Source organism: Chitinophaga sp. 22308 (assembly GCF_052045305.1).
Taxonomy (GTDB): Bacteria; Bacteroidota; Bacteroidia; order Chitinophagales; family Chitinophagaceae; genus Chitinophaga; species Chitinophaga varians_A.
This window is the reverse complement of sequence record NZ_JBQEOP010000005.1, coordinates 558,156-615,826: the sequence shown is the minus strand read 5'-3', so window position 1 is coordinate 615,826 and position 57,671 is coordinate 558,156. Positions and strand designations below refer to the sequence as shown.

General features: G+C 46.2%; 54 protein-coding genes and 1 tRNA gene (2 of these 55 cut by a window edge). 28 read left to right on the top strand and 27 right to left on the bottom strand.

All coding sequences use genetic code 11. The features are described 5' to 3' along the window. The 7 genes from ACTJJS_RS22860 to ACTJJS_RS22830 all read left to right on the top strand — a co-directional run. Nucleotides 1-588 carry the 3' portion of an RNA polymerase sigma factor gene (locus ACTJJS_RS22860; RefSeq protein WP_440665362.1) on the top strand. It extends 12 nt beyond the left edge of the window, so the window shows 588 of its 600 coding nt (coding positions 13-600); its start codon lies beyond the left edge, outside the window; it ends in the stop codon at nucleotides 586-588. Nucleotides 589-678: 90 nt separating this feature from the next. Next, nucleotides 679-1,884: a FecR family protein gene (locus tag ACTJJS_RS22855; RefSeq protein ID WP_440665361.1), complete on the top strand. Its 1,206-nt coding sequence runs from the start codon at nucleotides 679-681 to the stop codon at nucleotides 1,882-1,884. Between the two features lie 232 nt (nucleotides 1,885-2,116). Then, nucleotides 2,117-5,674, top strand: coding sequence for a SusC/RagA family TonB-linked outer membrane protein (locus tag ACTJJS_RS22850; protein ID WP_440665360.1), 3,558 nt, complete (start codon nucleotides 2,117-2,119; stop codon nucleotides 5,672-5,674). A gap of 15 nt (nucleotides 5,675-5,689) precedes the next feature. Next, nucleotides 5,690-7,147, top strand: coding sequence for a RagB/SusD family nutrient uptake outer membrane protein (locus ACTJJS_RS22845; protein ID WP_440665359.1), 1,458 nt, complete (start codon nucleotides 5,690-5,692; stop codon nucleotides 7,145-7,147). Nucleotides 7,148-7,254: 107 nt separating this feature from the next. Continuing rightward, complete coding sequence (locus tag ACTJJS_RS22840) at nucleotides 7,255-8,541, top strand: TlpA family protein disulfide reductase (protein ID WP_440665358.1); 1,287 nt, start codon at nucleotides 7,255-7,257, stop codon at nucleotides 8,539-8,541. 55 nt (nucleotides 8,542-8,596) lie between these two features. Beyond that, complete coding sequence (locus tag ACTJJS_RS22835) at nucleotides 8,597-9,514, top strand: peroxiredoxin family protein (protein WP_440665357.1); 918 nt, start codon at nucleotides 8,597-8,599, stop codon at nucleotides 9,512-9,514. Between the two features lie 94 nt (nucleotides 9,515-9,608). After that, nucleotides 9,609-10,757: a redoxin domain-containing protein gene (locus ACTJJS_RS22830; protein ID WP_440665356.1), complete on the top strand. Its 1,149-nt coding sequence runs from the start codon at nucleotides 9,609-9,611 to the stop codon at nucleotides 10,755-10,757. 307 nt (nucleotides 10,758-11,064) lie between these two features. Here ACTJJS_RS22830 and ACTJJS_RS22825 read toward each other — a convergent pair whose 3' ends face one another. From ACTJJS_RS22825 to ACTJJS_RS22805, 5 genes are all read right to left on the bottom strand, one after another. Next, the gene (locus ACTJJS_RS22825; protein WP_440665355.1) at nucleotides 11,065-12,780 is read right to left on the bottom strand and encodes a DUF2326 domain-containing protein; all 1,716 of its coding nucleotides are present in this window, start codon (nucleotides 12,778-12,780) and stop codon (nucleotides 11,065-11,067) included. 3 nt (nucleotides 12,781-12,783) lie between these two features. Then, complete coding sequence (locus ACTJJS_RS22820) at nucleotides 12,784-13,017, bottom strand: hypothetical protein (RefSeq protein WP_440665354.1); 234 nt, start codon at nucleotides 13,015-13,017, stop codon at nucleotides 12,784-12,786. Then, complete coding sequence (locus ACTJJS_RS22815; RefSeq protein ID WP_440665353.1) at nucleotides 13,010-14,047, bottom strand: SMEK domain-containing protein; 1,038 nt, start codon at nucleotides 14,045-14,047, stop codon at nucleotides 13,010-13,012. The genes ACTJJS_RS22820 and ACTJJS_RS22815 overlap by 8 nt, the downstream gene beginning before the upstream one ends. 84 nt (nucleotides 14,048-14,131) lie before the next feature. Then, the gene (locus tag ACTJJS_RS22810; protein ID WP_440665352.1) at nucleotides 14,132-14,608 is read right to left on the bottom strand and encodes a JAB domain-containing protein; all 477 of its coding nucleotides are present in this window, start codon (nucleotides 14,606-14,608) and stop codon (nucleotides 14,132-14,134) included. Beyond that, on the bottom strand, nucleotides 14,605-15,279 hold the full coding sequence (locus ACTJJS_RS22805; protein WP_440665351.1) for a hypothetical protein: 675 nt from the start codon (nucleotides 15,277-15,279) through the stop codon (nucleotides 14,605-14,607). Before ACTJJS_RS22805 ends, ACTJJS_RS22810 begins: the two co-directional genes overlap by 4 nt. A 475-nt stretch (nucleotides 15,280-15,754) precedes the next feature. Here ACTJJS_RS22805 and ACTJJS_RS22800 point away from each other — a divergent pair, with 475 nt between their 5' ends. After that, nucleotides 15,755-15,922, top strand: a complete 168-nt coding sequence (locus tag ACTJJS_RS22800) for a hypothetical protein (protein ID WP_440665350.1) — start codon at nucleotides 15,755-15,757, stop codon at nucleotides 15,920-15,922. 38 nt (nucleotides 15,923-15,960) lie between these two features. Here ACTJJS_RS22800 and ACTJJS_RS22795 read toward each other — a convergent pair whose 3' ends face one another. The 8 genes from ACTJJS_RS22795 to ACTJJS_RS22760 form a co-directional block, all read right to left on the bottom strand. Continuing rightward, nucleotides 15,961-17,244 carry a DUF6538 domain-containing protein gene (locus ACTJJS_RS22795; protein WP_440665349.1) on the bottom strand — a complete coding sequence of 428 codons (1,284 nt, stop codon included), beginning with the start codon at nucleotides 17,242-17,244 and terminating at the stop codon, nucleotides 15,961-15,963. 952 nt (nucleotides 17,245-18,196) lie between these two features. Then, a complete protein-coding gene (locus ACTJJS_RS22790; RefSeq protein WP_440665348.1) occupies nucleotides 18,197-19,087 on the bottom strand; it encodes a hypothetical protein in 891 nt (296 codons plus the stop codon). Further along, nucleotides 19,062-19,382, bottom strand: coding sequence for a hypothetical protein (locus ACTJJS_RS22785; protein WP_440665347.1), 321 nt, complete (start codon nucleotides 19,380-19,382; stop codon nucleotides 19,062-19,064). The genes ACTJJS_RS22790 and ACTJJS_RS22785 overlap by 26 nt, the downstream gene beginning before the upstream one ends. 27 nt (nucleotides 19,383-19,409) lie before the next feature. Continuing rightward, nucleotides 19,410-19,901 (bottom strand): hypothetical protein, encoded by a 492-nt coding sequence (locus ACTJJS_RS22780; RefSeq protein WP_440665346.1) that lies wholly within the window; start codon nucleotides 19,899-19,901, stop codon nucleotides 19,410-19,412. Continuing rightward, nucleotides 19,898-20,683, bottom strand: coding sequence for a recombinase family protein (locus ACTJJS_RS22775; protein WP_440665345.1), 786 nt, complete (start codon nucleotides 20,681-20,683; stop codon nucleotides 19,898-19,900). The genes ACTJJS_RS22780 and ACTJJS_RS22775 overlap by 4 nt, the downstream gene beginning before the upstream one ends. A gap of 120 nt (nucleotides 20,684-20,803) precedes the next feature. After that, nucleotides 20,804-21,367: a hypothetical protein gene (locus ACTJJS_RS22770; protein ID WP_440665344.1), complete on the bottom strand. Its 564-nt coding sequence runs from the start codon at nucleotides 21,365-21,367 to the stop codon at nucleotides 20,804-20,806. A gap of 27 nt (nucleotides 21,368-21,394) precedes the next feature. Further along, on the bottom strand, nucleotides 21,395-22,630 hold the full coding sequence (locus ACTJJS_RS22765; protein ID WP_440665343.1) for a hypothetical protein: 1,236 nt from the start codon (nucleotides 22,628-22,630) through the stop codon (nucleotides 21,395-21,397). Nucleotides 22,631-22,726: 96 nt separating this feature from the next. After that, entirely contained in the window at nucleotides 22,727-23,041 is a 315-nt protein-coding gene (locus ACTJJS_RS22760; protein WP_440665342.1) for a hypothetical protein, read from the bottom strand. Nucleotides 23,042-23,227: 186 nt separating this feature from the next. Here ACTJJS_RS22760 and ACTJJS_RS22755 point away from each other — a divergent pair, with 186 nt between their 5' ends. The 8 genes from ACTJJS_RS22755 (at nucleotide 23,228) to ACTJJS_RS22720 (ending at nucleotide 31,303) form a co-directional block, all read left to right on the top strand. After that, entirely contained in the window at nucleotides 23,228-23,395 is a 168-nt protein-coding gene (locus ACTJJS_RS22755) for a hypothetical protein (protein WP_440665341.1), read from the top strand. Between the two features lie 311 nt (nucleotides 23,396-23,706). Further along, nucleotides 23,707-23,892, top strand: a complete 186-nt coding sequence (locus ACTJJS_RS22750; protein WP_440665340.1) for a hypothetical protein — start codon at nucleotides 23,707-23,709, stop codon at nucleotides 23,890-23,892. Between the two features lie 65 nt (nucleotides 23,893-23,957). Further along, a complete protein-coding gene (locus ACTJJS_RS22745; protein WP_440665339.1) occupies nucleotides 23,958-25,502 on the top strand; it encodes a type IV secretory system conjugative DNA transfer family protein in 1,545 nt (514 codons plus the stop codon). A 15-nt stretch (nucleotides 25,503-25,517) separates the two neighbouring features. Further along, nucleotides 25,518-26,213: a hypothetical protein gene (locus tag ACTJJS_RS22740; protein ID WP_440665338.1), complete on the top strand. Its 696-nt coding sequence runs from the start codon at nucleotides 25,518-25,520 to the stop codon at nucleotides 26,211-26,213. A gap of 191 nt (nucleotides 26,214-26,404) precedes the next feature. Further along, nucleotides 26,405-29,140 carry a MobF family relaxase gene (mobF, locus tag ACTJJS_RS22735; RefSeq protein WP_440665337.1) on the top strand — a complete coding sequence of 912 codons (2,736 nt, stop codon included), beginning with the start codon at nucleotides 26,405-26,407 and terminating at the stop codon, nucleotides 29,138-29,140. After that, nucleotides 29,124-29,507: a hypothetical protein gene (locus ACTJJS_RS22730; RefSeq protein ID WP_440665336.1), complete on the top strand. Its 384-nt coding sequence runs from the start codon at nucleotides 29,124-29,126 to the stop codon at nucleotides 29,505-29,507. The genes mobF and ACTJJS_RS22730 overlap by 17 nt, the downstream gene beginning before the upstream one ends. Further along, nucleotides 29,500-29,664 (top strand): hypothetical protein, encoded by a 165-nt coding sequence (locus ACTJJS_RS22725; RefSeq protein ID WP_440665335.1) that lies wholly within the window; start codon nucleotides 29,500-29,502, stop codon nucleotides 29,662-29,664. The genes ACTJJS_RS22730 and ACTJJS_RS22725 overlap by 8 nt, the downstream gene beginning before the upstream one ends. Then, entirely contained in the window at nucleotides 29,615-31,303 is a 1,689-nt protein-coding gene (locus ACTJJS_RS22720; protein ID WP_440665529.1) for a recombinase family protein, read from the top strand. Before ACTJJS_RS22725 ends, ACTJJS_RS22720 begins: the two co-directional genes overlap by 50 nt. Here the strand turns inward: ACTJJS_RS22720 and ACTJJS_RS22715 are convergent. Continuing rightward, nucleotides 31,263-31,336: transfer RNA gene (locus ACTJJS_RS22715), tRNA-Met, on the bottom strand. The two genes, ACTJJS_RS22720 and ACTJJS_RS22715, sit on opposite strands and share 41 nt — an antisense overlap. Before the next feature lie 91 nt (nucleotides 31,337-31,427). Then, nucleotides 31,428-34,007 (bottom strand): mechanosensitive ion channel family protein, encoded by a 2,580-nt coding sequence (locus ACTJJS_RS22710; RefSeq protein WP_440665334.1) that lies wholly within the window; start codon nucleotides 34,005-34,007, stop codon nucleotides 31,428-31,430. A gap of 177 nt (nucleotides 34,008-34,184) precedes the next feature. On the opposite strand from ACTJJS_RS22710, the gene ACTJJS_RS22705 reads away from it, so the two are divergent. Continuing rightward, on the top strand, nucleotides 34,185-35,753 hold the full coding sequence (locus ACTJJS_RS22705) for a glycerol-3-phosphate dehydrogenase/oxidase (RefSeq protein WP_440665333.1): 1,569 nt from the start codon (nucleotides 34,185-34,187) through the stop codon (nucleotides 35,751-35,753). Between the two features lie 77 nt (nucleotides 35,754-35,830). Here ACTJJS_RS22705 and ACTJJS_RS22700 read toward each other — a convergent pair whose 3' ends face one another. The 4 genes from ACTJJS_RS22700 to ACTJJS_RS22685 form a co-directional block, all read right to left on the bottom strand. Next, the gene (locus ACTJJS_RS22700) at nucleotides 35,831-36,421 is read right to left on the bottom strand and encodes a nitroreductase family protein (RefSeq protein WP_440665332.1); all 591 of its coding nucleotides are present in this window, start codon (nucleotides 36,419-36,421) and stop codon (nucleotides 35,831-35,833) included. A 73-nt stretch (nucleotides 36,422-36,494) separates the two neighbouring features. Next, nucleotides 36,495-36,935, bottom strand: a complete 441-nt coding sequence (locus ACTJJS_RS22695) for an acyl-CoA thioesterase (protein WP_440665331.1) — start codon at nucleotides 36,933-36,935, stop codon at nucleotides 36,495-36,497. 29 nt (nucleotides 36,936-36,964) lie between these two features. Then, entirely contained in the window at nucleotides 36,965-37,546 is a 582-nt protein-coding gene (rdgB, locus tag ACTJJS_RS22690) for an RdgB/HAM1 family non-canonical purine NTP pyrophosphatase (RefSeq protein WP_440665330.1), read from the bottom strand. Nucleotides 37,547-37,627: 81 nt separating this feature from the next. Further along, entirely contained in the window at nucleotides 37,628-38,125 is a 498-nt protein-coding gene (locus ACTJJS_RS22685) for a hypothetical protein (RefSeq protein WP_440665329.1), read from the bottom strand. Nucleotides 38,126-38,254: 129 nt separating this feature from the next. Here ACTJJS_RS22685 and ACTJJS_RS22680 point away from each other — a divergent pair, with 129 nt between their 5' ends. The 3 genes from ACTJJS_RS22680 (at nucleotide 38,255) to rpsG (ending at nucleotide 40,539) form a co-directional block, all read left to right on the top strand. Then, nucleotides 38,255-39,355 (top strand): branched-chain amino acid aminotransferase, encoded by a 1,101-nt coding sequence (locus tag ACTJJS_RS22680; RefSeq protein WP_168871735.1) that lies wholly within the window; start codon nucleotides 38,255-38,257, stop codon nucleotides 39,353-39,355. Nucleotides 39,356-39,660: 305 nt separating this feature from the next. Next, nucleotides 39,661-40,041: a 30S ribosomal protein S12 gene (gene rpsL, locus ACTJJS_RS22675; protein WP_012789278.1), complete on the top strand. Its 381-nt coding sequence runs from the start codon at nucleotides 39,661-39,663 to the stop codon at nucleotides 40,039-40,041. A gap of 30 nt (nucleotides 40,042-40,071) precedes the next feature. Then, nucleotides 40,072-40,539: a 30S ribosomal protein S7 gene (gene rpsG, locus ACTJJS_RS22670; protein WP_143307685.1), complete on the top strand. Its 468-nt coding sequence runs from the start codon at nucleotides 40,072-40,074 to the stop codon at nucleotides 40,537-40,539. Between the two features lie 451 nt (nucleotides 40,540-40,990). On the opposite strand, the gene ACTJJS_RS22665 is transcribed toward rpsG, so the two are convergent. The 7 genes from ACTJJS_RS22665 to ACTJJS_RS22635 form a co-directional block, all read right to left on the bottom strand. Next, entirely contained in the window at nucleotides 40,991-41,464 is a 474-nt protein-coding gene (locus ACTJJS_RS22665) for a hypothetical protein (protein WP_440665328.1), read from the bottom strand. After that, a complete protein-coding gene (locus ACTJJS_RS22660) occupies nucleotides 41,452-42,807 on the bottom strand; it encodes a hypothetical protein (protein WP_440665327.1) in 1,356 nt (451 codons plus the stop codon). The genes ACTJJS_RS22665 and ACTJJS_RS22660 overlap by 13 nt, the downstream gene beginning before the upstream one ends. Nucleotides 42,808-43,131: 324 nt before the next feature. Further along, a complete protein-coding gene (locus tag ACTJJS_RS22655) occupies nucleotides 43,132-43,338 on the bottom strand; it encodes a hypothetical protein (RefSeq protein ID WP_440665326.1) in 207 nt (68 codons plus the stop codon). Between the two features lie 353 nt (nucleotides 43,339-43,691). After that, complete coding sequence (gene porV / locus ACTJJS_RS22650) at nucleotides 43,692-44,876, bottom strand: type IX secretion system outer membrane channel protein PorV (protein ID WP_440665325.1); 1,185 nt, start codon at nucleotides 44,874-44,876, stop codon at nucleotides 43,692-43,694. 15 nt (nucleotides 44,877-44,891) lie between these two features. Beyond that, nucleotides 44,892-45,398, bottom strand: coding sequence for a T9SS type A sorting domain-containing protein (locus tag ACTJJS_RS22645; protein WP_440665324.1), 507 nt, complete (start codon nucleotides 45,396-45,398; stop codon nucleotides 44,892-44,894). Nucleotides 45,399-45,911: 513 nt separating this feature from the next. Continuing rightward, a complete protein-coding gene (locus ACTJJS_RS22640; protein ID WP_440665323.1) occupies nucleotides 45,912-46,319 on the bottom strand; it encodes a hypothetical protein in 408 nt (135 codons plus the stop codon). A gap of 42 nt (nucleotides 46,320-46,361) precedes the next feature. Beyond that, a complete protein-coding gene (locus tag ACTJJS_RS22635) occupies nucleotides 46,362-46,640 on the bottom strand; it encodes a hypothetical protein (protein WP_440665322.1) in 279 nt (92 codons plus the stop codon). Nucleotides 46,641-47,153: 513 nt separating this feature from the next. Between ACTJJS_RS22635 and fusA the strand changes: the two genes are divergently transcribed. The 4 genes from fusA to ACTJJS_RS22615 all read left to right on the top strand — a co-directional run bounded on the left by fusA (nucleotide 47,154) and on the right by ACTJJS_RS22615 (nucleotide 52,322). Continuing rightward, nucleotides 47,154-49,298: an elongation factor G gene (fusA, locus tag ACTJJS_RS22630; RefSeq protein ID WP_211092655.1), complete on the top strand. Its 2,145-nt coding sequence runs from the start codon at nucleotides 47,154-47,156 to the stop codon at nucleotides 49,296-49,298. A 284-nt stretch (nucleotides 49,299-49,582) separates the two neighbouring features. Beyond that, entirely contained in the window at nucleotides 49,583-50,368 is a 786-nt protein-coding gene (locus ACTJJS_RS22625; protein ID WP_440665321.1) for a glycosyltransferase, read from the top strand. Nucleotides 50,369-50,370: 2 nt separating this feature from the next. Then, nucleotides 50,371-51,138, top strand: coding sequence for a polysaccharide deacetylase family protein (locus ACTJJS_RS22620; protein WP_168871744.1), 768 nt, complete (start codon nucleotides 50,371-50,373; stop codon nucleotides 51,136-51,138). A gap of 566 nt (nucleotides 51,139-51,704) precedes the next feature. Next, a complete protein-coding gene (locus ACTJJS_RS22615; RefSeq protein WP_168871745.1) occupies nucleotides 51,705-52,322 on the top strand; it encodes an outer membrane beta-barrel protein in 618 nt (205 codons plus the stop codon). A 221-nt stretch (nucleotides 52,323-52,543) separates the two neighbouring features. Here ACTJJS_RS22615 and ACTJJS_RS22610 read toward each other — a convergent pair whose 3' ends face one another. Continuing rightward, a complete protein-coding gene (locus ACTJJS_RS22610) occupies nucleotides 52,544-52,837 on the bottom strand; it encodes a hypothetical protein (RefSeq protein WP_440665320.1) in 294 nt (97 codons plus the stop codon). Between the two features lie 2,969 nt (nucleotides 52,838-55,806). Between ACTJJS_RS22610 and rpsJ the strand changes: the two genes are divergently transcribed. From rpsJ to rplW, 4 genes are all read left to right on the top strand, one after another. Further along, the gene (gene rpsJ, locus ACTJJS_RS22605; protein WP_012789286.1) at nucleotides 55,807-56,112 is read left to right on the top strand and encodes a 30S ribosomal protein S10; all 306 of its coding nucleotides are present in this window, start codon (nucleotides 55,807-55,809) and stop codon (nucleotides 56,110-56,112) included. Nucleotides 56,113-56,306: 194 nt separating this feature from the next. Continuing rightward, on the top strand, nucleotides 56,307-56,924 hold the full coding sequence (gene rplC / locus ACTJJS_RS22600; protein ID WP_168871747.1) for a 50S ribosomal protein L3: 618 nt from the start codon (nucleotides 56,307-56,309) through the stop codon (nucleotides 56,922-56,924). Nucleotide 56,925: 1 nt separating this feature from the next. Beyond that, nucleotides 56,926-57,564, top strand: a complete 639-nt coding sequence (gene rplD / locus ACTJJS_RS22595; RefSeq protein WP_168871748.1) for a 50S ribosomal protein L4 — start codon at nucleotides 56,926-56,928, stop codon at nucleotides 57,562-57,564. A gap of 69 nt (nucleotides 57,565-57,633) precedes the next feature. Beyond that, nucleotides 57,634-57,671, top strand: the 5' portion of a protein-coding gene (rplW, locus tag ACTJJS_RS22590; RefSeq protein ID WP_168871749.1) for a 50S ribosomal protein L23. Its footprint extends 262 nt past the window's final position; 38 of the gene's 300 nt are visible here — the first part of the coding sequence; it begins with the start codon at nucleotides 57,634-57,636; the stop codon falls past the right edge of the window.

The following is a 57,671-nucleotide window of genomic DNA, read 5'->3' as shown; positions in this document are numbered from 1 at the left end:
AAACATAACAGTGACCGCCAACTGCTGCTACAGATCTCTGAAGGGGACGAGCAGGCGTTTGCTATGCTTGTGAAAGCGTATTCCGGCCTTCTTTTTACATACCTGGTCAAAATTACCAAAGATCAGGATATAGCTTCCGATGTGGTACAGGAAATTTTCACTCAGCTATGGCTGACAAGGGAATCTCTGAGAGAAGTGGAAAGCTTTCGTTCCTGGTTGTTCGTAATCTCGCGGCATCATGCAGTCAGGATGCTGAAGAACATCGACAGGGAGTACAAAAAACGGGAGGAGTGGCATCAAATTACACAAACTGCGGCCGACGGCCTGGAGGTACAGGACGAGGCCTCTTTAAAGGAAGGGTACGATATATTGGTGAAAAATGCGGTTGACCGGCTCCCGGCGCAGCAAAAGAAAGTTTGGACGCTTGCCCGGCTAGAAGGGAAAAAATATGCCGAAATAGCAGAGGAAATGCAGATTAGCCGGGAAACCGTAAAAAAATACCTCCAGATTGCTTCCTCTTCTATCGTTGACTACATCAGAAATAATGGCCTGCCAATCATAATTTCGTTCCTGATTATAAAATTGTAAATTTTTTTTCCATTGGAATACCCCCTTTTTTACAGAAACCTTCTCCTAAGATAAAGGTGGATCATATCTGTTGAGATAAATTGATTGACTGTGAATAGCAGACTAAAATACCTATTGGAGCGATGGTCAGATGACCAGTTTACCGAAGCAGAAAGACAGGAGCTTATTGATATGTTGCAATCAGCTTCCACTGAACAGGAAATCATTCCTGTACTGGAGGACATGTGGGAAAAAATAGAGGATGAAGGCCTTTTTAGTGAAGTCCGGCAGCAAATGATGATCAAAAATATCCTGGATCGCTATCCCGGCAGAGAGGTTCCTGTTGATAGGGAAACAGGGAAGGGTATGCTTGTTAGTCACAGGAATCCGTTCATACGGAAATGGAGTTGGGCGGTAGCGGCTTCTGTGGCATTGATAATTGGTGTTGGTACCTATTATTTATATCACCAAAAGCAATCGGAAGTACCAACTGGTGTTGTGCAGTCGATATCAAATGTGCAACAGGAGAAAAGCGGCGTTCTGATTACCTTATCAGACGGATCACAGGTACTTTTGGATACTGTTAAAAATGGCCGGATAACATTACAGGGCGGGACAGTTGCCAAAGTCACCAACGGGGTATTTGAGTACGAAAAAACAGGTTCGGAAGTTCAGTATAATACAATATCCACCCCGAAGGGAAAGCAGTTCCGGCTTAGGTTATCAGATGGGACCGCCGTGTGGTTGAACGCGGAAAGCTCCGTTAAATACCCGGTAGTATTCACGGGTAAGGAAAGACTTATTAGTGTTACCGGAGAAGCGTACATGGAAGTAGCCCAAAACCCTTCTATTCCTTTCAGGGTAGAGGTTAATGGCGGAACTTCTGTTGAAGTGCTCGGAACAAGTTTTAACGTGAATGCATATGAAAATGAGCAATCTGTTCGAACCACGCTGTTGGATGGAGCGATACGGGTATCAATGAAAGGGGCAGCCAACAAACTGCTGAAGCCCGGACAACAGGCGCTCACAACCACCGGAAACAGACCTATTCAGGTTTTTGACGATGTAAATGCGGCTTCGGTTGTTGCCTGGAAAAACGGCGTCTTTGACTTTAATGATGTTCCGCTGGAAGAGGTTATGCGGCAACTTGCGAGGTGGTATGATATTGAAGTAATCTATCCGCAGACAGTTCCGAAAGTGCAGTTGGGCGGTACTATTAAGAGGAGCCTTCCCTTTACCGATGTTCTGTATTTTCTGGGCAACGTGGGACTTCACTACAAACTGGAAGATAACAGGACATTAATTATACTTCCCTGATGGCTATTAACTGGCCATTCATCAGGTGTTATTAATAACGCATTGAGCAGGCCGCTTAGTAAAGAACATGCATGCCGGTATATCTCCGGTAATGATCTGGTATGTAAATACAAAAACCAACCAAAATTATTTAGAGAGTATGCGTTTTTCTGCTTTAAACCAGCCGTGGAGGCTGGGAGTACCCTGGCGTGGGTTCTCCTGCCGTCCAATATCAACCAAAATAGGGTTTACGATGAAACTAACTTTTGTTTTATTAACTGTTTTCCTAATTCAGGTACAAGCCATAGGACTGGCGCAATCTATCACTGCCAAATTACACAAAGAGCCTTTGCGTAACGTGTTTAAAATTATTGAGAAACAGACGGGAGTAACTGTTTTCTATAATGATGAACATATTAAGAATGCGCATCCTGTGACTATTGAAGCACAGCAAATGCCATTGGACGATTTCCTTACTGCCATTTTGAAGCCGGAGAAACTTGTTTTCGAGATAAAGCAGGGGAATGTGGTAGTGATGCGCAAAGATATTGGCGCATCCGATAAAAATGGAAATTTATCCGCTGCTGCGGAGCCTAAAACGAAAGTGTCGGGATTAATCACGGACTCTGATAAAAACCCGCTGCCCGGTGCTACCATCCGTATTAAAGGCAGCCAGGTAGTAGCCGTGAGTGATGAAAAGGGAACGTTTCATATAGAAGCGGAAAAAGGCGCAGCGTTGATAATAAGCTTCATTGGGTTCAATGAAAAAGAGGTGAAGGTGAACGATGTGGAAATGATTTCGGTTATTCTGGCGCCTTCGGAACAAAAGCTGGGATCTATTGAAATTGTTTCTACAGGTTATCAGAATATTACCAGGGAACGAAATACGGGGGCAGTAGCGAAAGTGGACATGGGCACTGTTGCCAACAGGTCCAGTAGTACTAATATTCTTCAAAGACTGGACGGGCTTGTGCCCGGCCTGGTGGTAAACAATGCACCGGGCGGAGAGCCGTTGCTGGTTCGGGGTCTGACTTCCCTCAACTCCACCAGGTCGCCATTGATCGTGGTAGACGGTGTGGAATTACCGGGTGATAATACCAGTGACGCATCCCGCAGTAATATTATGAACATCTCTAATCCCATCGCTAATATCAATCCACAGGATATTGAGGATATAACTGTGCTGAAAGATGCCTCCGCAGCTTCTATCTGGGGCGCAAAAGCGGCGAACGGGGTAATTGTTATTACTACCAAAAAAGGTAAAACAGGACAAAAACTACGGGTCGATTACGACGGTTATTATAATTTCCAGGGTAAACCGGATCTGTCCTATATCCCGAAAATGAACAGCCGGGATTTTATCGCTACCGCAAAAGAAATCTTTCCTCAATTTGCGCCTTATTATGACTGGAATGCAGTACAGACCCTTGCTCCGGTTCCTCCGCACCTGCAGATTCAATATGATGCGTATCGGGGGCTGATCACCGGTGCGCAGGCGGACAAGGCGCTGGATAGTTTGGCTGCCATCGATAACAGGAGTGAAATTTCCAGTATTTTTTACAGAAATGCAGCCGCAACTAATCATACGGTTTCCCTTTCAGGAGGCGGTGACATCTACAGTTTTTATGGATCGCTGAGCTATACCGGTATTCAAAGCAGCACACCAGGTGAACGGAACAATTCGTATAAGTTGAATGTCAGACAGGATTTCAATTTCAATAAAAAATTACAATTATCGGTAGTCACCGATCTCACTAATACTGTAGCAAGTACCTCAAATCTGGGTATAGGAGTGCTGGCCCCGGATGTTTCCATCGTACCTTATCAGCGGTTCCGCGATAATGCAGGAAATCCGCTGGCGGTGAATTTCATGGGAAATTACAGTGATTCTCTCAGGCTTGATTATGCTGCCAGAAGCCGGGTTAACCTGGACTACGTTCCGCTTGATGAGTTTAACAGGGGATATTCAAAGAGCAGCAGTATATCCGGAAGAGTGGTGGGAAGCGCGAAATTACAATTGCTGAAAGGACTTCGCTTTGAAGGTACTTATGGCTACCAGACGTTTGCAAGAAACAACAGGACAGTTCAGTACCAGGAAAGTTACGCGGTAAGGGACCAGCTGGTAGGTTTTACACAGGCACCAACTGTAAACAGCACGCCCAGGTATTGGTTGCCAAAGGATGGAGGGACGCTCAATGTAAATAATGCGTCTCAGAAAAACTGGACGGTAAGAAATCAGCTGATATTTGATCGGAACTGGGACCCGCACCAGCTAACGGTAATGGCAGGACAGGAAGCTACAAGTTCCACACCATTGACATCATACGCTACTTACTATGGATGGGATGATCAGTTGCAGGTTTCCCGTCCGGTAAATATTGATACACTCATGAAAGGGATTACCGGAACGGTATCCGGCCTGCTGGGAAGAGTGTTACGATCAAATAATGTGGGTGGAGGAGAAGGGGCTATCGCAAGGACCACCTCTTACTATTCTACATTGGGATACATGTACCAATGGAAGTATGCACTGAATGCGAGTTGGAGGATTGATGAGAGCAACTTATTCGGTCTTGCCAAAGCTGCTCAGAACAGACCCGTTTATAGCATAGGCGGTAAATGGTTGCTGAACAGGGAAGATTTTATGAAATCATTTACATGGCTGGACCGCCTCCACCTGAGATTTACCTATGGCATAACAGGGAATGCACCCAAGCCTGCTCAGGCAGCATCATTCGATATCCTGAAAGATTCATCGAACGTAAACTATGTAACAGGAGTTGGTTTGGTTATAGGAACTCCCGGCAACGACAGGCTTACCTGGGAGGGAACCACTGTCTATAATGCAGGACTGGATTTTACAGTGCTCGGTGGCAGATTGGGCGGTTCGATAGACGGATATATAAAAAGGACCAATAACCTGATCGGCTCATTGATGACGGCGCCGCTGACCGGATATGCAACTGTTATCGGTAATTACGGGGACCTTGAAAATAAAGGATTTGAGTTTAGCCTGACATCGCTTAATGTCATTTCCCGGGATTTCAACTGGAATACAGTCCTGAACCTGTCGTACAACAAAAATAAGATAACAAGGATGGCGACGGCAACCGCCATTACAACCGGTACAGGAATGATTGGAACATCCTTTATGGAAGGCAAACCTGCATACGCTGTATTTGAATTCATCAACGGCGGACTTAACGCTGCGGGAGATCCGCAGATCATCCAGGCCGATGGAAAAATACTGTCTGATAAAAATGGCTCCAAGCCGGAAGACGTTCATTTGGCAGGAACTTCTCAACCCATCGTGACAGGTGGATTCTTCAACACATTTTATTACAGGCGGTTTCAATTGGGAATTAATATCAGCTTTAACTTAGGACATGTATTGTTCCGGGATTTTAATAATTTTTGGCAGGACCCCCTTTATCAGAACACGCTTCAACCCGAATTTGCTAATCGCTGGAAGGCACCGGGAGATGAAAATAAAACCAATATCCCCAGGTATGCCTATAACAGTACCATCGACAACGGCAGAAATATCTATTACTACACCTACTCCAACCTGAATTCATTTGATGCGTCTTATGCAAAGATCAGGGAGATCACGCTTTCCTATGATGTAGGTAAGACATTGGTCCGGAGACTGCACGCGGAAGGATTGACTTTCAGGGCACAGGTATCCAATCTTATGCTCTGGAAAAAGAACCACTTCGGGATCGATCCGGAGTTTCAGTCGCCTGCAGGTGTCAGAAATATCCGTATAGGACAAGGTACATTCACAGTTGGCGCACACATTACTCTTTAATTAAACCTGCTTAAGATGATGAAATCCATTCATAGGGCATTATTACCCATTCTGTTTATATCGTTGATGCTTCAGACCTCATGCTCCAAAGACTTTTTGGAAATTGAGCCTAAAGGCTCCCGTGTGGCAAAAATGACGCCGGACTACGAGCAATTAATGAATGCAGTGAGCTTGCAGGTTTCCTATCCTCCGTCTTTGTATATGGGTGATGAAATGGCAGCCCAGGCAACCTACATGGATGCGGCCCAGATCAGGACGCAAAGGTTGTTCAGGTTTGAAGCAAGGGTATATGATGAAGATCAGCTTCCCAATGAAACCTGGCCACTGACCAACAATTATACCTTTAATAAAGTCATAAACGAAGTGATGCAATCGCAGGGAGGGACCGATCAGCAAAAACGTGCCATTCTCGCAGAAGCCAAAGTGGGAAGGGCGCTTTGCCATCTTTATTTTCTGAATGATTTTTCGTTGCCCTATAATGCTGCTACAGCTGCTACCGATCTGGGGGTGCCGCTGCTAACAAAGGCAGATGTGACCCAAACAACCTTTGTAAGGGCCTCTGTACAGGAATGTTACGATTTTATCATAAAGGATTTAACAGATGCCTTGCCAGACCTTGGTCCATTAACACACAGACGAAAATTTTCCAGGCTGGCGGCAGAATTTATATTGGGCCGTGTTTATCTGTATATGGCAAAGTTCAGCGAGGCCAGCGCACATGTGGATGCTGCATTCGCGGAGCTTGGCAAAGCTGAAGTGCCGCTCGCGCTATACGATTATAACGTAGTGCTTGATCCTGATAACGATAATTCATGGTTTCCTGACTTCGGTTTCGGACTTTCAAATTATCCGTTGGCTGCCAATAACGCACAGGTGATATACAATCTCAGTATGATTAATTTTCAGCTGCAACAAGCCAATACCTATGTGTTTTCTCCAGAAACGGCCGCCTTGTACGATCCGGCAGATAAACGCCTGAAACTGTTCTCGGGAACTGAAATGTTTAATCCCGACAAAACCTTTCCTGGAGGAATGAGACGCTACTCCGCATCACTTTTTTCCGGGTTGGAAATCGGCCCCTCATTACCTGACCTCTACCTGATGCGCGCAGAGCTTAAAGCAAGGGCAGGCGACCTTGTGGGGGCAAAGAGCGATCTCGAAATGCTGCGGTCCAAAAGAATGCCTGCCAATATCGCCACGGTACCTGCTAATATAGCCGAAAACAAAGAGGCATTGGTCCGTTATATCCTTGATGAACGTATTCGTGAATTCGCCACCTCCGGCATGCGCTGGTGGGATATGCGCCGGCTTTCAGTTGACCCGGTTTACAGCAATACAGTTAACTACACACATAAACTGTATGATGACGCCGGCAACGTAGTGGCTACCTATACGCTCAGGCCCGCGAGATTTGCCCTGAAGTTCGGGGAAAGGATGCTGGCCGCAAACAAGGGATTGGTGGAAAATGAATAGAACTGGTAATTCAATGGCAGCTTGCAGTTGTTCCGTATTTACCTGCCAGGAAATTCAATCGTAATAGTTCAAAATTTTTAATACCGTTTAATCTGAATATGATGAAAATGAAAAAGTTAATCTTGCTGTTGCTGATTTCCGGTTCCGTCTTCGCGCAGCAATCGCCATCTGCGAAGTATAACTTTCAGGATTTTACTTCCATAGTAAACGTGGAAGACCAGGAGAAGCAATACAATGAAATGCTGAAGGCAAATCCAATAGACCCCGCCAAACCATCCATGTATGAGGAATACCGTGCGCAGCTGGCTATGGGATGGCTTGCCAAAGGAAACTTTGAACGTTATTGGTTTTATAAAAACACCAGGCCAAAATTCAACGTACTTCAATTCCTGTCTCTGACTTATGCGCTGGATAATCTATTTGATGCAAATACCAACCGGGGCGAAGTGGAAAAGGTTTCAGCCGGTATATTGGAAGATCTGAACACGGGAGCAATGAAAGACGGAATTGGCAGAATACAGACCGTTATGGAAATAAACGCAGCCGCAAATGCCCAACTGGGAAATACAGATAAGGCATTACAGTTATTAGCGAAATCTTCCGAAGTAAAAGACGGTATGCGCGAAATGCACTATTTCAAAGATGCCAAATCCAACTACCTGAACCGGTATGGGGTAGTGATGTTTGCTGCGGGAAAGTACCAGGTGGCATTCGATACCCTGAGTAAAGCATTCAGGGAGGCGGAGTCAAACCCGGTTATGGTTAATACATTCAGGTTGGTATATAAAAAGGTAAAAGGTACCGAAAACGGATTTGACAAATATCTTAAATCCCTGAAAGATGAAGCATACCATCACTGTTATAAGGAAGTGGAAAAATTGTACATAGCATCACCCAAAAAAACGCTCGATGGTGCAGTTCCAACCCCGGGAGGAGATGGTAAAATGTTTACGCTTTTCCACGCCACGAAACCTGTAGAAGAGGTATCATTGCCGGACCTGGATGGAAAAGTCGTTCATCTGAGGGATTATAGGAACAAGGTGCTGGCCCTTGATTTCTGGTCTACAGGATGTACCCCATGTGTAGCCGCCTTCAGCGGATTTGAGCGAGTGGTGGCAGATTATAAAAAAGATGTATTTCAAATGTTTGTGGTAAGCCTGTTTGAGGACAGGGCTACCGTGAAAACTTTCGTGAAGAAAAAAGGAATCGCCCTCGATGTTTTACAAGATGAGGAAAACAAGTTCTTTGATGTCCAGGGAACACCCACTAAAATCATATTTGACCCATTGGGCAATATAAGATTCTTTAGTTCTGGTTACGCTGGTTCTACAGATAGGGAGTACTATAAACTGAAGTCCATGGTGGAGATCACAAAATCCCGGTATAAAGGGTAATGCAATTAATAACTGAATTTAAACGAAGGTGGCCTTTGCCCTGCAAAAAGTATTTATGAGAAGAGTGATTTTTTTGATATTGACCAGTCTGGCAGCTTTGTCCGGCATTGCGCAGGACAATCACCCGGTTTCATGGAAGTTCCAAAGCGACTCAATAGCGCCGCTCACTTTTAAGATTGCCTTCGTGGCGTCTATCAACGAACCATTTCATATTTATCCACAGTCTTATGATGGAGGGATGGGAATGCCTACTACCATTACATGGGGAGAAAATCCGAATGTTCAGTTGATAGGACAGATGGAGGAAAAAGGAGCAGCTTCTGTTGCCGGGGAAACGGTGGCTTATTACGCGAAGGGTGTTACGTTTTCACAAACTATCAAACTCAAGGCAGATGAGAAGACAGTATTGCATTTCCGGATCAGGTATATGGCATGTAATAATCAAATGTGTCTTCCTCCTTCCTCAAAGGAGTATACGCTGATTGTCAATGATGCTAATGGCATTACTGTTACTGCTGAAAATGAAAAAAATATACAGGCGCCGGGTATGCGGGAAGCAGTACAGTATGAGGACTTTGCGCTGCCGGATGTAAAAGGGGAAAAAATCTACACCAAAACAATCATCTCCCATAATAGGTACACATTTATTGATTTCTGGGCCAGTTGGTGTTCGCCATGCAGAATGCAGGCAAAAGCGCTTATTCCGCTTTACGCCAGGTATAGGGCCAAAGGACTGGGTGTAATTGGCGTTTCTCTCGATACGGACGCTGCTGCCTGGAAAAAGGCAATAGAGAAGGATGGTTATACCTGGACCAACCTGGCAGACCTGAAGGGATTTGATTCTCCTGTTACTAAGAAATATCAGATTAAAGCTATTCCCAGGAATTTTCTAGTCGATAAAAAAGGTGTAATTGTTGCCAAAGATCTCCATGGGAAAGAGCTGGAAGCAAAGCTGATGGAACTGTTTGACTAAATGAGAGACGTTTTTCCTGATGGTAAGGGATTTAATCACCCATTGCCATTCTTTTTATAATTCGATTTCTGAATCCTAATTAATCCTGTCTAAATTGAGAAAGTTAATTATAGCCGGTTTGTCAATAGTGCCGTTGACAGCTTTCGCCCAGAGTAATAATAAATTTACTATCAATGGCAAATATGGCACGGGCAACGCTCCTGAAAAGGCATACCTGGAGTATACAATGGAGGGTAAATCCATTATTGATTCCGTTGAATTGAAGAATGGTGCTTTCAGATTTGCCGGCAGGGCGACCACTTCGCCGGTATCCGCTACATTAATCTTTGATACGAAAGGTGTTGGGAGAACTAACAGCCTTGAACAGGTACCCGTTTATCTTGAGCCGGGTAACATTCATGTTAAAACGAACGGAGCTACAGTAGAAGGGGTTCAGGTAACCGGAACGCCCAGGAATAATGATTATAGTGATCTTAATAGCCTGGTGGATGCCGGCTTTGCACAAATGACCGATGAAGACAGGCAATTCATGACAGGAAAGGTATCACCGCAGGCCACGAAGGATTACGAGGCCAGACTGGAAGGCTTTCGGAAGCGGTTTAGTGACATGACCAAAGATGCCTATATGAAGTTCATCAGGTCCCATCCTGCATCAATGCTCAGCCTGGAATTGTTTCCCAAAGTAGCTTACGAACAACGCTATGATGTAGTGAAGCCCCTGTTCGACGGTTTATCATTCAAAATTAAAAATACTAAGGAAGGTAAGAAAGTGGCCGCAAACCTGGATAAAATGAGAGCGACTGCAATAGGCCAACCGGCGCCGGATTTTGAAGTACCCGATGCGGAAGGGAAGCTGGTTAAACTTTCGTCATTTCGTGGTAAATACGTATTGGTCGACTTTTGGGCTTCCTGGTGCGGGCCATGCAGGGCAGAAAACCCAAACCTGGTTAAAGTCTACAATAAATTCAAGGACCAGAACTTCACAATTGTCGGTATTTCCCTCGATAAGTCTGACAGCAAGGCGTTGTGGTTGGCGGCAGTTAAAAATGACGGACTTCCATGGCTTCAACTTTCTGATCTGAAATTTTGGGATAGTGCGGCTGCGAAATCATATGGCGTCCAGGCAATTCCTCAGAATTTTTTGATCGGTCCTGATGGAATTATAGTGGGGAAAACATTGTCAGGAAAGGCGTTGGATGAAACATTAAGCAAAATATTTTATCCTGAGCAGGCGGCTAACTGACATCGGAGGGGTGTGTATTGATGAGTTAAACTGCATGAATAAGCAGTACCGTCCTGGCGTATAAATGCAAATAAAAACTTTTAAAGAAATGGTTCAAAACCTGTTCTCATATTGGATGGAAAGGTGAATAGCAATTTAGACAGGTATAAAACTAAAAAATCCCATAGAACTTGCATTCTATGGGATTTTTGTTTCTTTCGTAGCGAGAACAGAAAGTTTGTTTAATCAATTCACGCAGGATTTAGTGACTTTTTCCAATTTGCCGGGATGACAGATTGGCATTCTTAACTTTGTATAAACTATCTAATTAAGATGATTGAGTTTCTTGGTATTTCTGTTTCAAAAACCTATTTTGTTTTGTGTATATAGCCCGAATGTATGGCGTGAGACCACTATACTCATTTTGGTCGTCTAACTCCAATCTGTCAGAGTTGATCGTTAAAATGTACTGAGTTTCCCGAAATTCAGCTTTTTCTTCTAAAAACTGAATACTCTTAGTTAGAGTATCTTGATCAACATCAAAAATGTTATCGTGAATTAGGAAACCTGGATGGCGATTTTGTGTGTATGAGTTTGTCAGTAGAGCAATATCGTAAATAAAAACCTTTGCTCTCTCTACACTGTGGCTGCCATCGCTGTCAATTCGCATTAATAACTCAATTATCTGCTTGCTCGTTGTTTGTCTTAATTGAAAAGAGGCTTGCTTATTCCCCTGAATGAAGTCATGAATCTCTAATATTGTTTTTTGAAAATTATCAATAATTTTCTTTTGTATTTGAATAAGTGATTGCAGCCTAAGCAGTTCTGTTTCTTTTTTCGTTTTTGCTTTTTGCTTTTGGATTTCTAACTCATCATAGCGGTCTATAAAGCTTCTAAGCTGTGATAATTGATCCGCTTTTTCTTTATACGCTGCATAAGTTTGTTTAAGGTTTTTTAAATCCCCGGATTGGTCTAGGACTTTTAGGTGTTGAGCATATTGTTTATCTAAAGATGTCAACTCTTTATCAATCTCAGAAATTTCTGAAGATAAAGATGCTCTTCTTTCACTTATAAGTCGATTTTGGAATTCATCAATTTTAGCTTTAAAACTCATAGCTTCTTCTAAACTTTTACTAATTAAGTCACCTAACCCCTTGCGAAGCTCTTCGTAGAATTCCGATATTTCTGATGGAGTAATATCGACTTTCTGTGAAACTAGTTTTAATTTAGACAGCTGTACCTTCAAAATCCCCTTCCTCCGCCTTTTTGATTCAATCTGTTCTTCTAAACTTATAATTTCATCTTTTATAATGTCGTATCCAGCCAGATTCTCCAGCCTATCAATGCTGGCTTCAATTGAATGCACTTCATCATCTAATTCATTTAAGTCAGAGCGTGCATCGTCGATGTTCTTTTGACGGATCAGCAAAACGTTTTCTTTAATACGACTGATGTCTTTATTAATATCGTCTATTGTTTTTATATGTTGTTTTATTAGTTCATAGACTTCTATGTCTATACCTAGCAAATATAAATGCGGAGCATAATCTTCCGGAATTCTCAGTTTTGTATCATAACAATTCACTAGAGATTTAAACTCGGAACGTTCATCTCTAATTAATGGGCCCAACATAGCTCTGAAAGAAGGGTATGAATCTTCCGCGTTTGAAAATAGCCTTTCAGTCAAAAAAGCTACAGCATCTTCAACTTTGGCAAAAACTGTTTCATAACCATCTTCAATTATAAGAGGCGTTTCAGAGGCCAGCAGCGAACGCTTTATCGTGTACCGCCTATTATTTATCCTGAAATTTAGGCAAACAAAGGTATCATGAGGAAATACTTCCTTTGGAATTAATGAAACGCGACTATTTACCCTTCTCTTTAACAAGGCGAAGTTTATAAATTCAATACAAAGTGATTTCCCAACTCCATTACGCTTATCACTGGAATCATCTTTTTCTCCCAAAATAATATTTAATCCAGTAGTAAAATCTATTGGGGCTATAATTTCCGGCTCTGTGTATAAGCGTGTTATTGTAAGCATCACTTATTTCTTTATAATATATGAATTATTAAAGTCGATTATATCTACCGCAAATAAAAATAGCATTGCAAAATAAAGGCTCTTAGGGCTAAACCATTTTTCAGTTTTAAAATGATCCGCTACATCAAAGAGGCTTATTTTACTAACTTTCTTATCTGCCATAAATGCGAGTACTTTATAGCCTACAATTGAGGGAGAACTCATTATCTCCTCATCTTTTAAAATTAAATTAGACATTATAAATTTCCTTATTTGGAAAAACGTTACATTTTATTAGTTGATCAATAAGAAAAAATCTTACTGCACTGGAACTATACTCAACACCTTGACGAGACAAAACAGCTTCATGTTTTCCTATTAGTGCTTCTAAAGCTATTTTAGGATCATCATTCATCTCCGTTAGCAGTAAATCACTAGTATGCTTAAGATGTAAACCTAGTCTACGCATTCTTGTATGTCCTATGTCGGATTGTTGCAACACATCTGTCAAAACTAAGCCAAATTCTGTATATAGATCTTGATATTCTTTTATTAAATAGTCTGAATGAGCAGAAAATCTTTTCATTATTTTTCCTTCTGGGTCTGGTTGCTCGATATAACCGTTTCCAGCAGAAGGTTGATTATCATCGCTGAGATAGCCGACTAGAGATATAAACGTTGTTACTTCTTTGGCCAAAGTTTGATCTGATTCGCTTTTGATTTCTTTCTTAAGGAAACCACAGACTTCCTTTATTTTCTCTATTGGCTCATTAAGTATATGTCTAATTAAATAGTCTACGTCCCAAATATCTTCTTTGGTGTCCAATTCGTAGAAGTTTGGATCACCTATTTTTGAAGATTGGTGGTCACTTTTGGCAACAATATTTAAAATAATTAAGCGATCAAATTTCTCATATAGCTTATTTTTTATAAAGCCATTTACAGTCTTTTTGGTTTTAGTTAAGGCTGATGTCGAGGTTACCTGGAAACAAATTCGGGTACTTTCATCGCGTAAGTCGATTGTGTCGGCATTCGCGGTTGCGATATTCGTATTTTCAAGATTCAAACTAAATATAATATTTAGTAGGTCGCGATAAAAGTTCTCTGAAATTATATTAATATCGGTAAGGTTAAGAGGATTTGATAACTGAACCTTTACTTTCAAAAAGGTTAGCTTATTAATTATCTCATCTATGTGACTTTGTCGCTCGATGTTCATGGTCTGGTAAGGATAAATTTCATCTAATATAACTCTTTTAAATATTAAGGTAAAGGTTGGTGTATCCATTGTTTGGAACCCCCGCCGGGAGGGAGAAGGAGGGATGGCGCGGCGGCAGCGCCTCCCTCGGTTCAGTTTTTAAACTTATCATGATTATGGGGACGGCATAAGCCCCTCATCAGCGAAAGAATAATATCGCTGCGGAGTGACGATAAGATGGTCCGTCACGCGTATATCCATAAATTTGCCAGCCTCGCAGAGCTTTTGCGTGATGGCAATGTCCGCCCTACTTGCACATATCCGCTCGGACGGGTGGTTATGCGCCAAGATGATATTCGTCGCCCGTGCCTTTAGGGCGATGGCGAAGATCACTTTCGGATCAACAATACAGGAGCTTACGCCACCTGTTGCGATTTCGGCAATCCCCAAGCAGGCATTGCCTTGATCCAGCAGCAGGATTTTGAACTGTTCGACTAATTCTATTTTGTTCCTATCCCACGTATCCATTAGGACGTCATAGGCATTTGCCGCCTGATGGATGATTATTCGATCTTCCGGCCTTACCTTGTTCCGGTAGATAAGTTCGACTTCGGTAACACTGAAAAGAGAAAGAGGGCTGGATGTTTTCATTTTCCCTCCAGTGCCGCTGTCAAGCCTAACGTGGCCCGGTGCCAAGTATTCACGTCCTGATGCGATGCATACAGGAAATTCATGGGTAAGTGTTCCAGCCCTTCTTCGGCTTTGAAAAGGTCGCGTAGGGCAAGGGTTGCCAGCCTGCCCGCTTCGGTGTTGTCCATCCATGTAAAAGCGGCTTTATAGTCGTATTCTTTTATATAAGCTGGCACTAGTTCCAAATAAGAGGGAAAAGTGCAAATGAATGCATCCCCTCTAAGCGGACATCCATTCTTATTTTGCATGACGGCCGAAAGAAAATCCATAGCGTCCTTAAAAAAATGAATGCTGTCCGGCTTTGTATCAGTGCCACGAATAAATAAGATGTTTCGTTTGCCAACAGTACCGCAGTAATAGGGGTTGAGTATTTCCCAACCGTTATCCTCATTGCGCATCCCTACAGCCAGAAATGATCGGCCTTTTTTGCTGTTAAAGACGCGCACCTGTCGGGCATGTTGTCTTGCCACTTTGTAATGGATACCGTTCCTATGCAAATAATTAATGATACCTCGATGGTTAATGACCGTGGCATCCTCCACCGTCAGGCTAGAACCTTCGGTGATGGTTTCTTCAAACGGAACTGGTTGAATGTGGGCAAGCGGAATGCTTTTCGCTTGTTCATTGTCCATAGCGATCTCCAGAAAATTGTAAAAGAATGTTGATTTCTGGGAAAGACCGGGGGGGGGCCCTTTCCCGCCTTATCGGCTTAGGGCTTTAAATCCGCTTCTGCGAATGCGTCCAATACACTGCGGTAATAATACGTTTTGCCATCCTTTTTCTTAAACGGCTTCAGGTCGTATTGTTTAGTGCTGTCGATTGTCGCCAATGTCCTTGGCGTGGTTCTTAGATACTTTGCGGCCTTTTCTCGACAAAGTTCGTCTTCATGTTGTTCAAACACGAATACCTCCATTCACAGATGTGGATTACATATGAGCACAGCAACACTCAAACAGGAGGCACTGTAATAAAATAACTTATTTATCCCTGTCAAAAAAAACTGTGATTATTGAATGCAAATATAGACCATCAATAAAGGAAGGTTTTTGTGACAGGGGAAACATGTTGTGCTATAAGCCCCGGCTTTTCACTCATGAAAGGATTATTATGGACAATCTGGAACGTGCTTATTTCATCGCGGCGGAAGTTGTCGCAAAATACGGCGCGGCCTATCTCCCGATTTTCGAGCGGCTGCATAGTGAAATAAAAGCCCAACAGCAACAGCAGGAGCTGGTAAAGTTATCTTGTGAGCTGGCCGCTGTTGGCGAAAAATAAAACCAATAAAAAAGCAGCGTGAAAACGCTGCTTTTCAATCAGGGCTTCAATTTTATCTTTTCGAGAAATTCAAGTTTTAGTTCAAGAGACGCGCCTTTCCCGTAATCTTCCCGCTTAAACTTGTGTCCCATTAAATCCGCCTGGACACGGTCAGGGGCTTTCGCTTCTAGCAATCTATCTTGAAGGTTATGTCGGAGGGAATAAAGAGAATGCCTATCGGATGGCTTAAGGCCATTTTCTCTCAGATATTTTCCAATTGCGCTGGAAGCACTATCGGGATTATCCCAATAATCCGTAAATCCGTTAGGGAACTCACGAAAAACGTCAAGCGCATGGCCAACAAGGGGGATAATACGCTCCCGGTATTTTGTTTTCAAACCTTTCTTCTCGCGTGGCACGATGTGGATATGGGGAATAGGATGATCTAGGCGAATATCTTCGGCCTGTAAGCCAATTAATTCAGAAGGTCCGGCCCCTGTTTCAGCGAAAGCAAATACAATGCCTTGCGCTTGTTTATTCATTCCCTTCAAATTTATGGGGTTTAAAAACGTATTGACCAAAAACTCATGATCGAAGGGCAATCGCTTGCTGACATCGTTTGCTGTAAGTTTAATCTTTTTGAATAAACTTGTTTCATCCAGTCTGATGTCGTGGTTTTCGGCCACTACCGTGAGAATCGAGCGTACGTTCATCAAGTCTTTATTTGCAGACGCGGCGATGATCTCTTCGGCTTCTACACGATTAATCTGCCAATCCCTAAACTCTAGCATATCGGAACGGGTGATATCTTGGATTGCCTTATCTCCTATACAATCAACAAAATAGCGCCACGCTTTTTCGCGGGGATTGCGCCATTTCCGTTGCTGATGGCTAGACTTGTTAAGCAGCCTATCCCTAGTAAGCGCCCAAAAACGCGGCAACGCCTCCGATAACATAAGCCGGGGGACTGGCACGCCTCCTAAAACGGCTTCGACATGATATGGATTAAGATCATGCTTTTTAGCCTGTAGCAACCGTTCAATAAGTTGTTCCAGGCGTTGAACGGCTAGATCGGCAGCGGTATAGTAATTGAAACCCAAACTTTGCGCGCGCGAACTTACAGCCCTGTAATGCTGATGACTGTATGTCTCGCCTGTATCAACAAGCGTTTGCCAGTATTTTTCCGTCTTTTCGTTTTGTTCTCGTGCCAGCTTTAGGGCTGCCTTATGGCTATCAGTCCCTAAGGCAATGCGGATACGCTCACGGGGAACATAGGCTCGAAATTGGGCTGGGATGCGGCGGTTGTAGTAATAGGTATTGTTGCGTTTGAGGAGATAATCCATGCGCAATGGGTTCCTTCTTGGGTTACAAAAAGTTCCTAAGTTGCGGATGTCTGTATCATTCCACTGAAGGATTGTGTGAAAAATCCTTAAAAATTAAACACAAAAAAGGCTGACTGGCTTGATTTTGTGTCTAAAAGTGGCGGACAGGATGTATGCCGCTTTATGATCCTATGAACTTTTATTCGGTTAATAATAAAGACTTCTTTTTGCAACGCTGGTGAAATTGGGTACCAATAAGGGGTGCAATAAAAAAGCCCTTCCTGACTTTTGTATCATGACGGGCGCACTAGGTCAAGATTTTGCTGTAATGGTACCAGAGAGGATGGTCAGAATCCTGTTACTGTAGAGCTTGGACATAGGGGTGGATTGAAGGGTAGTAAAGCTAAAAACAGTTAGGTTGACACACCAACAGAAAGATCGGAGATCGTTAAAAAGGCTGATCAAAAGCGTTGGGAAAGCAAGTAGCTAAACTAAATCTCAAAATAAAGTGCTTAATAAAAGTGTTGACACGAGTACATGGCAGTGTATCATTAATTGCAACAGAGTGAACGATACCACCACCACGTTAGTTTGATCCTATTTACCGTGAGGGCATCGATCTACAGTGTGAGCGTACCCACTCCTGTTTACCGAACCTAACCCGCGTGTAATGGCGTACACTAACGGATTTAGGATAGGAACAAACGGCTCGTGCAGTTGTCTGCATGGTCCACCTATGTTCTTGATATGTTAGAAGAAAACGTCTAACAGACCCGTTTGGCACCCCTTGTGCCTGGTCATTCACGCAGAGTACATTAGGGTTCAAGAACAGTGGCGGTGATACCGTCGGGTTAATTATCTCTTAAAGGTAGCTGAAAGTCAAGACCTGTAAATAAAAGTGGGAAGGCTCCGAGTCGCCCGCCCACTGCATTCGGATATTGTTCAAACGATCAAATTGCCGTTATTGAATAGATTATTTATCGTCCCTACCTGCGATAACGATTTTGCCGTGAATCATGGACTGAAACAGGTCGATACCGAATTCCACGCGGTACTTAGTGCAGATAATTTCTTTTAGGATGCGGCGCTTTCCTGACTTCCACCCCTGATAAATAATCTTGCCGATGCCTAGCTTGAGGTAGATAAAGGAAGGGTCGATATTTAGAAATGTTTCTATATGTTTCACCGCCTCGTGAAACGGCCAGATAAAAACGGGTTTTTCCGTGTTCGGCGGTTTCGGGCGCGGCTGGTCACTATAACTACAAGCCATGTATCGATCGGGATTGACAATGACCACGTCTCCCTTTCCCTGCGACAGATACAGGTCGATGCCTAATTCGGTTTTACACCGCTCATAGACGCCGGGGCGTGGCTGCTGAATCGTTCCGTCAAGATATCCGCCATAGACCGAAGGGGAAACACCCAGTTTCGCGGCAACAAAAGATTTGCTGACGTTCAAGCTCGCCTGAATGCGCCGGGCAATAACGTGCAGCGGGGTTATCGTGTTGACTGCGTCCGCTGCGGATATCCGTTTAACGTCCTCCGCTAAATCCGTCTGCGCGCATGACCGAAATAATTCTCGGTCAACGACCACGATTTCCCCCATGCCCAGCGACAGGTAAAAATCGATACCATAGGCGTTTATGAATTTCTCATAGATGGCCGTGTCCTTGGGCCTGCGTACCAATCCCCGCCGCCAGGTGTTATAACGGGCTGCCGGCATCCCCAATTTTGTATAGATGGCCGGGCTGTCCACGCCTAACTTGCTTTCGAGGTCCAACAACATCAGGCGCAGCGGGGTTATGGCGCTCTTTCTTCTCCGCGGACGATGCGGGTTATTAGGCGTTAAAGGGGCTGTCTGCATCGTTCAGGGCGGATTGTGTGCTTAACTTATCTTGTAGATGGGTCGGATAAGGCGGGATTTCTTGGTCTAATTTCAGCGTTTGTTCATCGACAAGAGCCAACAGCGCGCGGCCCAATGTCTGCGCCACTTTCAGTGCCATTTTTTCTTCGGCGGGGCTGCCCATATGCGGATATCGAATCCGGCGGTAAAAGGTCGGCGTGCTCCACTGGCATTCGACCTCGACGACTGTCCTGAAGTTCAGCGTCATATCATTAATATACTCATAGACAGTTGATAAAGCATTTACGGTTTTCATCGTGGATTATTTAGCGGTGAAAGAATTTTATTCTCTTGTCAGTTCCAACAAGGCTTCGGCGGTTTTTTCATTGCCGCCGTTATTGATCGGCTGGCGGTGGCGGATAGTCAGAACCGATCCGGTATAAGACACGATTTCCCAATCGGTGGCCCATTGGCGGTCAACCGTGTGAATTTTCTTCCCGTCATCCATGAGCGACCATTTTCCGGTATGAGGTAAATGATCCTGCGTGACGATGCCCGTTTGCGTGAAGGTGCTGTCTTTCACGTCCAGCGTGGAATGATCCCATAGTTCAGCATTGAGACCGTTTTTCTCAATGCCTGCGCGGCGCAGGAGTTTTTCAGCACCGTCATAGTAGTTAAAGACGCCTTTCGTGATGGACCAAGTGCCGACGATTTTCGTCTTGTCGATAGGCTGGGACGCAGCGGGCGGCGTTTTATCCTCTTTAGAACAACTGCCGAAACAAAAAAGGCTGGCGGCGCATATAAACGCTAAGCGCGATAAAAATCTGTTCATCATGATGGTAATTGAGGTGAGAAATGTAGCTCTTTGATTAGGTGCAAGAGATTGCACACCGTGTTACGGTGCCATTTATAGCCGCGCCCGTGAAATGGGCTGATGCGGCGGTGGTTGAGTTCCGCGGCCAGCGCGCGGATCGTAGTAAAGCCTTGTGCTATCAAATCCTGAATGGTCGGGTCCATCTTCCGGGCGAAAGCCCTGGACAGAAGTTTGTTTTTCAACGCCAGTTGTTTACAGGCCGTGCCTAGCTTTACGCCGCGCCGCTTGGCGGCCTGCAGGGCGGCGCTGGTGCGTTTGCTTATTACAATCCCCTCGCGCTCGGCACGGATAAAATCGTCCAGCAGGTCTAATTTGGTGGCTAATGGCTTGTCTGCGGCGATTAAATCCAATTTGCTGTTCAGCAATCGCGCACCGAATAAGGCTTTACGGGTCAGACGGTCGCACTTCGCAATGACCAAAATAAATCCTGCTTTTAAGCAATCCTTGATGGCTTTTAAAAGGACGGGGCGCTCGTTCTTCTTACCGCTTTCAATCTCAAAATACTCGCGAACGATGACGATATCTGTAAGCTGCATGAGGGCATTTACGTCATATTGCTGAGACGCTAAACCATGCCCTGTCTCTTTCTGACCATCGGTGGAAACTCTAAAATAGGCGAAAGCGAACCGCATGAGCGTTGCCTCTTTCTGTCCACATATGAACGAACGTTTATCTTTGGACAAGAAACATAAATATTCAATGAGGCGTTCATCTAAAACCCATTGATATGAAGCATTTTTCAAAAAGGGAAAACGGGAAAACAGGCGACTTTTTGTCCATACATGAACGTTCCTTCATATATGGACAAATTTTTTTTAGAAAATTATTTGCAAGGTGAGAATGACGAGGCCGGATGGAATAATCTATCTCTCTAATTCGATGTCGTGATCGGCAGGGTACAGGTCATTGGCGGGGTAGTTAAGCTGCGTTTCCCACTCGCGCTCGAGGGCTTCGTATTTCATCGCTGCGAATAGTTTCGCGGTGATTTCTTTGGCTTTTTCACTGATATGCGGCGCCGCCGGGTTTTCTAAGCGTAGTTGATCCGGTTGTTCCGGCGCTTTTTCAGCGGTAAGGATTTTCTCCTTCTCGCTTATAAAGGATTTCACCAGCTCCTGTCGTTGCTGCTGTGTCTTCAACGCCTCTTCATGGGCGGCCTGATGACGAGCATTTTCAATGTTAATTTCTTGCGCTTCTTTAAGCAATTCCTGGTCGAGGATAGCGGCACGTTCATGCGGCTTTAGCGGGCGTTGGTTTTCTTTGAAGGCGCTATTATAATCGAGATAGCCTTTTAGCTGCGTGTAATACTGTCTTTCGTATTCTTGTTTTACAGTAAGATTATCTCGCCATCTTTTTTCTATGTGATCGAATTGCTCGTTATTCATGTGGATCATTTGATCCAGCAATTCCTGGGGGATTTGGTTGGGCATACATTGGAAATATTACGATTGTTACCTTTAATTATTGTGTACGGGATTTTCTAGTATTATATGTCTTAAGTCATTTTGAATGACTGGGGTATCCAGAAAGTCAATGTCAATGTTTTTTAATTTATCAAATATCTTCTTCTCCGTTTTTGTCAATGTTCCACATCTATTTCTATAAGAGAAATCAGCCAGCATAGTACTAAAACTAGATCCCAGCCCACAATGCGCAATAGAATCAAAACTTAACAATTGTCTTTTTCTTTTTCCTTTTCCTAAGAACATAGAACATTGTGCAATCAGGTTTTTCCCAAATACTTTCGTTAACCAATTGAACGCTATTTCAAAACAAAGTGAATTATCAAAACATTTAAGAAACCATCTGTCTTCACATGAGCTGCATGTAGCAATACCTTTCACAGATATAGTTGTCTGATGATTGTATAATTGGAAATAAAGAGTTTGGTTATCTCGCTTGCCTAAAAATGAAAGTGAATAACTTTGCGTTACCTTTATATGCGAAGAGTCCCTACCAATGGAATATGATTCCCCCGAATAGATTGTCCAATTAGTGAAACTGAAAACGTCTATCATGTTACGGCAATCACCATAAATCTCCATTTGGAAGTTCATTTTTTTATCTGAATTTTGATGAGCCGCTTCGGCATTATCATCGTTCTCCCCCTTTGGTTTTGGCTTTACCATCAGTGTTGCGTCAATTACCTTCTTCCAATCATCAAATATTTTTTTAATCTCTGTATACTCGTTAAGCTTACTCAAATTTGTAAGTATTTTTGCAGATGTGGTTGGCATTTCTCTTTTAGGCAGTTTCTTGTATGCTTCCCACTGCTCTATAAAAGATGGTATTTCTTTGAAAAAATCTCCTATATTTTTAATGAATTTTGTTACCATCTTTCCCGTCACGTTTAAACGTTCGAGTTTCTCTGAACAGTGACTTTGAGCACTCTCTTCTTTTAAACCAAATAATTGCGCTACAAAAAATTTCCTAATCGATTGCGAGGAGTGTCGATTTTTGGGCATTTTCCCTTGAATGCCTTGTACTTTTATAAAATAAGTTACGATCTCTTTGTAGATATTCGTTTCCGTCACTTCTAATAAGCCTTCTTTATATACTATTTTTTTTGCATTCTTTTTATCTTTCATATAGACAATTTGAATAGTGAGTATATCTTCCCTCGTTCTTATATATAAACGTGAAAGTGGGCATTTAGATTTATCCCAAAAATGATACTGTTTCTCTTTTTTCACAAAAAGAAGAGTTCAAAAATTCAAATTTTGAATTTTTATTTTTTTGATTGTTTATAATTAGTGAGAAACAAATACTAATTATTATTTATTCAATAATTAGTATTCTGGACTAAGCCCTTTATAGCGTTGGGTATCTTCATCCCAATGTTTTTCAGATAATTCATAGCGGAAATTGTCTCGCTCATTTATAAGCTCGACTACAGCAGCTCTAAAAGTATTCTCAACGTTTGGAAATTTTAAAAGTAATCCCTTTAATGCATTTGTCATCTCTTCAATTCCGCCACAGCAGGCCTGTATTGCAACATCGCCTCGTGAAAGGTTATCTAGCATTTCAAATTGCTCATAAAGGTCTGGCGCCGTTTCTAACGATGTCAGCTCAAGTTCTTCTCTAAATGGTGTGTTAAATGTCATGACACGGCTCCTCTGCGAATATTGTCATATAGCCGATACCTATTCAAAACGTCAAGAAAAAAACAGAAACATATTTATTTTCAATCACTTGTAAAATAACTTTTCAAAATTTTGAAGTTTTGAATACCTCGGTTTGTCGTGAAAAATTAATCTCCGCAGCTTTGTATCAACAAAACGAAAATCAACATGAAGAACACAAAACAAAGCCGGATTGTAAAACTGGCGCGGGATGCCGCCAAAAGAGACCAACGCTTAATCAACCGTGAGGGGCCGCCGGATGTTCAGCCGCCATCGGCGGGGATGATCTGGAATGGTAGCGACTACCTCACCGCTTCCGATAGGCATGAAGAATAACACCATTTTCCACCATTAAAACAAATTTGTCATGGAACTGACCCGAAACGAATTATTAAAAATCATCAAGCGATTGCTTTCATCGGGTGGTGAAAGCAAAACGCCTCCCGGCTCCTGTTGCTGCTGTTCATGCACACGGACGCGGTGCTGTAAAATGAAATAGCGCGCCGGAGGCACCCCTACCTTTTCAGTTATCACATTTTTTATTCTTAACCACCTTGTAAATGCCTGCCTCCGGGCGGGTGCTGGCCGCGCCATGCCCGGAAGACAGGACAAGAATTTTATTTTTTCACACTTTAAAATTAAACACCATGTGTAAGCAAGACAACGTTTCTAGCTATCTCAAACTGCGTCAGTCTTCTGTAGACCCGGACAAGCTCGTCAATGACAGGGGGGATTTCGTGAAAAAAATCTCTGACAACACGTATAACGTGAACGGTTATACGTGCAACGGGTTAAAGTCCACCGCGAGCAGGGTTTCAAAATGGCGTGAGTAGTAAGTACGGGGCTGGCGGTGGCGGCCCTGCCGTCAGTCTTCTTTTTTCATCGAAAAAAATTTCCAATGGATAATCAAAAATTCGATCTCGACGCGCCGCTGTTGCAGTTTTCCGGCGGCGATGTGCTGACTGTCAAAGAGAGTTTCGAGGGCATCGCCGTATGGGGCGGCATTGGTGCCGGCAAAACAACTTCGTCGGGTAGGCTCATTGCCTTGAATATGCTTTCGCGTGGTTACGCGGGACTGGTCTTGACGGCCAAACCGGACGAAGCAGACTTATGGCGGCAATACGCCCGCGCCACCAAACGGGAGAAAGACCTTATCATCGTCGAGCCAGGCGGCACAAAATATTTCAATTTTTTACAATACGAATGTGATCAAACGCAGAAAGGCGTGTCCTTGCGGCAATCCCTCGTGTCTCTCCTTGAAACAGTTATTAATACCGGACAACAGGACACGTCCGGGGGTGGCGAAGATGGGCGCTTCTGGGCTTCGGCTTTGCGGATGACCCTTTCGTCCGTCACAACAGTGTGTTTGCTGGCTTATGGCACTGTGACGGTGCAAGACCTCTATGACATTGCCATGTGCGCACCGAAGGAAGTGGAAGGCCAAGCACAAAAACCAATCCAGGCACAATCCCAAAGCCAAGACAAACAAGAAAAATCCGTTGATGATCCTTTTAAAAAGGCGATGGACGAAGCACATAAAAGAGTTCAGGCGAAAGTGAATGCCTTTTGGGCCACGTTTCCGAAAGAGGAAATCGCTGACCTTGAAAAACGTGGGTTGACGGATGCTTTCGCTTTGCAGCATGTGGCCAATTATCGCGCCTTGAAACAGGTCAATCAATTTTTTGCCCGGTCGTATAAAAAGCTGTCCACGAAGACGCGGAGCACTTTGGAGATTATGATTGTGAGCTTTCTGTATCAGCTTTTAAGCGAGCCGTTTTATTCGCTCTTTTGCAGCAACCCGTCCAGTTTCACCCCTGAAACCTGCCTTGAGAAAGGCTCTATCGTCGTGCTGAATTTGCCCACGAAATTACACCACGATGCTGGCCGCATAGTGCAGATAGCCATAAAATACTGCTACCAGCGCGCCTGGGAAAAAAGAGACACCAAAGTCAATAACCGCCCGGCGTTCATCTTCGCCGATGAAAGCCCGATTTTCCTGCACGCCCTCGATGCGGATTTTCAGTGTACGGCGCGCAGTTCGATGGTGGCAACCGTATACCTTGCCCAAAATATCCCATCTTATTTCGCCCATATGGGCGGCGATAAATCGACCTATAAGGTCAAGCAATTCCTCGGCACGCTTGCAACGAAGATATTCCATGCTAACGCGGACGCAGATACGAATAAATATGCCTCTGAGCTTATTGGTGAGGAATACTATGACGATAAGACGGAAGGCATGAGTTTCGGTAACAACGTGTCGTTCAACGAAGCGAAAGCGCAGAAGCTCCGCCAGATCGTAAGACCGGAAGAATTTTTCGCGCTGAAAACAGGTGGCAAAAGATTCGGCTATGTCTGCGAAGCCTATATCCACCGCCAAGGCGCACCTTTTAACGGAAAGTCGCACAAACAAATCCGCATCAAACAAAAATTCATTGACTAATTCAATCCTTTTCACATGAAAAAGAATACAAGCATTCGCACAACCACCCAGCACCGGAAAATTCCTTTATGGCTTTGGTTCGCCCATGCGGTGTCGCTTTATCCGCGTCTTTTATTGGAAACCTTTATCCGCAGGAATTTCGGGCGGCGTTATTACTCTTTCAGCAACGCACTTAAAATCGCTTTTGTCCTGGCTGTTCTTCCTCTGTTCTTTTGGTTTCCGGTGTTTCATTTTCTGTTCCCCGCATTGTTTCCGGCGCCTGGCTACAGCACCGATACGCCCACCTATTTCTGGGCGCATTATGCGACTTGGTACGCCTTTATCGCCGCCTTTTTGGTATGCGCCGTTCAAAGAAAAAGAGAGGCGATGAAAAACCGGAACATGACAACCGGCCTCGGGACCTCCTTCCCGTTCTTTGATAAGATCAGGCTTTTCGGCCAACCGTTGACGGGCCGCTTTATCGAAACGATTGCCGAACCACTATTCACGTTTTTGATTGGCTGGTTCCTGTATAAACTCGGCGAAAAAATCGGCATTGTCATCATGGTGAGCAGTGTTTGTTATTCCATCAGCTATCTCTATGCATATCGTTCCGCCGATGAAAAACTGATGGATATGCACGACGATCAACAAAGCGGCACCGTTTACCGCGATGCTTTAAGCGGCGCTAAACAACCGCCCCAAGCGGACGATGCCGAGAACGTTTCATAAGGCCGCAGCGGTGAAAAGGGAAGATGTCTGATACTTCTAGGCTGTGAATCCAGGGCATCAACCGCGCACTGCTCCGCCTCTTTTCGTCGCACTGCTCCGTCAATTTATACAAAGATTATTCGTTCTATACGGGCTTTAAAATCTGTCGATTTTTCCCCTTTTGATTTCATTCTCTGATAAAACGCTTTCCGATGATTCGCATGATCCAAAGCAAGAGCGCCGCCCATGCTCAAGCCTATTACACGTCCGCCCTGTCACCGTCCGATTATTATACCTCCGACCAAGAGCTTCCCGGCACATTCGCCGGAAAGCTCGCGGCGCGGTTGGGTCTTACGGGGGACGTGACGAAAGAGGCGTTTTTCGCGCTGACGGAAAACCGCAATCCGTTGACGGGTACGGCGCTTACACCTGTTACGAAAGAAAACCGGACGATCGGTTATGATATAAATTTTCACGCAAGTAAAAGTGTATCAATTCTTTATGCACTTTCAAAGGACGACCATATTTTGAAAGCATTCGAGCAATCGGTCCTTGAAACGATGAAAGAAATCGAGGCCGATGCCCAAACCCGTGTCCGTATTCATGGTGCTGATACTGACCGGAAAACAGGTGAATTATTGTGGGCGGGATTTACACACCAAACCGCACGACCCGTCAACGGCTTGCCCGACCCACATTTGCACGCACATTGCTTTGTTATCAACGCCACCTGGGACGGGGTCGAAAACAAAGTGAAAGCCTGTCAGTTCCGCGAGATACAGCGCGACATGCCGTATTATCAGGCCCGCTTTCACAAGCGGCTGGCCGATAAATTACAGGAATTAGGCTACGGGGTGCGCAAGACAGATAAGGCTTTTGAGGTTGAAGGCGTACCGAAAGAAATCATCGCGCATTTTTCTAAACGCACTAATCAGATTGGACAGATTGCCAAAGAAAAAGGCATCACGGATGCGAAGAAGCTGGACGAATTAGGTGCGCGCACCCGCGCCGCCAAACAGAAAGGCCATAGCATGGCCGAATTGAAAGCGGCATGGAAAACTGAAATGCGTGCCATCAGTGCGGAATTGAATATCGACGACACAAAAGCGCTGCGCTTTGCGCAGGTGGAGGTATTCCAAACACCGGAGCCGGAGCAAAGCGTGCGCCATAGTATCCGGCACCATTTCGAAAGAATGTCCGTCATGCCGGAGCGGCGTTTATTGGCAACCGCCTATCATCACGCCATCGGCAACAATGCGACGACACTCGATCACATTACGGATTGTTTTCAAAAAGACGATCAAATTATCCGGGTGGAAGATAGGGGGCGCATGGTCGCCACCACTGTGGACGTATTGGAAGAAGAGCGCCGCCTCGTCACTCTCGCCCGCGCCGGTCAGGGACAACTAACGCCGCTTTACCATGATGCACCCGTTTTGAATCTGGACGGCCAGCAAGCGGCGGCGGCCTCCTATATCCTTAGCACTTCAAGCCGTGTCAGTATTGTTCGCGGGGTTGCAGGTGCCGGGAAAACGACTCTTTTGTCGGAAGTCGTTCCTTGCATGGAAAAAGCAGGCAAAACGGTGCTGATGGTCGCGCCGTCCGCCGATGCATCACGTGGGACATTACGGGATCAGGGTTTTAAAGATGCTGATACGGTTTCACTGCTTTTGTCCAATAAGGACATGCAAGCAAAACTTGCCAACCAGGTGTTGATCGTGGATGAAGCCGGGATGCTCGGCACCGGGCAAGCGTTGCACTTGTTGAAAATCACCACCGAGCAAAACGCGCAATTGATTTTTGTTGGTGATACGCGCCAGCATAGCGCCGTCACAAGAGGCGATGCCCTGCGCATCCTCAATACTGTCGGCGGCATTCAAACTGCCGAAGTAGATAAAATCTACCGTCAAAAAAACGTGGATTATAAAGCGGCTGTTGAATATCTGTCGCAAGGCAAAGCGCGCGATGGCTTTGAAAAACTGGATAGCATTGGCGCGATCAAAGACGTTAATCCGCTGTCACCGCATACGGAACTGGCAAAAGACTATGTTACCGCACTGAAAAGCGGCAAGTCGGCGCTGGTAATTTCACCCACACGCTTGGAAGGTGAAAAGGTGACTTCCGCTATCCGTTCCGCCCTGCGCGATGCGGGTCTGCTTAGTAAGCGCGATTATTCCGTTTCAAAATTGACCAATCTGAATTTTACCGAAGCGCAACGGGCCGACTGGCGCAATTACAAAGAAGGCCAGATCATTCAATTCTCGCAGAATGTGCCGGGGGCCAAAAAGGGCTCGCAATGGTCGGTTAAAACCGCCGACGATAAAGCCGTCACGCTTGAAAATATCAACGGTAAAGCGTTGGCCCTTCCCCGTGATCGTGCGAACCATTTCGCCGTGTTTCAGAAAGAGGACATTGCTTTGTCAAAGGGGGATGCACTCCGCATCACGCATAACGGCTTTGACAAACGCGATAAGCGGCTGGATAACGGCATGGTGCTGGAAGTCGTGTCGGTCAGCGATAAAGGCGATGTCTTGCTGCGCAATGCCGTCAGCAAAGTGCCTTATAAGCTGGCAAAAGATTTCGGCCATATTGAACACGCGCATTGCATGACCTCCCACGGGTCGCAGGGAAAAACCGTTGATCGTGTTTTTATCGCGCAAAACGCCGCCACCTTTCCCGCAACGGATTTAAAACAGTTTTATGTGTCCGTCTCGCGGGGCCGGGAATCCGTTGCCATTTATACGGATGATAAAACGGCATTGCTGGAACATGCCTCCGATATGGGTGATCGCCAATCGGCTTTAGAATTGTTGTCTGAAAAAGATTCTCATATCGAACACGTTCTCCTTCAAGAGCGAAGCGCCGCCCATCTCCCGCAACATGAAAAGACTGTCGAAAAATCCATCTCACCGGAAAAGCATTTGATCGATTATGAACTTGAACTTTAAGCTGCGCCTGGATGAATTAAACGAAAATGATCCGACCTCTAAAAATTCTTCTTCTGTTCTTCAAACGGAATTTTATGAGCATTCGGGCCATATTCGTGAGGTTTGCTTTGTTCCGCTTCACGGGAAAATAGTTTCTCTGAACTACGCTTATTGGGTCGCAAGGGAATTTGAAATCGAAGAAAACAGAATGACGCTTCTATGGACAACGCACATTGTTGTTTTGAAGGGCATCCGCTTAATGCCGCTTTTCTTCGATTTCTTCTATCAGCTTCCTAAAATCGTTGTCGCCCAAGATGCCCGCTATAACGCCACCGCCGCAAAAGACACGCCCATCGTCAACGATATAAAAGTCCAAGAAAATGGTTAGAGGCAACAAAGTAAAAGATGTCCGGCTCACTATTCAGGAAGTCGATCAATATGACGATTTCCGCGACCTGTCCCCGGATCAAAAAGAGCACCTGATTACGCTCGTCTATGAAGTTTCACTCACCTTATACAAAACCTATGGAGCAAAGCATGACTGATATGGAATATTTCAAACGGTTCGTGCCGAAAAAAGAGGAAGAGACGAAAAAGAATTTTTCCGTCTGGTCGTACACGCGCGTTTCGTCAAAGGAGCAATACGACAAAAATTCGTCAATCGAAAACCAAATTGATGCAAACCGCCGCTATGCAAAGCTGAATAACTATGAGATTACAGACGAATTCGGCGGAAAATATGAGAGTGCCAAGAAAGACGACTTTAGGCCCGAATTCAAACGTCTGATTGAAAAAGTGGAAAAAAGCCGCCAGCGGCCTTTTGCTATCCTTTTATTTAAAATGTCGCGCTTTTCCCGTTCGGGGGCTTCCGCTATCGGCCTTGTTGATCGTCTCGTCAAAGAACTGGGCGTGCATTTGATCGAGGTTTCTTCCGGCCATTCCACGCTTACGCCTCGCGGTGAAATGGCGATCATAGACAGCCTTTCACACGCGAAAAAAGAAAATCTTGAACGTCTGGAAATCATAGTCCCTTTTATGCAGGCCAGTCTGCGCAGCGGCAAACGTTTCGGCATTTGTCCGGTGGGGTATGACCATTACGGCCCGCGGGTTCAGAATGAAAAGTTTTTCGCCAAACACCAACGCATTGAGATCAATAAAGACGGTGAGTTGCTAAAAGAAGCCTGGCAATGGAAATTATCGGGTCATTACAGCGATGCGCAAATCCTCGGCAGACTTGCTTTAAGAGGCTTGCACCTGCTCCCGCAAAAGCTTTCCAAAATCTGGCGCAATCCTTTTTACTGCGGTGTGCTGGTGTCAAAAATGATCGACGAGCCAGTAAAGGGCAAATGGCCGCCTCTTGTCAGTCAAGAGGATTTCATGAAAGTTCAGCAGATTTTGGAGAATAATTTGGCTGGTTATCAGCACAACAAAGAAGAAGTCCTACGGCCTTTGACAAGGCATGTAAAATGCGTGAACTGCAAAGGCTATATGCTTGGGTATATCAACCGGAAAAAGAACCTGCATTATTACCGTTGTCGTCAGTGTGCAGGACTCAATATTAATGCCCACACCACGAAGCAAGCAAAGCGCAAAGGGTTGAATGATCTGTTTCTTGATTTCTTGGATAATTTCACTATTTCCCCCGCTGTCGTTCCACTCGTCAAGTTGCAACTGACAAAACTCTTCGACCATTTTAACCAGGACAACGGCAATGACGATCGTTTAAAGGAACAAATGACGGCTTTGGAACAACAGCTCAAAAACCTGAAAATTCGTCATGGTTTAGGGGATATTGACAAAGAAACCTATGATCTGACGACCGAACACTTGAATGGAAAAATCAAGGCACTTCACAAAGAATTGGGGAACGAAATTCCAAAAGTGTTGAACCTCGATAAATTATTGACGCAATCGCTTGAAAAATTACAAGACTTGCGGCTGGTATGGACTTCCAGCGATTTAGACGGCAAAAGAAGATTACAAAAAACCATCTTTCCCGATGGCTTCTATTATGATGCTTCAAGTCACCAATGTTTAACCGATAAATTAAATGAGTTCGTTCGTGTAAGTGCTAAACTGGCGCGGGTTTCACCGGAAAAAGAAAAAGGGAAGTATCAAGATTTGCTTGACACTTCCCTTTCTGTAGCGAGATCGGGACTTGAACCCGAGACCTCAGGGTTATGAATCCTGTGCTCTAACCACCTGAGCTACCTCGCCATTTCCTGTCTGTCTTGAATTCTCATTCTCAAAACGGGAGTGCAAAGATAACGGCTAATAAATGAAAATTCAAAATGTACAGCCCGTTTTTTTACAATTTTTTTTCTTCGTTCTCCGCCGGCTTATCGTCTGATGGCCCCGATTCCGCTTCCTTATTGACTTTCCACTTGTTCAGCACGGCTTCATCGATGCTGCGGATATGCAGGTCCCGTTGCGGGAAAGGCAGGTCTACACCGGCTTTGTTGAGGGCGTCGTAGATGAAAGTGAGCACTTTGCTTTGTAAGGTGCCGGCATTGCCAAGATCGGAAATCCAGAAATACACCTGGAAATTAACGGCGTTATCGCCAAACTGGGAAAGCTGTACGACCGGCTCGGGCGTGGTCAGAATACCTTCCTGGCCGGAGAAGGCGCTCTTGATAATATCGGTCACCTGTGCGATGTCGCTGCCATAGCCTACACCGAGCATGAAGTTAACACGACGCACACGGTTGGTCATCGTCCAGTTGATCAGTTGTTGGGAGATAAGATCGGCATTGGGAACTACTACGGTAGAGCCGTCGTAGGCGGAGATTTTACTGGAACGGATACCGATTTCTTTTACAACGCCGGACCGGGGACCCACCTCTATCACATCACCCACTTCGATAGGTTTTTCAAAAGCCAGGATGATACCGGACACCAGGTTGTTGACAATATTCTGTAAACCGAAGCCTATGCCCACGCTAAGCGCACCTATCACAATGGTCAGTTTGTCCATCGGGATGCCGGAAGCGGCGAAGGCGAGTAATATGCCGCCGGCAAGTACAGCAAGACGTAACAACAGCAGGGTAGAGCCGAAACGTGGCTTCTGGGCGGGACTGGCACTCTGACCGGTATTGCCGAACATATAGGCTATCAGCTGGGAAGCGACAAAGGCCACCCAGATGACAAGCATAAAAATGATCACGCTGCTGAAAGTAAAGTCAGAATTACCGATGTGGTGGGTGGCAGAGAGCATATTGCTGATCTCTTCGTAGATAGCGTCATACAGGTACAGGTTGCGGGCTATAATGATCAGCCAGCCTACAAAAGCCAGTACCGTCAGAAATGTTTTCAGCTTGGTCTGCACGTCCTGGTAGTCCATGAAGGAAATAAAGGTGCTGGAATTTTTATTGGCTTCCACCTGGATGAACACCGCTTCCAGCATAATTTTCACCAGCACGTACAGGTTCATGGCCATGACGGTGTTCACCACCGCGCTGGAGCCGAATATTTTGGCACTGCCCACCCGCGCAAATATGACCAGCAGCAAGGAAATAGCGGAAGTGCCAATAAACAGTTTAATAGTGGGGGCCGTATACTTCGGGTGGGCGAAGGTGGTCAGCGAGGTTTCCTTCAGCAGCCGCAAACCCAGCAGTATACAGAGGACGGCGCAGAGCAGCAGTCCCCATTGCTCGGCATAGGTCACCTCGATCAACAGATTATTGACACAATACACAAAAAGCAGCGCCATCAGCATCAGCCAGTAGCGGTATAATACCTTCGGAAAATGCGACCGGAAAAGATACGTAAGGGCGAACATCGTCAGTCCCCAGATGATTTCGGTATACAGGATCGGGTACCGCACGGAAAATACGGACGATAATGTCGTTACAAAAATAACGGTGCTGGCCACAGGATGACGGTACACATACTGCGCGTGCTGCAGGATGGCTTCTGCTTCCTGCTCGGGATGGTTGCGCCGGATACGCCGCACATTGGCATAAATCCACCATGCAAACAGCGATGCCAGCAATACCCATACAATGAAGATCGGCCACTGGATGGAAAAGAAGATGCTCAATACCCGTGTGCTTTTGTGTAACGACCGTTGGGCGACAGGGAAAAACTCCAGCGGATTGATGCTGTCACGGTGCGGCGCCCAGATATACCGGTAGTCGCGGGTAAACATATTGGCGGAGAACTGCTCTAGCTGATAGTCGCTGTCTTCCAGCAGATTGGACACGTCGATGTACCGGTTGGCGATCCTGTTCTGCAGCAACCCCATTTTAACAAGACTTACTTTGTTGGCGCTGTCTACCACGCGGTATTTGTTGATCAGGCGGGTAAGTTGACCGATATAAAAACCATAGAGTTCATCTTCTGCGGGAATATTACGCATGGAGGTGTCGCGCCGAAGGGAGTGCAGGGTGTCGTTGATGGCCACCAGGGCGTTATAATTGGAGAAAAGGTTGTTCTGCCAGCCGCTCAGTTTACGTTGCAACTGTTCGAGCATCACCTTGTTGGTGTAAATATCATTGATGTTGGGAGTACGGTCCAGCCCTGCAATATTTTCTTTGATGAGGGCAAGGGAAGTATCTACCAGTGGCACCTCCCGGGTGATGCTGGCGGTATCAAATCCGCGTCGAAGGCTGCTCATCAGCTGGTTGAGCAGCAAAGTGTAACCTTCTATCCTGTTGATGATCACGGCCACGGCGGTATCGGACTTCTTCATCTTGGTGCTGTCGCGCGCCAGCTTACTGATGTTTTTACTGATCGTGGCACTGTCAATAACCGCCATATGAATGGTGTCAGGCGCAGGTGTCTTCGCTTTGCTCCGCTGACCAGCGGCAGGCAAAACGATGCACAGCCATAGTAATGCCAGTAACGGCCAACAAAAATATCGTGGTCTGGTGATAACCTGAATGGACATATGAATAAATGATATAGAACAGGAAGTTACGTTACTTAGAGGAACATTTTTTGTGCCTAAAAGTTCCGGCCGCCAGAACTTTTCCTTTACCTGTCCGTTAAGTTTAAGGGCAGAAGCCGTTGTTATTTGCGCAGCCGGTATTTCCGCAGTATTTTGTAAGTACCCGAAAAATCGTATATGAAAAGAGAAGCTATTGTTGCAGCCCTGAGAAAAGACCTGGAGCCCTGGGATATTATTGTGGCCGGAGGTGGTGCTACCGGTTTAGGTGCCGCGCTGGAAGCAGTGACAAGGGGCTACCGTACCCTGCTCCTGGAACAGGCCGATTTTGCGGCCTCCACGTCCAGTAAAAGTACTAAACTGGTGCACGGAGGGGTGCGTTACCTGGCCCAGGGCGATGTTTCCCTTGTCCGGGAGGCCAGCGTGGAACGTGGCCGCCTCGCGCATAATGCACCTCATCTGGTGCGCAACCTCAGCTTCATTATCCCCACTTTCAGCGCATGGGAAAACCTGAAATATACGATCGGCCTCAAAATGTACGATTGGCTGGCGGGCCGCCTCAGCCTTGGCAAATCGGTGCATATCTCCCGCAGGGACACACTGGAAAAACTGACCACGCTGAAACCGGAACACCTTGCCGGCGGCGTCCTCTATCACGATGGTCAGTTCGATGACAGCCGCCTGGCGGTGAACCTGGCCCAAACCATCGCAGATAAAGGAGGTACGGTGCTGAACTATATGAAAATCACCAGCCTCCGTAAAGATGAAGGCGGTAATATCAGCGGACTAACGGTCAGGGATACACTGAACGGCGGCCCTGAAATTTATCTTAATACCAGAGCGGTAATCAACGCGACCGGCGTTTTTGCGGATGATATTCTGGAGATGGACGACCCCGATGCTCCGAAGTCCATAGCGGCCAGTCAGGGTGTGCATCTGGTGCTTGACAGCAGTTTCCTGCCCGGGCACAACGCGCTGATGATCCCCGCCACCAGCGACGGACGTGTGCTGTTCATAGTGCCGTGGCACAACAAAGTGGTGGTAGGTACTACGGATACGCCCATTAACCACATCAGCCTGGAGCCGCATGCGCTGGAGGAGGAAATCAGCTTTATCCTGCGGACCGCCGGACAATACCTGGTCAGAGCGCCGCAACGCAGCGACGTGCTGAGCGTATGGGCGGGCCTGCGTCCGCTGGCGGCTGCAAAAGCGGAAGGACATAAAACGAAAGAGATATCCCGCAGCCATAAAGTCATTGTGGCCGCTTCCGGACTGGTGACTATCATCGGCGGCAAATGGACCACCTACCGCCGTATGGCGGAAGATGTCATCCATCAGCTGGAAAAATCCCTGCGCTGGAAACTGACGGAATCGGCGACCCATTCAATGCCTGTCCATGGCGCTGCTTCCGGCATGAACTGGGAAGACCCCTGGTATTTCTATGGCAGCGACGTGCCCAGGCTGCAACAGCTGATGAAGGAACATCCGGCATTACAAGAGGTGCTGAGCGAACCTTTCGGTATCCTCAAAGTTCAGGTGGTATGGGCGGTAAGGGAAGAAATGGCACGGAACATCGCTGATTTTCTGGCCAGAAGGGTACGGCTGCTTTTTCTGGATGCACGGGAAGCTTTACGTATAGCCCCTGCCGTTGCAAATATTATGGCGCAGGAACTGGGAAGGGACGGGCATTGGGTCAACGAACAGCTGCAAACATTTGAAACGCTCGCCAAAGGATATATACTATCCTGACATTTGGTTATTTAACTATTGGATTTGCAAACCGCTCCCCAATAGTTAAATAACCCCATAGCCCAATTTTTAAATAATTACATCCATTTCACTTTTTCAGACAATGGTTTCAGGCGTTTGCCGGGTTGTGCCGGTTCGTCTGTATAACCAAGATAGAAGAAGCCCAGTACCTGGTCTTCGTCGCCCAGTCCCAGGTAGTCCTGCATGGAAGGGTGGAAGGTCATCCCGCCGGAGCCCCAGTAGGCGGCAATGCCCTGGGCGGTGGCGCTCAGCCACATATTCTGTACGGCGCAGGATACCGCCGCAATTTCCTCTATTACCGGAATTTTCGGATTGCTGCCTCTTTTCATGCAGATGGCAATCACATGGGAAGCTAGGTCACCCTGACTTTTCAGTTTGTCGTAGCTGCCGGGAATGAATTTGTCTGCCGGAGTGAACTGCTTGTACAGGTCGGCATGAGCGGTACAGAACTCCTGCACTTTTTCACCACCATACACAACGAAGTACCAGGGCTCCGTATAGCCGTGGGTGGGGGCCCAGTCTGCCATTTGCAGCAGCTGTTGTACGGTTTCGTCGGCTATTTTCCGGCCGTTCATGCTGGTTGGCTTCACGGTACGGCGACTGGCAATTATTTTTTCCAGATAACTGGCTGTAGTATTTGTTTCCATGATAATGACTATATATTTAGTAATGGTTCCCTGATGAATGTTGATTTATAAGTGCTTCCTGCAAATCTCGTTTTTACCCCAACGCTTCCATAGCGGCTTTCATCTCGGCCGGTAATTTCATGACTTTACGGGCGTTGTAATCAAAGCACACCATACCGGTTTTGGCGGCGGCGATAGTGATCGTCTGACCGTTGCGCTGTGTGGTAAGGTGATAGAACAGTTCGAAACCGAAAGGGCTATATTCTCCTGCTGCCACTTCCACGGTAAAGATATCGCCATGGAAACCTTCTCCTTTATAGGCTACGGCAACATCGGCCATAATAAGGCCGGTGCCGGCTTCGTGGTCCAGTTCCTTGTAGCCTGCCTGTTGAATGAACTGCATGCGGGCTTCGTGCATAATGGACAGAATGGCATCATTGCCAACATGTCCGCCATAGTTAACATCCTGTATTCTGATAGGTATCGTTGTGTTGAACCCGAATTTCTCCGGTAGGTCTATTTTTATTCTTGCCATTATTTTTTAGGTAGATGTTTAGGTAGATGTTAAACAGGTAATATTTTCAGGAAGGCCACGAATTTCTCAAAGGCTCGGCCACGGTGGCTGTACTGGTTTTTTTCGGCAAGGTCCATTTCGGCAAAAGTGCGGTTGGCGCCTTCTGGGATAAAGATCGGATCATAGCCGAAGCCTTTCTCTCCGGAAGTATGGTCCGTAATGTTACCGCGGCTGATGCCTTCAAACTGGTGCTCTTTTCCGTCAAGGATCAGGGAAATGACTGTGCGGAACTGGGCGCTGCGGTCGCTGGCGCCTTCCATTTCAGCCAGTACCTTGACGATATTGTCAGCTGACTTTTTCTGTTCACCGGCATAACGGGCGCTTAATACGCCGGGGGCGCCGTTCAGTGCGTTGATTTCCAGTCCGGTGTCTTCAGCAAAACAGTTTTGGCCTGTCATCCGGTGAATAGTGGTCGATTTCTCACGGGCGTTCTCTTCCAGTGTATCGTGTGGCTCGGGGATATCGATGTCAATTCCCGCTTCCAGCAGGGTGATGATCTCAAAATGATCGCCCAGCAGGGAGCGGAACTCCTTCACTTTATTTTCGTTATTGGTAGCAAAAATCAGTTTCATCTGTTTAATTTTCTAAATCTCCGGATCTCAAAATTCCAAAATCCCCAAATAAAATAATAAAATGAGCAAATATTAAAATAATTAAATGCCAAGCAGTTGCTTTAATCCAGCCCATAATTTGGCTTTCAACACTTTGTCGGCCCCGATTACCTGTAGTTCGTCAGAAAGCAGTAGGGTAGTGCTGTTGACGGTCAGTAGCTGGTAAAGAGGCGCATCTGTTAGGCCCAGCGGTGCCGATGCGGCGCCAAATACAATGGCCTTCTCTATTTTTACAGCAGTCTGCCACGAAGTGTAGTCCAGTTGCGGGTAAGGAGAGGTGTTCATCAGGGATACGTCCTGCATCCCGAGTTTACAGGCGTTTAATATATTGGTAAGGAGGTTGAATAATTCATCATTTAAGTAGGCTTCATTTTCGTTTTGTATGAAGAGCGCAACGTTTTTTTGATTTTCTCCTAAATATTTGACTTTGGGTACCTCAATTTGCGGCGCTGCAACCGGTACGCTTTTCCCGGGAATGATCGGCTGGGTAAAGATTTTAGCCAGATAATACGGATCAAGGTCTAATTGGTCGAGCGACATATTATTATAATTTAATTTAATATCAAAATCCCGCGTGGGGAAAAATCAGTTTATTTGCACTGCCGTATCCGCAAATGCGGCCATCCAACGCAAGAAAGTGTAAAAATATTGAGATAAAATTGATTAACCATGATGGTAGCTAAATCAACAGTAAAGGAAGAAGCATTACAGAAGATCAAAGTCACAAAAACTACGCATAGCCGTTTGAGTGAAGTGGATTTTAATAATCTGGTGTTCGGTAAAAAGTATGCTGACCACATGCTGGTAGCCGATTTTGATGGAAAAGAGTGGAAAAATGCCGAAATCCTGCCTTTTCAGAATTTTTCTGTAAGCCCTTCCAATGCCGCCTGGCATTATGGACAGGCCATTTTTGAAGGTATCAAGGCCTATAAAGATACTCAGGACAACCCGATGATCTTCCGTCCTTATGATAACTACAAAAGATTTAACCTCTCCGCCGAAAGGATGGGTATGCCCCAGGTGCCGGAATGGCTCTTTATCGGCGGTATGGACATATTGATCGATCTGGACCGCGACTGGGTGCCAACCGGCCCGGGTTGCTCCCTCTATCTGCGTCCGTTTATGATCTCAATGGATGAATTCATCGGAGTACGCCCTTCTGATACTTACCGTTTTGCGATTATCAACTCGCCAGCCGGTCCTTATTTCAATAAACCGATTAAACTCCTGGTGCAGGATAAATATGTACGGGCTTTTCCCGGCGGTGTAGGGTATGCTAAAGCTGCGGGCAACTATGGCGGTACTATGTATCCAACCATGCAGGCTAAAAAGAAAGGCTACGACCAGATCCTCTGGGTAGATGGCTATGAGCACAAATACCTGCAGGAGTGTGGCACCATGAACGTATTTGTCATTATTGGCAATACGGCCATTACCCCTGATCTGGAACAAGGCACCATCCTGGAAGGGGTTACCCGCGCCAGCGTGATCGATCTGCTGAAAGACCTCGGCCTTACCGTGGAAGAGAGACCAATATCTATTGACGAAGTGGTGGCAGCCTATAAAAATGGCACCCTCCGCGAAGTCTTCGGCACCGGTACCGCTTCCTCACTGGCCTACGTAGAACAGCTGGATTACCTGGATACCCAGATCAAACTGGACACCACTAAATATGAAACCGGCGCGGAAGTTATCCGCCGGCTCGATGCTATCCGCACCGGCCGTGCTGAAGATACCCGCCATTGGAATTATCAGGTTGGTGAAAAATAACCAGGTATATATTATCAAAAAATATCTAAATCAAAAAATACCAAAATTTAATAGGGTCTGCCAACCGACCCTATTTTTTTATGGTAGATTCTAAAGGAAATCTTACCTTTGCAATCCGGATTTTGATATCCTGCTTATACCAGATCACGTTTGACCAGTCTACGACTACCTGGAACTTCAAAACCGGCAAAAAATATTCGAAACAATTTTGTTATTCACATATATAGTTTTACCTTTGCCCTCCCAAAATCCCTTATGGGAAATTTGGATGTCATTGTAAACCGACATAAAAAACTAGGTAAAGAATGCCTACTATACAACAATTAGTAAGAAAAGGAAGAGAAATTATCCGGGCTAAGTCTAAGTCCAGGGCATTAGATAGCTGCCCTCAGCGTCGTGGTGTTTGTACTCGTGTGTACACAACCACGCCTAAAAAACCTAACTCCGCTTTGCGTAAAGTTGCAAAGGTGCGTTTGACCAATAAAGTTGAGGTGATTGCTTATATCCCTGGTGAAGGTCACAACCTGCAGGAACACTCTATCGTACTGATCCGTGGTGGAAGGGTAAAAGACTTACCAGGTGTTCGTTACCACATCGTTCGCGGTTCCCTGGATACTGCCGGTGTGAAAGACAGAAAGCAGAGCCGTTCCAAATATGGTACTAAAAAGGAAAAGGCTAAAAAATAATCAATTATAAATAGTCGTAATTTTCAATAAATGAGAAAGCAAGCTGCAAAAAAATTGCCTCTGGCTCCGGATCCTCGGTTTAACGACAAGCTGGTAACTCGCTTCGTTAATAACGTAATGGAACAAGGAAAAAAGAGCATTGCCTATAAAATCTTCTACGATGCCGTGGATAAGGTAAGCCAGATGACCGGTGAAAACGGTTATGAAGTTTGGAGAAAAGCATTGAACAACGTAACTCCTGCTGTAGAAGTTAGAAGCCGCCGTATCGGTGGTGCTACCTTCCAGATCCCTGCTGAAGTTCGCCCGGATAGAAAAGTGTCCCTGAGCATCAAATGGCTGGTTCGTTACGCTGGAGAAAGAAACGGTAAGAGCATGGCTGATAAGCTGGCAAATGAAATCGTAGCAGCAAGCAAAGGTGAAGGCGCAGCATTCAAGAAGAAAGAAGATACTCACCGTATGGCTGAAGCTAACAAAGCTTTCTCTCACTTCAGAGTATAGTTATAACCCGAAAGGGCAACTCAATATATTTGGCAAACAGTTCCTCTCCGGAGCTGTTTGCCTTTTTATGTGGATAACCCGTGCTTTTAGTGTGCGTAACCCCTGCATTACCCGGTTGATAAACTGAACACCCCACTACCACAGCGGATTTACAGGGGCATCGTTCGGCCTGCCCAGAATGTGGATAACTGGAAAAATTCCCCCCCTTTCAATACACCCGCTTTTTTGAACACGTCCTTTTTATCTGGCACCAGCTATAACGGTTGTCTTTTAAACTTCTTCTTTTCATACCGCTGTCTGCTAAAATCATCGTTTAAACCTGTTTCTCCTTCCTGCGTTAGCGCCAGTGCCGCTGCAGGCCTGACTTAAAAGCTTTATCTCCGGATACGCCAGACATAAAGAAGCCGTCGGGAGAACCCGACGGCCTTAGCTAATTGGTTAGATTTACTGCTTATCTCACATTGACTAATACCTTGATCTTGCCGGTTTCACCGGTAAATTCCTGTAACGCCTTACCGATTGCCTGGCCCGGTTTCAACAGGTTCAGGTCGGCTTTCATGGCATAACCAGGTTTGCTGGCCGTAACTAAAATATCCCCGCGATGAATAGGACCGTTCTCATTACATACCTTGGTCGGAATTACACCTACTACACCTAGTGGAACTTTGCTGGAAATATCTGCGTCGATATGTTCTTCTGTCAGCAATACCCCCGGTTTGGTGGCATACACGCCAACAACCAGAGAGGAATATGCCCCCGCAGATTTTTCAATGGTACGGTCCGTATTGGTGGCAATCGCCATCACATCCCCCGGCTCATATAATGAAATACCGCCCGTAGCATCAAATGCTTCCGCCAGATCTGCACCACTATTGGCAGTGCCGCCATTAAAGATTCCTTTTCCACTGTCATCTATGCGGGCCACATTGGAATTCTGGTTCTTGAAAACGAAAAAATTCCCGTTTCCGTTACTAAGCACCAGACTGAAGAGAGAATTGGAGCCATTAACGGTACCACTACCGCTGTAAGGAATAGTAATCGTACCAGGCGCTCCCTGTGGTCCCTGGGGGCCGGTTGCTCCCTGAGGACCATTGGCTCCAGTTGCACCTGTCGCACCAGTTGGGCCTTGTGCGCCCTGATCACCTTTAGGACCTTGCGCACCAGTAGCTCCAATAGCACCAGTCGGACCAGCGGGGCCTTGCACACCAGGATCTCCTTTAGGGCCTTGTACGCCCTGAACTCCCTGGTCACCTTTAGGGCCTTGCGCGCCAGTAGCCCCAGTAGCCCCAGTCGGCCCAACTGGGCCTTGTATGCCCTGATCACCTTTAGGGCCTTGTGGTCCTTGAGCACCTGGATTTCCGGGATCGCCTGGGTCACCTTTAGGGCCTTGTGGCCCTTGAGTGCCTGGATTTCCGGGATCGCCTGGGTCTCCTTTAGGCCCTTGTGGTCCTTGAGCGCCTGGATTTCCGGGATCGCCTGGGTCACCTTTGGGGCCTTGTGGTCCTTGAGCACCTGGATTTCCGGGATCGCCTGGGTCACCTTTAGGGCCTTGTGGTCCTTGCGCACCAGGATTTCCGGGATCGCCCGGGTCACCTTTAGGGCCTTGTGGCCCTTGAGTGCCTGGATTTCCGGGATCGCCTGGGTCACCTTTAGGGCCTTGTGGTCCTTGAGTGCCTGGATTTCCGGGATCGCCCGGGTCTCCTTTAGGGCCTTGTGGCCCTTGAGCGCCTGGATTTCCGGGATCGCCCGGGTCTCCTTTAGGGCCTTGTGGCCCTTGAGCGCCTGGATTTCCGGGATCGCCTGGGTCACCTTTAGGCCCTTGTGGTCCTTGAGCGCCTGGATTTCCGGGATCGCCTGGGTCTCCTTTAGGCCCTTGTGGCCCTTGCGCACCTGGATTTCCGGGATCGCCTGGGTTTCCTTTAGGCCCTTGTGGTCCTTGAGCGCCTGGATTTCCGGGATCGCCTGGGTCTCCTTTAGGCCCTTGTGGTCCTTGAGCACCTGGATTTCCGGGATCGCCCGGGTCACCTTTAGGGCCTTGTGGTCCTTGAGCACCAGGATTTCCGGGATCGCCTGGGTCTCCTTTAGGCCCTTGTGGTCCTTGAGTGCCTGGATTTCCGGGATCGCCTGGGTCACCTTTAGGGCCTTGTGGCCCTTGCGCACCTGGATTTCCGGGATCGCCCGGGTCACCTTTAGGACCTTGCGGTCCTTGAGCGCCTGGATTTCCGGGATCGCCTGGGTCACCTTTAGGGCCTTGTGGTCCTTGAGCACCAGGATTTCCGGGATCGCCCGGGTCGCCTTTTGGGCCTTGAGGGCCGCACGATCCAGGCTCTCCAGCTGGCCCCTGAGGGCCTACCGGTCCTTGAGACCCCTGAGGTCCTGCGGGACCTTGTTCACCAGGGTCTCCTTTATCCCCTTTTACACCCTGGATACCGGCTGGTCCTGTTTGTCCAATCGGTCCGGCAGGACCTGTATCACCTACATCGCCTTTGTCTCCTTTGGCACCTGTTGCACCAGTGGGGCCGGTCTGTCCCGTCGATCCCATCGGCCCAACTGGCCCCGCCGGACCCATATCTCCTTTCGCACCTGCCGGCCCTATAGGCCCTGTAGGCCCTGTAGGTCCTGTAGGTCCGGTAGCACCCGCTGTACCTGTAACACCGGCAATGCCAGCCACGCCTGCTGGCCCGGCCGGCCCTGTATCACCCTTGTCTCCTTTAGGGCCAGACACCCCATTGGCGGCATATAGTGCATAAGGAACGGCAGCAAAGGAAGAAGTGCCCAGTTCCTGGTAGTTGCCGCCATCAGTGGAAGCTTCTACTTTGATGAATTGGTTGGCATTTGCCCATGGAACGGCACTGAAATTACCGCTGGTAGCATTTCCTCCGCCAATCTGCAAGGTGAAAAGCCCTAACTGGTTGGTAGTGGTGCTGTGAGTTTCCTGGTATTGTACCGGGCCTGACGGCGAACCACCCAAAATGGTGATTCTCACCTTTATATTTTCATTGGCCAGCATGGTGCCATTGCCATTTCTGGCCACCGCCTGGTAGTTGATGGTCCTAAGGCCGTTTTGTGCATAAAGCTGTAAGGAAAACAGCGTGCAGCAAAGGATAAACAAGTATCTTTTTGTCATAACTGGTATTTTATTCAATAATTGCTTAATGTGTGATGTCGGGGTTTACAGAAGGGGTGATAGTGGCAGCGGTATGTCTGCCGATATTGTATAACAGGGAAAATTTCAGGGTCCTCCTTTCCCGCAGACTGTTGGAAGTGGGGATCAGGTAAGCCAGGTCCAGCTGTAGGTTGGCCACTCTTACGCCAAGGCCGCTGGTAAAATGTTGCCGGTAGCCTTTATGGGGGTTCTCATAAAAATAGCCGGTCCGTACAAAGAAACACTGCCTGTAAGCATATTCAATACCACTGCCAATCGTAAACTCTCTTATTTCTTCTCCAAAACCTCCGGGTGCATCGCCAAAAGAGGAAAAAATGGCATTGACAACGCTACGGTTAGGGTCCTGGCCTTTTAAGATCAGGCCGGTGCTGTCATAGAGCGGTGGGGTGGGGACCAGTAACTTGTTGATGTCTAATGCCAGCGTAAACTCATGGTCTCCGGTATGCACAAACGTGTAACTGCCGCCTATCCGCAGGTTCATAGGCAAAAAACTCTTCTGGCGGCTATCGTCCGTGTATTGAAGTTTGGTGCCGATGTTGGTGATGCTGACACCCAGACAATACCGGTTACTGAAATCCAGGTAGTCCTTGCTGTTCTGGTAATAGTAGCTCACATCTCCGGCCACGGCGGAAGCGGGTTTCTGCTGTAACCCGTTGAAAGAGCCCTGCCCCAGCTGACTGCGGACATAGCGCATCGTGATGGCCATCGACATATGTTCTCCCAGTTTGCGGGAATAGGCGCCGTCTATGGCGAATTCCCGGGGAGAATAGTTCTGTAGTATGGTGCCGTTTTCATCCCGGAACGTGACATCCCCATAATTAAAATATTTCATGGATGCCCCGATGCCTTCGTTGTCATTCAGGTTTTTGTAGGCCGATACAAAGGCCATGTTTGATTTGTAGTTGTTCAGCTCCCACATCCAGGGCGAATAAGTAGCACTTGCGCCCCAGTCTCCCGCAAAGACGATTTTAGCCGCATTGGAAAAAATGGAATTGGCGTCTGGACTGATGCCTGTGGCGGCATCACCCATCCCGCTTGACCTGGCATCGGGGTTGACCAGCAAAAAGCTCGCTCCGATATTAGGTGGTTGCTGAGGCGTCTTCTGCGCGTGGACTGCCGGCATGCCGGCCAGTATGCCGGAAATAAGTAGAATTATTCGATCATGTTTCATGATTACGACATTTAATTACTGCACGATGAGTTTTTCGAAATAAATGTTGACGCCCACTTTCAGCACAACGGTGTAAAGCCCTGCAGCGAAACGGTTGACAGGTATTACTACCGTGGAAGTGCCCTGCCCGGCCTGGTGTTGCTTGTTGTACACCTCTTGCCCGGCTGTATTGAGCATCAGGATATTCACCATCGCATCGGCGAGCAGTTCAAACTGTACTTTTACAGTGGTGAGAGCAGGATTGGGAAACAGAATGTAGCTTTTCACAGGGCTCTTTCCGGGTGGCAGGGGAGGAAGCTCATAGGGCTGCTGAAACCCCTGTGTCAGTAACAACCGCCCGTCTGTAATGGGCAGCACGACCGGTTCCCCTATGGTATATTGAATCAATACCTGTTGAAGGTTGCCACTGCCGCCATTAGTGCCAACGACCTGCCTGTTCAGGATCAGTTGTGCGTCCGCTTTGGTGCATAGCGCTGCCAGCACCATCAGCGCAATAATGCACTTGGAGATAAACGATGTCATAAATTAAGGAGTTAAAGGGTGTGTATGCGCAATAGAAGGCCGTTTCCGGTACCCGAAATCAAGCTCCGGTACCGAAATATGAATGAAAAGGAAACAGCCGCCTATGGATTAGGAGGAATGTACAGATGTAACCATAAATTTTTCACTTTGGGATGAATAGATAGATAATGAAATCATGGACAGAATAAATAAGCACGGATATAAACCTGAGACCAGATGCAGGTCCAGGCAGGTATAGACATGGTAAAATTTTGATAAGCAGGTATAAATAAGCCAATTAGTTTCCGGGGGAAATCAGATTATTCTACATGACAATAAATGTGTGAAGCGGAACTTGGGGGATTATGCTATGAGCACTCGATAATAGCACGAATATCAACGAATTATCTGTCTGAACAAATGCCTAGTTTTCAAGTGGCAGGTTTTTGCTGAAAAACGGTAGAATTCGCTATAAAATTGGTTAGGATCTCTAATGACTATTTTAATTTAGATTAATATATTCCAACCTTCGTGTTAGGGAGTGGAAAAAATCTGAACAAATACAAAGAAAAGGCCACCGGTTTCCTGCCAGTCCGCCTGCCCCAATACGCCGATAGCGGCGCCTGCGGTACTGGTGGCAATAAAACTTCTCACACCATAACCACCGCTATCATTGCGGCCTACCGCGGCACCGGCAACATCGCTGGTGGTGCGGCCAACTACTGCTTCGCCACCGCCGTTGTTATCGCCCACGCCCCCTGGGGAAGTCAGGGTGTGGTAATGCCATGTGCACCCAAAACCAGCGCTGATACTGGAACGTACATCAGCGCCATTACCGGCGGTCGTCACATTTACCACCATGCCATTACCTACGGAATTGACACTCAGCGCCGTATTGTTATTCGTATTATTGTAAAATATTAATGCTGGCAGGGATGCCATTATTGCTAGTGGTTGTCAGCCCGGCACCGTTATTAATACTCCTCACTGCAGAGGAAAAACCACTGGGACGGGCAGAAGACACAATCCCCCTGATAGGGGTAATATTGGAGGTGGGGTATTAACATCTTCCAGCGAGGTGCCGTCACCGTTATTGGTGATACTGAAACGCGTAGCGGCGTTGTTTTCCGTCACAGGGCCGTTGCTACGGACCCGCCGCAGCCGGATGGCGTTGACCACACCGCTGCCTCTGTTGCTGGCCGTCACCTGTCTGTTCAGGATCAGTTGCGCCCTTGCAGTAGTACACAGCAATGCAAGTACCACTAGTGCAGGGATGCACTTGGAGTTGTAAGATGTCAGATGAAATCGGGGAGATTAGAAAATGTATGTATGATATGGCCCGGCTGTTATCAACAGCCGACAGCTCAGGAAGAAAGTATATTTCTCTTCATGACAGTTATGTTTTCTGGATTTTAGGTGATGATAATTCGCAATAAGGCCGTTCTGTATACCGCCGTTGATTTATATGGTTGATGCTCAGTGGTCAGTTGCTAACAAAGACACAGGAATAAAACAGGACATTTTCGGGGACAAATTTATTAAATCATGGTACAAATATGGATAGATTTTGTTCCTGGTAGGATTTAAAAAAAATGGTGGATTACACTTAAAAACTGGTCCGGCCAACAGATACTTATTATAATTTGAAATAATGCGTCAAAATGCCCGTGCTTGTTAAAAAAGAAATAACAATTGCACAATGTGGTGCGTTTTATTTATTGCTAAAAATAAATTACCTTTGCCCCCCAAATTGCATTATTTAGTCATTTTAATATTATGGCAGACTTAAGATTTCAAAGGAACTTTGGTATTGCGGCGCACATTGATGCGGGTAAAACCACTACCACAGAGCGTATCCTGTATTATACAGGTAAATCCCACAAGATTGGTGAGGTGCACGAGGGTGCTGCTACCATGGACTGGATGGCACAGGAGCAGGAAAGAGGTATTACCATCACATCTGCTGCTACCACTTGTTTTTGGAATTTCCCAACCTTACAGGGTAAAGCTCTCCCGGACACTAAGCAATATAAATTCAACATCATCGATACTCCGGGCCACGTGGACTTTACCGTGGAAGTAGAGCGCTCCCTGCGCGTACTGGACGGTCTGGTGGCACTGTTCTGCGCTGTATCCGGCGTTGAACCTCAGTCTGAAACCGTTTGGCGCCAGGCTAACCGCTACCGCGTACCCCGTATCGGTTTCGTTAATAAAATGGACCGTTCCGGTGCCGACTTCCTGAACGTGGTAAAACAGGTGAAAGAAATGCTGGGTGCTAACCCCGTTCCCCTGACCCTGCCTATCGGCGCGGAAGATACTTTCAAAGGCGTGGTTGACCTGATCACCATGAAAGGTATCATCTGGGACGAAGAAGGTAAAGGTGCTACCTACCAGGAAATCGAAATTCCGGAAGACATGAAGGAAGAAGCGAACGAATGGAGAGCTAAACTGGTAGAAGCCGTTGCTGAATACGACGATACCCTGATGGAGAAATTCTTCGAAGATCCTAACTCTATCTCCGAAGCTGAAATCCACGAAGCAATCCGTAAAGCTACTATCGACATCGCTATCATCCCGATGATGTGCGGTTCCTCCTTCAAAAATAAAGGTGTTCAGAAAATGCTGGATGCGGTTTGCCGTTACCTGCCTTCTCCAATGGACATCGAAGCAGTAAAAGGTACCCACCCTGATACCGGTGAAGAAATTGACCGTAAACCAGACGCTAAAGAACCATTCGCAGCCCTGGCGTTCAAAATCATGACCGATCCTTTCGTTGGTCGTCTGGCGTTCTTCCGGGCTTACTCCGGTCACCTGGATGCAGGTTCCTACATCCTGAACACCCGTACCGGCAAAAACGAGCGTATCAGCCGTATCATGCAGATGCACGCTAACAAGCAGAACCCGATCGATTTCATCGAAGCTGGTGATATCGGTGCTGCTGTTGGTTTTAAAGATATCAAAACCGGCGACACCCTCTGCGATGAGAACAACCCTATCATCCTGGAATCTATGACCTTCCCGGAACCGGTTATCAGCATCGCCATCGAGCCTAAAACTCAGGCAGACGTTGATAAAATGGGTATGGCACTCGCTAAACTGGTAGAGGAAGATCCTACCCTGAAAGCTAAAACTGACGAAGAAACCGGCCAAACCGTATTAAGCGGTATGGGTGAGCTTCACCTGGAAATCATCGTTGACCGTATGCGTCGCGAATTCAAGGTGGAAGTTAACCAGGGTGCTCCTCAGGTGGCTTACAAAGAAGCCCTGACTACTAAAGTTGAACACCGCGAAGTATTTAAGAAACAAACCGGTGGTCGCGGTAAATTCGCTGATATCCAGATCGAAATTTCCCCTGCTGACGCAGAATGGCTGAAAGAAAACGACGGAAAATCCTTCCAGTTCATCAACGATATCTTCGGTGGTGCTATCCCGAAAGAGTTCATCCCTGCCGTTCAGAAAGGTTTCGAACAATCTATGAACCAGGGTGTACTGGCCAACTTCCCGCTGGTAAACCTGAAAGTAAGACTGTTTGACGGTTCCTTCCACGCAGTGGACTCCGACGCAATGTCCTTCGAGCTCTGCGCCAAACAAGCCTTCCGTGAAGCTGCCCGCAAAGCTAAACCAGTATTGCTGGAGCCTATCATGAAAGTGGAAGTGCAAACTCCTGACCAGTACATGGGTGACGTTACAGGTGACCTGAACCGCCGCCGTGGTATGCTGGAAGGTATGGACTCCAAAAATGGCGTACAGGTGATCAAAGCTAAAGTTCCATTGAGCGAAATGTTCGGTTACGTAACGCAACTGCGTTCACTGTCTTCCGGCCGTGCCAGCTCCATCATGGAATTCTCCCACTACGCTCCGGCTCCGAACAACGTGGCTGAAGAAGTGGTAGCGAAAGTAAAGGGTAAAGTAAACGCCTAATTACATATTTTTCCATAGAAAAAGGTTGTCCTGCGAAAGCGGGACAACCTTTTTCGCTTACATGAACATGCTATTGCCACCTGATAGTTTTTCGATAAATTCGATAAACATAACCTACAACTGAACGTACTTTTTGCCAAAATGCCAGGGTCCTGCTCTTCAGGACCTTTTTTTATGATTTCTTATAGGGGCAATAGGGGGTGGTCAACGTTTTATCGTTATACTATATGAAAATGCATATCTAACTGAGCCTGTATCTTTTTACTGATAGCCGACTGACCAATATGTACTTAGAATTAACACAAGCACCTCCTGCAACTGTTATATACGAAACAGGAGAACAGATAGTACTGGCTCCTGGCCTGGATGTGATTCTGCCCTGCTGGAACCCGTCGGGCCCTTGGGTGGAATCGCTCATCAGGCACTATCATGACGTACTTCGCCTCATGGGCGATGTGCCCGTGCAGCTCATTCTCGTAAACGATGGCTCGCTCCGCAACTTCACCAGCCAGCATATGTCCTGGCTCGAAGCTGCCATCCCCGGCATTATCATCGTCAACAATAAACAAAACCGTGGTAAAGGCCATGCCGTACGCGAAGGCGTGAAAAATTCCCGCCATGCCTACCAGGTATATACCGATCTCGACTTTCCGTTTGGAGTGGACGCGGTCAAAAAAGCCTACGACCAGCTCCAGCAAGGCCTCGATGTAGTGGCCGGCGAAAGGGGAGCGGCTTACCTGAAAGAATTGCCCCGCAAAAGAAGAATTATTACCCGCATCAGCCGCCTGCTCAATAAGGTAGTGCTACGCCTGAAAGTAAACGACGCCCAGGCCGGCCTGAAAGGGTTCAATGCCCACGGCAGATCAGTGCTGCTCAATACTACCATCGACGGTTTCCTGTACGATAGCGAGTTCCTGTACAAAGCCGGTAAAAATCCACGCCTCAAAATCGGAGCAGTAGATGTATATTGCCGCCCCGGTATCAGCTTCAGTGCATTTAAAATTAAACTGCTGCTGAAAGAACTACGGAACTATTGCCGGATTATTACCAGTGCTAACGCCGCTAAATAATTATGGACCAGGAGAAAAGGATACTGATTAGTGTTGACGTGGAAGAATTTGATATCCCCGAAGAATTCGGCCGACAGGTACCCCTGCAGGAAAAACTGGAAATTTCCAGAAAAGGCCTGCAAACCACCCTCGACCTCTTTGATCAATACAATGTGCGCGCTACTTTTTTTATCACTGCCTACTGGGCGCAGCATTATCCTGAACTGATCAGACAGGTGGCCGCCAAACACGAAATAGCCTCCCACGCATACTATCACAGCTCTTTCTCCGATGCAGACCTGGAAGGCTCCAGACTGGCCCTGCAGGAAATCAGCGGCCAACAGGTACGCGGTTTCCGTATGCCCCGCCTCCGTAAGGTGAACATGCAGGCTCTTAAAGACGCCGGATACCTCTACGATGCTTCCCTGAACCCTACCTGGCTGCCTGGCCGCTACAACAACCGTCACCTGCCCCGTACCATGTTCCGGGGTGATCATAACATGTGGATCATCCCTTCCTCGGTTTCCCCCCTCATCCGGTATCCCGTTTTCTGGCTGAGCGTCAAAAATGCTCCGCTATGGGTTACCCGCCACTTCAGTAAAACAATCCTCCGGAAAGACAATTACCTCTCTTTTTATTTCCATCCATGGGAACTGGTAGATATCCGGGGTTATGCCCTGCCTTCGTATATCAGCCGCGTTTCCGGTTCCAGAATGGAACAGAAAATGGAAGGCTTCCTGCGTTTTTTGCAGCAACAAGGCCGTTTCTGTGCACATATCGACATGCTGTGATCTGTTGTTTTAAGATACCTGTTTGCCCGGCGCCACCGCCCGGCCCGCATAACTGTTCATGCCGTCTTCTGTTAACATGCTGTGCCCAAATGCACGGAGAAGGAGTGCTGTTTGTATTCCGTCCTGTCAGGTTTCCAAACTATTCTCTCCGGAAAAATCGCCCGGAAAACATGGAAAAAAAAGCACAGGTGGGAAAAGATTTTTATACAACAACATTCGATTATAATTGTTATTAGCCGTAAGCGAAACCGGAAAAGAAGGATTAGCAAACAGTACAACAAGAAAAAAAATTATATTTTTTTTAACAAAAGGATAACTTATATGCTTCATTTTCAGTACTTTTGTTTTCAAGTTCAGATACTATTCGAGCATGTGTTTGTTGATTGTTTGTGATTGTTTGAAGCATTGTAAAAGCTACCCATTATCCCCCTGCCGCTAATTTTTTTCAGTTCATTATTCAATAGCAACCTGCTATAGCTGCAAACCTCAAACACTGATTTGCTGTTTTGCGCGATCGGCATATTTATTCATTCAGCATGTTAAATGTTAAAACTAAAATGCACACTATGAAAAAAATTCGTCTCCTAACCCTTGTTGCAGTGAGCGTACTGATGGGATCAACCGTAAAAGCACAGATCCAGAAAGGAAACATTATGGTGGGTGCCAATCTCACAAATATGAGCGTCACTTTTCAGAAGGAAAGCACTGCCTTCAGTTTTAATCTGTCTCCCAAAATCGGTTGGTTTATTAAAGATGGTTTGGCAATTGGCGGTTATGTTGAATTTGGCGCCAATACCACCAAGAATAAAGTTACTGATACCAGGGCTTCGAATACAAACTATGGGGTAGGAGCCTTCGCCCGTTATTTTGTGGAGGATAAAAATGTCCGGAAACTGGAGTTTTCCAAGAGAGTAAGGTTCTTTGCAGAAGCCAATGCCGGTTTTGCCGGACAAAATCCCGCCAGCGGCGCTTCTACAAACGGCTTTAACGTTGGTATCGGACCTGGCATTTCCTATTTTATTACTCCTAATGTAGGGTTGGAAGGTTTGGTAAAATATGATCTGACTGTAGGTGGCGGTAATTCCACTACGGCTAACCGTCTTAGCCTGGGCGTAGGTTTCCAGATCTACTTGCCGTCTGCTAAAGCAAAAGCTATTTACAGAGAAGAAAGAAGCGGAAAATAATCCACTGGCAAGTGAAAAAATGGTCCCGGTAGTCATGATCCATGGCGGCCGGGGCCTTTTTATTAGGATTCCTGCTATATTTTAAGAAATGAATGTCATAGTAGCAAATGAGTGACGGGCATCATGGTTGGATTTAAGAGAAGCGGTTACATTTGTATCATGACCGGTTCATACCCGGCATTTGGGATTGCTGAAAACCAATAAAAGAGTAGGCTTTAACCCTAAAACCATTTGTTATGTTCCTTTGTGAATTGCTTGAATGGCTCCGTCGGCTGCTTTGCGGCGACACTAGACCAGGTGGTGGTTGCCGCCGTGATGATGATGATGACGATCGTTGCCATCCTCGTCATTGCAACGGCTAAGCATCTGACGAAGTACTCTTGCTCTTGAATTCCCACCGGCTTGTCTGCCCCTCCCAGACGCATGAACAATGAGAATACCGAAAGCCATGTAAAAGCGTAGCTGAGATTAAAAACCTTTTTCCTATGGTCATCGATGTACTCTTTCCCTGTCACCAGGTTATTTTGCGTTGCTGAAAAACCGCACTGGGCGGCATTCGGCCAGAGAGCATGCTGCGTTTGTTACCCGTAGAGCCATGACCGAGGTCATGGCTTTTTATTGGCAGGCAAGTAATGAATACCCAAAGTAATGAATGAATAACAGGTGACCAGGGTCATCGTTGTCTTTGAGAGAAGCGGTTACATTTGTAACTATGACCGATTGCTGTAGGTCATTTGGGATTGCTGAAAACCAATAAAAGAGTAAGCATTTAACCCCTTTAAATCAAATTGTATGTTTCTCACTCAATTACTCGCATTTCTGCTCCAGTTGCTGTTTAGCGGCAACAACAACAATGGCGGTGGTTGTCATCATGATGATGGTTGCCATCATTGCCACCACTAAGTGGCCCGTAAACTATTTTGCTCCTGAACCTCACCGGCTTGTTAGCCCTCTCCAGACGCATGATCAAATGAGACTACCGAAACCATGTAAAAGTGTAGTTGATATAAAAAACCTTTTCTGATGGTCCTCGATGTACTCTTTCCCTGTAGCCAGGTTATTTTGCGTAGCTGAAACCCGCACTGGGCGGCACCCGGTCAGAGAGCATGCCGCGTTTGTTACCCTTAGGGCCATGACCAACGTCATGGCTCTTTTTATAGAGTGGTGTTGTAATGAACAAAATGAACGGCAGTGTTATCAATGGATTAACTGAACGGGAAATTATTGCAGGGAAGCACTATTTTGCAGTGTGGCCGGTTGGGTCTGGTCATTGGGATCGCTGAAAACCAAAAAAAGAGTAAGCTCAGAATCTTAATCGTTTCCGTATGTTAAACACAATTCTCAACGCTTTCCTGAAGTTTCTGCACACGGTTATCGGTGCCCTGTAATCCCCCACAGATACAGGACTGTTATTGCGCTTGTATCCTGTGATTATGGAAAACATTTTTTACTTGTATTTCGAAAAAGCCGCGATTCAGTCGCGGTTTTTTTGTGCCCGGTGAGGAACTTATATCAGTAGGATTCCTGCTTTTGGTGATGAATTTTACAGATATGATATTATTTCGGAAGATGTTTAGTGTCCCCTGAAGACCTTGTAAATAGCGTGTTCAGCGGATTGAACAACAAATGTGTTTTGACTAATGGAATGAACAAAATGAATGTATGTTATTGTGCGAATTGCCCTTATTTTTAACATGTTGGTTCTTGCTATGAAGCCAATTGGGATTGCCGAAAACCAAAAAAAGAGTAGGCTAAACAGGAGTAATTCCATTCTTATGAATTTACTGAGTCAATTGCTCGCTACTATCGTTGCGCTGCTGAAAAATCTGCTGGGCGGCCTGTAATCTGTGATCGTCCACGGGAAGAACTGTACTGTTTCTGGTTCTATTTCCCTTTTAAACGTATGTAACTTATTGGGATCGCCGAAAACCAAAAAAAGAGTAGGCATAACAGGTGAAAATCCATTTTTTATGAACATTCTGAGTCAACTGCTCGCAACCATCGTTGCTCTGCTGCAATCTCTGCTGGGTGGCCTGTAATTAACGGCCTCCGTAAGGGAACGGTCCTATCCTTAGTTCGAATTCCCTTGCAACGCATTTAGCTCCGGGACTTGTTCCCGGAGTTTTTTTATTGTAGACATCTCCGTCTTTCAGATATCATACAGGAGTATGTGACCAGTATCCGGAACGGCTGGAGAAGCTTTCTTGCGCTCACTATAAACACTCTTTGAATAGACAATAACGTCGCTTCCGGCTTTCTCCGAGGCGCTTTCCGCCTTCAGGAAAAAGAGCGGAAATAATCTGCTATGTCGCCAGCGCAAAGAAATGAACAAAATGATCGAAGGTGAAGGAAATGAACAAAATGGGCTCATGCTAATTGCAGAACCTCTTTTAAATTCGGCACCGGATGTTAACATTATCACTGGGATTGCCGAAAACCAGTCAATAGAGTAGGCATAACAATGAAAACCTAAAACTATGGATTTGCTGAACCAATTGCTCGCACTGATCTTAGGATTAGTAAAATCATTACTCGGCGGTATCGGTGGCGGTTTACCTCTGTAAGAGGCACCGGATGCATCGTATCTGCTTTAACTAATTCAGGACCGCTTCATTTTGATGCACAGGCACAAGATGGAGCGGTTGTCTTTTGTGTAGTGCCTGTCTGCCGGTATTATGATCGTATAGTGCAGTGCTTTATTAATGGTATGGTTTCCTTCCTTTATAGGGCTGTTTTGACCGGCAGCCTGTCAGGCGGCTTTTCCTGCTTACAAATACTGTCTGAATAATCCCCTTCCAGTCATCTGTCTGACAGGCCCCGGCGAGTAAGACATCTTTCGCAACAGATGGCCATATGTGCTCCTGCACGATGAATTTTTACCGGAGGCTGCCTCCGCCGGCAGGCGAAGGTTTTTTATTCCAACATGCCCACCAGCCGTTGTTTGTCCCGGAGCCGTTCCTCCGGTAGTTGATAACCGGCAGGCGTGTAAGCCCCCAACAGGCTGGGTAGCTGTTGTAGGCTGAAGGACGGACCAGAAATGTACGAGGCCCGTTTAAACAGGCCGTTCCGGCTACCGACCGGCTTCCAGGCAGGGAAGAGGGGGAGCTGCTTTTTAGCAGGGGCACCGGCCGGGTATACCTGCCGTCAGAGCCCGTTTGGGCGTACAGGGAGCAGGGGAGGGGAATGAATACATTTTTCTCCTGGCGGCAGCTGAAAAATTTTTTGTTTTGATTTTTGTTTTCCTATATTTGTCAAAATCAGCATGTCAACTAAGCGTAAGACTTAATACGCACAAAATGAATGTTTTCGGAGGCTTAATTGCATAAAATCCGTACCCCATCGCCCGCTTTCCCGTGACCATGGCAAACTTCTGCCGGGTATCTTTTTATTTTTTTCCTGAGATTTATTTGCCAATTCAAAAAAACCGGGTTACCTTTGCCCTCCCAAATTGTAAAGGGAAAAAACACGAAGAAGTTCATTGCATATGTCTCAGAGAATAAGAATCAAGCTGAAGTCCTACGATCATAACCTGGTAGACAAGTCTGCTGAGAAGATCGTTAAAACCGTGCGTAACACGGGCGCCGTGGTAACAGGTCCAATTCCTTTACCTACAGAGAAGAAAATTTTTACGGTACTGCGTTCTCCGCACGTAAATAAGAAAGCGCGCGAGCAGTTCCAGTTGTGTACTCACAAACGTTTACTGGACATCTATACCTCCTCTTCCAGGACTGTAGATGCGCTGAGTAAGCTGGATTTACCTTCTGGGGTAGAAGTTGAAATTAAAGCATAAGGACAACAGCAAGGCTGGGCAAAAGGCCCGCCTTTTACTGATTTTATGGTTATTGGTTGATTATCACCCAATAACAATTTTAACAAATAACACATAGGTCGCGCCTTCTGGGCGGCCGCCCAATAAATGTATTTAACCGCCCATCCTGGGGATAGCTGGAAATCCCCCAGGCGCTGGGTAAAATCATATATAAAATGAAAGGTATTATTGGTAAAAAGATTGGTATGACCAGTATCTTCGAGTCCAATGGTAAGCAAACTGCTTGCACCATTATCGAAGCAGGTCCCAACGTTGTAACACAGGTAAAAAGCCTGGAATCAGATGGTTACAATGCAATTCAGGTTTCTTTCGGTGAGAAGAAAGAAAAACACACTACAAAAGCTGAGCTCAATCACTTCGCGAAAGCAAGCACCTCTCCCAAACGTTTTGTTAAAGAATTCCGCAATCCGGACGTACAGAAAGCCCTTGGTGAATCTATCACCTGCGAAATCTTCGCTGAAGGTGAATCTGTTGACGTAGTAGGCACTTCCAAAGGTAAAGGCTTCCAGGGTGTTGTTAAACGCCACGGTTTTAGCGGTGTGGGTGAAGCCACCCACGGCCAGCACGACAGAAGCAGGGCTCCTGGTTCTGTAGGCGGTTCCTCCTATCCTTCCCGCGTTTTCAAGGGCATGCGTATGGCCGGCCAGACAGGTAACGAAAGAGTGAAAGTGAAAGGTCTGAAGATCCTGAAAATATTCCCTGAAAAGAATTATATCCTGGTAAGTGGTTCCGTTCCCGGCCACAATGGTTCAATCGTTTTAATCCAGAAGTAACATGCAACTCGATATTTTAAATATAGAAGGTAAGAAAACCGGAAGATCCATCGAACTTCCTGAGGAGATCTTTGGTGTGGAACCTAACAACCACGTAATCTACCTGGCTGTTAAACAATACCTCGCCGCTCAGCGTCAGGGTACCCACAAGGTAAAAACCAGAGCTGAAGTAAAAGGTGCTTCCCGCAAACTGCACAAACAAAAAGGTACTGGTGGTGCCCGTAAAGGTAACATCCGTAACCCGCTGTATAAAGGTGGTGGTACCATCTTCGGTCCCAAACCTCATGGTTGGGGCATCAAACTGAACAGAAAAGTGAAAGATCTCGCCAAGATCTCCGCCCTGTCAGTAAAAGCTAAGGAAAACAGCATCATCATCGTTGAAGATCTGGCGCTGCAGGCTCCTAAAACCAAACAATTCGTTGGTATCTTAAAGAACCTGAACATCAATGTAGACGGTAAGAAGACTATGTTCATCACTCCGGAATACAACGATAGCGTTTATCTGTCTTTAAGAAACATCCCTACTGTAGACGGAGCAATGCTGAGCGATATCAATACCTATGATATCATGAACAGCAACTACCTCGTGTTCACAGAAAGCGCTGCAAAAATCTTCACTGAAGAGCCTGCAGAAGCATAAGGTGTTGTAAACCAATTCAATAACAAAGCTACAAAGCTCACAGCTTAAAAGCTATAAGCTATAAAGAAGATGAAACTTTCAGACGTTTTAATCAAACCGGTAGTAAC

What these genes read in the sequence shown, in the direction of transcription:
- ACTJJS_RS22625 (WP_440665321.1), top strand. Translation starts at nt 49,583, where the DNA reads ATGTACTTAGAATTAACACAAGCACCTCCTGCAACTGTTATATACGAA.
- ACTJJS_RS22640 (WP_440665323.1), bottom strand. Translation starts at nt 46,319, where the DNA reads ATGGCATCCCTGCCAGCATTAATATTTTACAATAATACGAATAACAAT.
- ACTJJS_RS22825 (WP_440665355.1), bottom strand. Translation starts at nt 12,780, where the DNA reads ATGCTTACAATAACACGCTTATACACAGAGCCGGAAATTATAGCCCCA.
- ACTJJS_RS22655 (WP_440665326.1), bottom strand. Translation starts at nt 43,338, where the DNA reads ATGGCGGCAACTACCAGGAACTGGGCACTTCTTCCTTTGCTGCCGTTC.
- ACTJJS_RS22785 (WP_440665347.1), bottom strand. Translation starts at nt 19,382, where the DNA reads ATGAAAACCGTAAATGCTTTATCAACTGTCTATGAGTATATTAATGAT.
- ACTJJS_RS22800 (WP_440665350.1), top strand. Translation starts at nt 15,755, where the DNA reads ATGGACAATCTGGAACGTGCTTATTTCATCGCGGCGGAAGTTGTCGCA.
- ACTJJS_RS22730 (WP_440665336.1), top strand. Translation starts at nt 29,124, where the DNA reads ATGAACTTGAACTTTAAGCTGCGCCTGGATGAATTAAACGAAAATGAT.
- ACTJJS_RS22725 (WP_440665335.1), top strand. Translation starts at nt 29,500, where the DNA reads ATGGTTAGAGGCAACAAAGTAAAAGATGTCCGGCTCACTATTCAGGAA.
- ACTJJS_RS22710 (WP_440665334.1), bottom strand. Translation starts at nt 34,007, where the DNA reads ATGTCCATTCAGGTTATCACCAGACCACGATATTTTTGTTGGCCGTTA.
- rpsJ (WP_012789286.1), top strand. Translation starts at nt 55,807, where the DNA reads ATGTCTCAGAGAATAAGAATCAAGCTGAAGTCCTACGATCATAACCTG.
- ACTJJS_RS22755 (WP_440665341.1), top strand. Translation starts at nt 23,228, where the DNA reads ATGAAGAACACAAAACAAAGCCGGATTGTAAAACTGGCGCGGGATGCC.
- ACTJJS_RS22620 (WP_168871744.1), top strand. Translation starts at nt 50,371, where the DNA reads ATGGACCAGGAGAAAAGGATACTGATTAGTGTTGACGTGGAAGAATTT.
- ACTJJS_RS22790 (WP_440665348.1), bottom strand. Translation starts at nt 19,087, where the DNA reads ATGCAGACAGCCCCTTTAACGCCTAATAACCCGCATCGTCCGCGGAGA.
- ACTJJS_RS22815 (WP_440665353.1), bottom strand. Translation starts at nt 14,047, where the DNA reads ATGGATACACCAACCTTTACCTTAATATTTAAAAGAGTTATATTAGAT.
- ACTJJS_RS22685 (WP_440665329.1), bottom strand. Translation starts at nt 38,125, where the DNA reads ATGTCGCTCGACCAATTAGACCTTGATCCGTATTATCTGGCTAAAATC.
- ACTJJS_RS22780 (WP_440665346.1), bottom strand. Translation starts at nt 19,901, where the DNA reads ATGATGAACAGATTTTTATCGCGCTTAGCGTTTATATGCGCCGCCAGC.
- mobF (WP_440665337.1), top strand. Translation starts at nt 26,405, where the DNA reads ATGATTCGCATGATCCAAAGCAAGAGCGCCGCCCATGCTCAAGCCTAT.
- rplC (WP_168871747.1), top strand. Translation starts at nt 56,307, where the DNA reads ATGAAAGGTATTATTGGTAAAAAGATTGGTATGACCAGTATCTTCGAG.
- rplD (WP_168871748.1), top strand. Translation starts at nt 56,926, where the DNA reads ATGCAACTCGATATTTTAAATATAGAAGGTAAGAAAACCGGAAGATCC.
- ACTJJS_RS22760 (WP_440665342.1), bottom strand. Translation starts at nt 23,041, where the DNA reads ATGACATTTAACACACCATTTAGAGAAGAACTTGAGCTGACATCGTTA.
- ACTJJS_RS22695 (WP_440665331.1), bottom strand. Translation starts at nt 36,935, where the DNA reads ATGGCAAGAATAAAAATAGACCTACCGGAGAAATTCGGGTTCAACACA.
- ACTJJS_RS22840 (WP_440665358.1), top strand. Translation starts at nt 7,255, where the DNA reads ATGAAAAAGTTAATCTTGCTGTTGCTGATTTCCGGTTCCGTCTTCGCG.
- ACTJJS_RS22680 (WP_168871735.1), top strand. Translation starts at nt 38,255, where the DNA reads ATGATGGTAGCTAAATCAACAGTAAAGGAAGAAGCATTACAGAAGATC.
- ACTJJS_RS22740 (WP_440665338.1), top strand. Translation starts at nt 25,518, where the DNA reads ATGAAAAAGAATACAAGCATTCGCACAACCACCCAGCACCGGAAAATT.
- ACTJJS_RS22770 (WP_440665344.1), bottom strand. Translation starts at nt 21,367, where the DNA reads ATGCCCAACCAAATCCCCCAGGAATTGCTGGATCAAATGATCCACATG.
- ACTJJS_RS22835 (WP_440665357.1), top strand. Translation starts at nt 8,597, where the DNA reads ATGAGAAGAGTGATTTTTTTGATATTGACCAGTCTGGCAGCTTTGTCC.
- rpsL (WP_012789278.1), top strand. Translation starts at nt 39,661, where the DNA reads ATGCCTACTATACAACAATTAGTAAGAAAAGGAAGAGAAATTATCCGG.
- ACTJJS_RS22795 (WP_440665349.1), bottom strand. Translation starts at nt 17,244, where the DNA reads ATGGATTATCTCCTCAAACGCAACAATACCTATTACTACAACCGCCGC.
- rdgB (WP_440665330.1), bottom strand. Translation starts at nt 37,546, where the DNA reads ATGAAACTGATTTTTGCTACCAATAACGAAAATAAAGTGAAGGAGTTC.
- ACTJJS_RS22820 (WP_440665354.1), bottom strand. Translation starts at nt 13,017, where the DNA reads ATGTCTAATTTAATTTTAAAAGATGAGGAGATAATGAGTTCTCCCTCA.
- ACTJJS_RS22745 (WP_440665339.1), top strand. Translation starts at nt 23,958, where the DNA reads ATGGATAATCAAAAATTCGATCTCGACGCGCCGCTGTTGCAGTTTTCC.
- porV (WP_440665325.1), bottom strand. Translation starts at nt 44,876, where the DNA reads ATGAAACATGATCGAATAATTCTACTTATTTCCGGCATACTGGCCGGC.
- fusA (WP_211092655.1), top strand. Translation starts at nt 47,154, where the DNA reads ATGGCAGACTTAAGATTTCAAAGGAACTTTGGTATTGCGGCGCACATT.
- ACTJJS_RS22750 (WP_440665340.1), top strand. Translation starts at nt 23,707, where the DNA reads ATGTGTAAGCAAGACAACGTTTCTAGCTATCTCAAACTGCGTCAGTCT.
- ACTJJS_RS22645 (WP_440665324.1), bottom strand. Translation starts at nt 45,398, where the DNA reads ATGACATCGTTTATCTCCAAGTGCATTATTGCGCTGATGGTGCTGGCA.
- ACTJJS_RS22720 (WP_440665529.1), top strand. Translation starts at nt 29,615, where the DNA reads ATGAAGTTTCACTCACCTTATACAAAACCTATGGAGCAAAGCATGACT.
- ACTJJS_RS22615 (WP_168871745.1), top strand. Translation starts at nt 51,705, where the DNA reads ATGAAAAAAATTCGTCTCCTAACCCTTGTTGCAGTGAGCGTACTGATG.
- ACTJJS_RS22705 (WP_440665333.1), top strand. Translation starts at nt 34,185, where the DNA reads ATGAAAAGAGAAGCTATTGTTGCAGCCCTGAGAAAAGACCTGGAGCCC.
- ACTJJS_RS22850 (WP_440665360.1), top strand. Translation starts at nt 2,117, where the DNA reads ATGAAACTAACTTTTGTTTTATTAACTGTTTTCCTAATTCAGGTACAA.
- ACTJJS_RS22700 (WP_440665332.1), bottom strand. Translation starts at nt 36,421, where the DNA reads ATGGAAACAAATACTACAGCCAGTTATCTGGAAAAAATAATTGCCAGT.
- ACTJJS_RS22810 (WP_440665352.1), bottom strand. Translation starts at nt 14,608, where the DNA reads ATGAAAACATCCAGCCCTCTTTCTCTTTTCAGTGTTACCGAAGTCGAA.
- ACTJJS_RS22845 (WP_440665359.1), top strand. Translation starts at nt 5,690, where the DNA reads ATGATGAAATCCATTCATAGGGCATTATTACCCATTCTGTTTATATCG.
- rpsG (WP_143307685.1), top strand. Translation starts at nt 40,072, where the DNA reads ATGAGAAAGCAAGCTGCAAAAAAATTGCCTCTGGCTCCGGATCCTCGG.
- ACTJJS_RS22805 (WP_440665351.1), bottom strand. Translation starts at nt 15,279, where the DNA reads ATGGACAATGAACAAGCGAAAAGCATTCCGCTTGCCCACATTCAACCA.